The organism is Pseudonocardia sp. 73-21, from assembly GCF_001899645.1.
Classification (GTDB): Bacteria; Actinomycetota; Actinomycetes; order Mycobacteriales; family Pseudonocardiaceae; genus Pseudonocardia.
In genome coordinates this window covers 57,672-112,298 of sequence record NZ_MKVV01000046.1, presented here as the reverse complement: position 1 = coordinate 112,298, position 54,627 = coordinate 57,672, and the positions used below count along the sequence as shown (strand labels likewise).

Annotated in this window: 63 protein-coding genes and 3 pseudogenes (1 of these 66 cut by a window edge); 24 read left to right on the top strand and 42 right to left on the bottom strand. The window is 73.0% G+C overall.

All coding sequences use genetic code 11. From position 1 onward, the window contains the following. Window positions 1–107: 107 nt before the first annotated feature. From yaaA to BGP03_RS14810, 3 genes are all read left to right on the top strand, one after another. Entirely contained in the window at window positions 108–854 is a 747-nt protein-coding gene (gene yaaA, locus BGP03_RS14820; protein WP_296376014.1) for a peroxide stress protein YaaA, read from the top strand. A gap of 684 nt (window positions 855–1,538) precedes the next feature. Further along, complete coding sequence (locus tag BGP03_RS14815) at window positions 1,539–2,387, top strand: RIO1 family regulatory kinase/ATPase (RefSeq protein ID WP_296376039.1); 849 nt, start codon at window positions 1,539–1,541, stop codon at window positions 2,385–2,387. A gap of 386 nt (window positions 2,388–2,773) precedes the next feature. After that, window positions 2,774–4,081, top strand: a complete 1,308-nt coding sequence (locus BGP03_RS14810; protein ID WP_296376011.1) for a DEAD/DEAH box helicase — start codon at window positions 2,774–2,776, stop codon at window positions 4,079–4,081. Between the two features lie 123 nt (window positions 4,082–4,204). Here the strand turns inward: BGP03_RS14810 and BGP03_RS14805 are convergent, their stop codons facing one another. Together BGP03_RS14805 and BGP03_RS14800 are read right to left on the bottom strand one after the other, a co-directional pair. Further along, on the bottom strand, window positions 4,205–5,296 hold the full coding sequence (locus BGP03_RS14805) for a class I tRNA ligase family protein (protein WP_298801107.1): 1,092 nt from the start codon (window positions 5,294–5,296) through the stop codon (window positions 4,205–4,207). Beyond that, window positions 5,296–5,784, bottom strand: coding sequence for a lipopolysaccharide assembly protein LapA domain-containing protein (locus BGP03_RS14800; protein ID WP_296376008.1), 489 nt, complete (start codon window positions 5,782–5,784; stop codon window positions 5,296–5,298). Before BGP03_RS14800 ends, BGP03_RS14805 begins: the two co-directional genes overlap by 1 nt. 83 nt (window positions 5,785–5,867) lie before the next feature. Here BGP03_RS14800 and BGP03_RS14795 point away from each other — a divergent pair, with 83 nt between their 5' ends. Next, window positions 5,868–6,782: a hypothetical protein gene (locus BGP03_RS14795; RefSeq protein WP_296376006.1), complete on the top strand. Its 915-nt coding sequence runs from the start codon at window positions 5,868–5,870 to the stop codon at window positions 6,780–6,782. On the opposite strand, the gene BGP03_RS14790 is transcribed toward BGP03_RS14795, so the two are convergent. From BGP03_RS14790 to BGP03_RS14780, 3 genes are read right to left on the bottom strand one after another with little or no spacing between them, the layout of a single operon-like run. After that, on the bottom strand, window positions 6,779–7,249 hold the full coding sequence (locus BGP03_RS14790; protein ID WP_296376004.1) for a GNAT family N-acetyltransferase: 471 nt from the start codon (window positions 7,247–7,249) through the stop codon (window positions 6,779–6,781). The genes BGP03_RS14795 and BGP03_RS14790 overlap by 4 nt on opposite strands. 24 nt (window positions 7,250–7,273) lie before the next feature. Beyond that, complete coding sequence (locus BGP03_RS14785) at window positions 7,274–8,017, bottom strand: hypothetical protein (protein ID WP_296376003.1); 744 nt, start codon at window positions 8,015–8,017, stop codon at window positions 7,274–7,276. Beyond that, window positions 8,014–8,415, bottom strand: a complete 402-nt coding sequence (locus BGP03_RS14780) for a hypothetical protein (protein WP_298801104.1) — start codon at window positions 8,413–8,415, stop codon at window positions 8,014–8,016. The genes BGP03_RS14785 and BGP03_RS14780 overlap by 4 nt, the downstream gene beginning before the upstream one ends. A 55-nt stretch (window positions 8,416–8,470) precedes the next feature. Between BGP03_RS14780 and BGP03_RS14775 the strand changes: the two genes are divergently transcribed. From BGP03_RS14775 to BGP03_RS14765, 3 genes are all read left to right on the top strand, one after another. Beyond that, the gene (locus BGP03_RS14775; RefSeq protein ID WP_298801103.1) at window positions 8,471–8,968 is read left to right on the top strand and encodes a hypothetical protein; all 498 of its coding nucleotides are present in this window, start codon (window positions 8,471–8,473) and stop codon (window positions 8,966–8,968) included. A gap of 9 nt (window positions 8,969–8,977) precedes the next feature. Continuing rightward, window positions 8,978–10,342, top strand: coding sequence for a mycothione reductase (locus tag BGP03_RS14770; RefSeq protein WP_298801102.1), 1,365 nt, complete (start codon window positions 8,978–8,980; stop codon window positions 10,340–10,342). Between the two features lie 101 nt (window positions 10,343–10,443). After that, on the top strand, window positions 10,444–11,391 hold the full coding sequence (locus tag BGP03_RS14765; protein WP_296375996.1) for an acyl-CoA desaturase: 948 nt from the start codon (window positions 10,444–10,446) through the stop codon (window positions 11,389–11,391). A gap of 41 nt (window positions 11,392–11,432) precedes the next feature. Here the strand turns inward: BGP03_RS14765 and BGP03_RS14760 are convergent, their stop codons facing one another. Then, on the bottom strand, window positions 11,433–12,224 hold the full coding sequence (locus BGP03_RS14760) for a lysophospholipid acyltransferase family protein (RefSeq protein WP_296375994.1): 792 nt from the start codon (window positions 12,222–12,224) through the stop codon (window positions 11,433–11,435). Between the two features lie 140 nt (window positions 12,225–12,364). Here BGP03_RS14760 and BGP03_RS14755 point away from each other — a divergent pair, with 140 nt between their 5' ends. From BGP03_RS14755 to BGP03_RS14720, 8 genes are all read left to right on the top strand, one after another. Further along, window positions 12,365–13,072 carry an alpha/beta fold hydrolase gene (locus BGP03_RS14755; RefSeq protein WP_296375991.1) on the top strand — a complete coding sequence of 236 codons (708 nt, stop codon included), beginning with the start codon at window positions 12,365–12,367 and terminating at the stop codon, window positions 13,070–13,072. Window positions 13,073–13,084: 12 nt separating this feature from the next. Next, on the top strand, window positions 13,085–14,350 hold the full coding sequence (locus tag BGP03_RS14750; RefSeq protein WP_296375989.1) for an FAD-dependent oxidoreductase: 1,266 nt from the start codon (window positions 13,085–13,087) through the stop codon (window positions 14,348–14,350). After that, window positions 14,347–15,084, top strand: coding sequence for a DUF1365 domain-containing protein (locus BGP03_RS14745; RefSeq protein ID WP_296375986.1), 738 nt, complete (start codon window positions 14,347–14,349; stop codon window positions 15,082–15,084). The genes BGP03_RS14750 and BGP03_RS14745 overlap by 4 nt, the downstream gene beginning before the upstream one ends. An 11-nt stretch (window positions 15,085–15,095) precedes the next feature. After that, window positions 15,096–16,367, top strand: a complete 1,272-nt coding sequence (locus tag BGP03_RS14740) for a cyclopropane-fatty-acyl-phospholipid synthase family protein (RefSeq protein ID WP_296376038.1) — start codon at window positions 15,096–15,098, stop codon at window positions 16,365–16,367. A 73-nt stretch (window positions 16,368–16,440) separates the two neighbouring features. Continuing rightward, window positions 16,441–17,820, top strand: coding sequence for a cyclopropane-fatty-acyl-phospholipid synthase family protein (locus tag BGP03_RS14735; RefSeq protein ID WP_296375983.1), 1,380 nt, complete (start codon window positions 16,441–16,443; stop codon window positions 17,818–17,820). 4 nt (window positions 17,821–17,824) lie between these two features. After that, window positions 17,825–18,667 carry a DUF1295 domain-containing protein gene (locus BGP03_RS14730; RefSeq protein ID WP_298801100.1) on the top strand — a complete coding sequence of 281 codons (843 nt, stop codon included), beginning with the start codon at window positions 17,825–17,827 and terminating at the stop codon, window positions 18,665–18,667. Continuing rightward, window positions 18,664–19,131 carry a peroxiredoxin gene (locus BGP03_RS14725; protein ID WP_296375979.1) on the top strand — a complete coding sequence of 156 codons (468 nt, stop codon included), beginning with the start codon at window positions 18,664–18,666 and terminating at the stop codon, window positions 19,129–19,131. Before BGP03_RS14730 ends, BGP03_RS14725 begins: the two co-directional genes overlap by 4 nt. Further along, window positions 19,128–19,580, top strand: coding sequence for an SRPBCC family protein (locus tag BGP03_RS14720; RefSeq protein WP_298801099.1), 453 nt, complete (start codon window positions 19,128–19,130; stop codon window positions 19,578–19,580). Before BGP03_RS14725 ends, BGP03_RS14720 begins: the two co-directional genes overlap by 4 nt. Before the next feature lies 1 nt (window position 19,581). Here BGP03_RS14720 and BGP03_RS14715 read toward each other — a convergent pair whose 3' ends face one another. Then, a complete protein-coding gene (locus BGP03_RS14715) occupies window positions 19,582–20,163 on the bottom strand; it encodes a pyridoxamine 5'-phosphate oxidase family protein (protein WP_296375976.1) in 582 nt (193 codons plus the stop codon). Window positions 20,164–20,274: 111 nt separating this feature from the next. Further along, window positions 20,275–21,132, bottom strand: a complete 858-nt coding sequence (gene map, locus BGP03_RS14710; protein WP_298801098.1) for a type I methionyl aminopeptidase — start codon at window positions 21,130–21,132, stop codon at window positions 20,275–20,277. 73 nt (window positions 21,133–21,205) lie between these two features. Between map and BGP03_RS14705 the strand changes: the two genes are divergently transcribed. After that, the gene (locus tag BGP03_RS14705) at window positions 21,206–21,478 is read left to right on the top strand and encodes a hypothetical protein (protein WP_296375972.1); all 273 of its coding nucleotides are present in this window, start codon (window positions 21,206–21,208) and stop codon (window positions 21,476–21,478) included. Here the strand turns inward: BGP03_RS14705 and BGP03_RS14700 are convergent. From BGP03_RS14700 to dxr, 7 genes are all read right to left on the bottom strand, one after another. Next, window positions 21,475–21,852 (bottom strand): DUF3054 domain-containing protein, encoded by a 378-nt coding sequence (locus BGP03_RS14700; protein ID WP_296375970.1) that lies wholly within the window; start codon window positions 21,850–21,852, stop codon window positions 21,475–21,477. The genes BGP03_RS14705 and BGP03_RS14700 overlap by 4 nt on opposite strands. 16 nt (window positions 21,853–21,868) lie before the next feature. Next, a complete protein-coding gene (locus tag BGP03_RS14695) occupies window positions 21,869–23,671 on the bottom strand; it encodes a penicillin-binding transpeptidase domain-containing protein (protein ID WP_298801097.1) in 1,803 nt (600 codons plus the stop codon). A gap of 46 nt (window positions 23,672–23,717) precedes the next feature. After that, window positions 23,718–24,551 carry a GNAT family N-acetyltransferase gene (locus tag BGP03_RS14690; RefSeq protein WP_296375966.1) on the bottom strand — a complete coding sequence of 278 codons (834 nt, stop codon included), beginning with the start codon at window positions 24,549–24,551 and terminating at the stop codon, window positions 23,718–23,720. A 66-nt stretch (window positions 24,552–24,617) separates the two neighbouring features. Next, entirely contained in the window at window positions 24,618–25,760 is a 1,143-nt protein-coding gene (ispG, locus tag BGP03_RS14685) for a flavodoxin-dependent (E)-4-hydroxy-3-methylbut-2-enyl-diphosphate synthase (RefSeq protein ID WP_296375964.1), read from the bottom strand. A gap of 58 nt (window positions 25,761–25,818) precedes the next feature. Further along, window positions 25,819–26,319: a hypothetical protein gene (locus BGP03_RS14680; RefSeq protein WP_296375961.1), complete on the bottom strand. Its 501-nt coding sequence runs from the start codon at window positions 26,317–26,319 to the stop codon at window positions 25,819–25,821. 42 nt (window positions 26,320–26,361) lie between these two features. After that, a complete protein-coding gene (locus BGP03_RS14675) occupies window positions 26,362–27,651 on the bottom strand; it encodes a site-2 protease family protein (RefSeq protein ID WP_296375958.1) in 1,290 nt (429 codons plus the stop codon). A gap of 3 nt (window positions 27,652–27,654) precedes the next feature. After that, entirely contained in the window at window positions 27,655–28,839 is a 1,185-nt protein-coding gene (gene dxr, locus BGP03_RS14670; RefSeq protein WP_296375956.1) for a 1-deoxy-D-xylulose-5-phosphate reductoisomerase, read from the bottom strand. A 60-nt stretch (window positions 28,840–28,899) separates the two neighbouring features. Here dxr and BGP03_RS14665 point away from each other — a divergent pair, with 60 nt between their 5' ends. Both BGP03_RS14665 and ligD read left to right on the top strand, forming a co-directional pair. Further along, on the top strand, window positions 28,900–29,160 hold the full coding sequence (locus BGP03_RS14665) for a DUF2631 domain-containing protein (protein ID WP_296375954.1): 261 nt from the start codon (window positions 28,900–28,902) through the stop codon (window positions 29,158–29,160). A gap of 7 nt (window positions 29,161–29,167) precedes the next feature. Continuing rightward, complete coding sequence (gene ligD / locus BGP03_RS14660; RefSeq protein WP_298801096.1) at window positions 29,168–30,130, top strand: non-homologous end-joining DNA ligase; 963 nt, start codon at window positions 29,168–29,170, stop codon at window positions 30,128–30,130. Window positions 30,131–30,171: 41 nt separating this feature from the next. Here ligD and mug read toward each other — a convergent pair whose 3' ends face one another. Continuing rightward, window positions 30,172–30,732: a G/U mismatch-specific DNA glycosylase gene (mug, locus tag BGP03_RS14655; protein ID WP_298801095.1), complete on the bottom strand. Its 561-nt coding sequence runs from the start codon at window positions 30,730–30,732 to the stop codon at window positions 30,172–30,174. 144 nt (window positions 30,733–30,876) lie between these two features. On the opposite strand from mug, the gene BGP03_RS14650 reads away from it, so the two are divergent. Further along, entirely contained in the window at window positions 30,877–31,944 is a 1,068-nt protein-coding gene (locus tag BGP03_RS14650; RefSeq protein WP_296375946.1) for an ATP-dependent DNA ligase, read from the top strand. Window positions 31,945–32,021: 77 nt separating this feature from the next. Here the strand turns inward: BGP03_RS14650 and rlmN are convergent, their stop codons facing one another. Both rlmN and BGP03_RS14640 read right to left on the bottom strand, forming a co-directional pair. Continuing rightward, window positions 32,022–33,128 carry a 23S rRNA (adenine(2503)-C(2))-methyltransferase RlmN gene (gene rlmN / locus BGP03_RS14645; protein WP_296375944.1) on the bottom strand — a complete coding sequence of 369 codons (1,107 nt, stop codon included), beginning with the start codon at window positions 33,126–33,128 and terminating at the stop codon, window positions 32,022–32,024. 20 nt (window positions 33,129–33,148) lie between these two features. Next, the gene (locus BGP03_RS14640) at window positions 33,149–33,679 is read right to left on the bottom strand and encodes a hypothetical protein (RefSeq protein WP_298801093.1); all 531 of its coding nucleotides are present in this window, start codon (window positions 33,677–33,679) and stop codon (window positions 33,149–33,151) included. A 92-nt stretch (window positions 33,680–33,771) separates the two neighbouring features. Between BGP03_RS14640 and BGP03_RS14635 the strand changes: the two genes are divergently transcribed. Further along, window positions 33,772–34,188 (top strand): Rieske (2Fe-2S) protein, encoded by a 417-nt coding sequence (locus tag BGP03_RS14635; RefSeq protein WP_296375941.1) that lies wholly within the window; start codon window positions 33,772–33,774, stop codon window positions 34,186–34,188. Window positions 34,189–34,222: 34 nt separating this feature from the next. Here BGP03_RS14635 and BGP03_RS14630 read toward each other — a convergent pair whose 3' ends face one another. The 6 genes from BGP03_RS14630 to rpsB form a co-directional block, all read right to left on the bottom strand. Then, window positions 34,223–34,912, bottom strand: coding sequence for a class I SAM-dependent methyltransferase (locus BGP03_RS14630; RefSeq protein ID WP_298801092.1), 690 nt, complete (start codon window positions 34,910–34,912; stop codon window positions 34,223–34,225). Beyond that, complete coding sequence (locus BGP03_RS14625) at window positions 34,909–35,757, bottom strand: phosphatidate cytidylyltransferase (RefSeq protein ID WP_296376036.1); 849 nt, start codon at window positions 35,755–35,757, stop codon at window positions 34,909–34,911. The genes BGP03_RS14630 and BGP03_RS14625 overlap by 4 nt, the downstream gene beginning before the upstream one ends. A gap of 43 nt (window positions 35,758–35,800) precedes the next feature. Next, window positions 35,801–36,358 (bottom strand): ribosome recycling factor, encoded by a 558-nt coding sequence (gene frr, locus BGP03_RS14620; RefSeq protein ID WP_296375937.1) that lies wholly within the window; start codon window positions 36,356–36,358, stop codon window positions 35,801–35,803. Continuing rightward, entirely contained in the window at window positions 36,355–37,134 is a 780-nt protein-coding gene (gene pyrH / locus BGP03_RS14615) for a UMP kinase (RefSeq protein WP_296375935.1), read from the bottom strand. Before pyrH ends, frr begins: the two co-directional genes overlap by 4 nt. Before the next feature lie 23 nt (window positions 37,135–37,157). Beyond that, on the bottom strand, window positions 37,158–37,973 hold the full coding sequence (gene tsf / locus BGP03_RS14610; protein WP_296375934.1) for a translation elongation factor Ts: 816 nt from the start codon (window positions 37,971–37,973) through the stop codon (window positions 37,158–37,160). Window positions 37,974–38,054: 81 nt separating this feature from the next. Next, window positions 38,055–38,945 carry a 30S ribosomal protein S2 gene (gene rpsB / locus BGP03_RS14605; RefSeq protein WP_296376034.1) on the bottom strand — a complete coding sequence of 297 codons (891 nt, stop codon included), beginning with the start codon at window positions 38,943–38,945 and terminating at the stop codon, window positions 38,055–38,057. 602 nt (window positions 38,946–39,547) lie between these two features. Here rpsB and BGP03_RS14600 point away from each other — a divergent pair. Next, on the top strand, window positions 39,548–40,090 hold the full coding sequence (locus BGP03_RS14600; protein ID WP_296375932.1) for a M23 family metallopeptidase: 543 nt from the start codon (window positions 39,548–39,550) through the stop codon (window positions 40,088–40,090). Window positions 40,091–40,094: 4 nt separating this feature from the next. Here BGP03_RS14600 and BGP03_RS14595 read toward each other — a convergent pair whose 3' ends face one another. The 10 genes from BGP03_RS14595 to trmD all read right to left on the bottom strand — a co-directional run bounded on the left by BGP03_RS14595 (window position 40,095) and on the right by trmD (window position 48,956). After that, entirely contained in the window at window positions 40,095–40,985 is an 891-nt protein-coding gene (locus BGP03_RS14595) for a FliA/WhiG family RNA polymerase sigma factor (RefSeq protein WP_298801091.1), read from the bottom strand. Further along, window positions 40,960–41,874: a tyrosine recombinase XerC gene (locus BGP03_RS14590; protein ID WP_298801090.1), complete on the bottom strand. Its 915-nt coding sequence runs from the start codon at window positions 41,872–41,874 to the stop codon at window positions 40,960–40,962. The genes BGP03_RS14595 and BGP03_RS14590 overlap by 26 nt, the downstream gene beginning before the upstream one ends. A 32-nt stretch (window positions 41,875–41,906) precedes the next feature. Then, window positions 41,907–43,169 (bottom strand): DNA-processing protein DprA, encoded by a 1,263-nt coding sequence (gene dprA, locus BGP03_RS14585; protein ID WP_296375927.1) that lies wholly within the window; start codon window positions 43,167–43,169, stop codon window positions 41,907–41,909. Next, window positions 43,166–44,674: a YifB family Mg chelatase-like AAA ATPase gene (locus BGP03_RS14580; protein WP_296375925.1), complete on the bottom strand. Its 1,509-nt coding sequence runs from the start codon at window positions 44,672–44,674 to the stop codon at window positions 43,166–43,168. The genes dprA and BGP03_RS14580 overlap by 4 nt, the downstream gene beginning before the upstream one ends. Beyond that, on the bottom strand, window positions 44,674–45,030 hold the full coding sequence (locus tag BGP03_RS14575) for a YraN family protein (protein WP_296375924.1): 357 nt from the start codon (window positions 45,028–45,030) through the stop codon (window positions 44,674–44,676). The genes BGP03_RS14580 and BGP03_RS14575 overlap by 1 nt, the downstream gene beginning before the upstream one ends. Window positions 45,031–45,129: 99 nt before the next feature. Next, window positions 45,130–45,453 (bottom strand): DUF2469 domain-containing protein, encoded by a 324-nt coding sequence (locus BGP03_RS14570; RefSeq protein ID WP_232662437.1) that lies wholly within the window; start codon window positions 45,451–45,453, stop codon window positions 45,130–45,132. Then, the gene (locus BGP03_RS14565; RefSeq protein WP_296375920.1) at window positions 45,450–46,241 is read right to left on the bottom strand and encodes a ribonuclease HII; all 792 of its coding nucleotides are present in this window, start codon (window positions 46,239–46,241) and stop codon (window positions 45,450–45,452) included. Before BGP03_RS14565 ends, BGP03_RS14570 begins: the two co-directional genes overlap by 4 nt. Window positions 46,242–46,252: 11 nt before the next feature. Next, window positions 46,253–47,203 (bottom strand): signal peptidase I, encoded by a 951-nt coding sequence (gene lepB, locus BGP03_RS14560; RefSeq protein WP_296376032.1) that lies wholly within the window; start codon window positions 47,201–47,203, stop codon window positions 46,253–46,255. A 520-nt stretch (window positions 47,204–47,723) separates the two neighbouring features. Next, entirely contained in the window at window positions 47,724–48,083 is a 360-nt protein-coding gene (gene rplS / locus BGP03_RS14555) for a 50S ribosomal protein L19 (protein ID WP_296375918.1), read from the bottom strand. 126 nt (window positions 48,084–48,209) lie between these two features. Then, the gene (gene trmD, locus BGP03_RS14550; RefSeq protein WP_296375917.1) at window positions 48,210–48,956 is read right to left on the bottom strand and encodes a tRNA (guanosine(37)-N1)-methyltransferase TrmD; all 747 of its coding nucleotides are present in this window, start codon (window positions 48,954–48,956) and stop codon (window positions 48,210–48,212) included. Here trmD and BGP03_RS35915 point away from each other — a divergent pair. Next, window positions 48,852–49,163: pseudogene (locus tag BGP03_RS35915) on the top strand (MgtC/SapB family protein); the annotation flags it as partial. The gene trmD and the pseudogene BGP03_RS35915 overlap by 105 nt on opposite strands. A gap of 175 nt (window positions 49,164–49,338) precedes the next feature. Here the strand turns inward: BGP03_RS35915 and BGP03_RS14540 are convergent. From BGP03_RS14540 to BGP03_RS14530, 3 genes and pseudogenes are all read right to left on the bottom strand, one after another. After that, window positions 49,339–49,683 (bottom strand): annotated as a pseudogene (locus BGP03_RS14540) (Clp protease N-terminal domain-containing protein); the annotation flags it as partial. A 30-nt stretch (window positions 49,684–49,713) separates the two neighbouring features. Then, window positions 49,714–49,905 (bottom strand): annotated as a pseudogene (locus BGP03_RS14535) (Clp protease N-terminal domain-containing protein); the annotation flags it as partial. Window positions 49,906–49,916: 11 nt separating this feature from the next. Next, window positions 49,917–50,132, bottom strand: coding sequence for a helix-turn-helix domain-containing protein (locus BGP03_RS14530; protein WP_296375915.1), 216 nt, complete (start codon window positions 50,130–50,132; stop codon window positions 49,917–49,919). Between the two features lie 63 nt (window positions 50,133–50,195). On the opposite strand from BGP03_RS14530, the gene BGP03_RS14525 reads away from it, so the two are divergent. Continuing rightward, window positions 50,196–50,606 (top strand): GNAT family N-acetyltransferase, encoded by a 411-nt coding sequence (locus tag BGP03_RS14525; RefSeq protein ID WP_296375910.1) that lies wholly within the window; start codon window positions 50,196–50,198, stop codon window positions 50,604–50,606. A gap of 19 nt (window positions 50,607–50,625) precedes the next feature. On the opposite strand, the gene rimM is transcribed toward BGP03_RS14525, so the two are convergent. From rimM to BGP03_RS14505, 4 genes are all read right to left on the bottom strand, one after another. After that, window positions 50,626–51,177, bottom strand: a complete 552-nt coding sequence (gene rimM / locus BGP03_RS14520) for a ribosome maturation factor RimM (protein ID WP_296375909.1) — start codon at window positions 51,175–51,177, stop codon at window positions 50,626–50,628. After that, window positions 51,155–51,397, bottom strand: coding sequence for an RNA-binding protein (locus BGP03_RS14515; protein ID WP_296375907.1), 243 nt, complete (start codon window positions 51,395–51,397; stop codon window positions 51,155–51,157). The genes rimM and BGP03_RS14515 overlap by 23 nt, the downstream gene beginning before the upstream one ends. A 34-nt stretch (window positions 51,398–51,431) precedes the next feature. Beyond that, window positions 51,432–51,893 carry a 30S ribosomal protein S16 gene (gene rpsP, locus BGP03_RS14510; RefSeq protein WP_296375906.1) on the bottom strand — a complete coding sequence of 154 codons (462 nt, stop codon included), beginning with the start codon at window positions 51,891–51,893 and terminating at the stop codon, window positions 51,432–51,434. 151 nt (window positions 51,894–52,044) lie between these two features. Next, window positions 52,045–53,241 carry a CPBP family glutamic-type intramembrane protease gene (locus BGP03_RS14505; protein ID WP_296375904.1) on the bottom strand — a complete coding sequence of 399 codons (1,197 nt, stop codon included), beginning with the start codon at window positions 53,239–53,241 and terminating at the stop codon, window positions 52,045–52,047. A gap of 160 nt (window positions 53,242–53,401) precedes the next feature. On the opposite strand from BGP03_RS14505, the gene BGP03_RS14500 reads away from it, so the two are divergent. After that, window positions 53,402–53,665, top strand: a complete 264-nt coding sequence (locus BGP03_RS14500) for a hypothetical protein (protein WP_296375903.1) — start codon at window positions 53,402–53,404, stop codon at window positions 53,663–53,665. Window positions 53,666–53,676: 11 nt separating this feature from the next. Here BGP03_RS14500 and BGP03_RS14495 read toward each other — a convergent pair whose 3' ends face one another. Then, window positions 53,677–54,627, bottom strand: partial view of an amidohydrolase family protein gene (locus tag BGP03_RS14495; protein ID WP_296375901.1) — the 3' portion only. It continues 75 nt past the right edge of the window; only the last 951 of its 1,026 coding nucleotides appear in the window; the start codon falls outside the window, past its right edge; it ends in the stop codon at window positions 53,677–53,679.

Here is a 54,627-nt window from a genome sequence, read left to right as displayed (position 1 = left end):
AGGTCGCGCTCGCGACGCGCATGTAGTCCACATGCCGGCGTGTCACGAGGCGGATCACGAGCCGAACCGTAATGGGGCCGTCACGTGGACACAACTACCCTGGTCGGGTGCTGCTGCTACTCCCTCCGTCGGAGACGAAGATCGACGGGGGCGGAGGTCCACCCCTGGACCTCGACGCGCTCGCGCACCCGTCGTTGAACCCGTTGCGCGCGGAGCTGGCCGAGGAACTCGTGAAGCTCGCCGCGGACGTCCCCGCCTCCCGCGCGGCGCTGGGCCTGTCCCCGAAGCAGGACGCGGAGATCATCCGCAACGCCGAGCTGTTGACCTCCCCCACCACGCCCGCGCTGCTGCGCTACACCGGCGTCCTCTACGACGCCCTCGACGTCCGGTCGCTGCGGGGCACGGCGGCGGTACGAGCCCGCACCCGGTTGGCCGTCGGGTCGGCCCTGTTCGGCCTGCTGCGCGCCGACGACCCGGTGCCCGCCTACCGCCTGTCGGCCGGCTCGTCGCTGCCCGGCCGGGGCACGCTGGCCGCCGCGTGGAAGCCGCGGCTGGAACCGGTGCTGGCCGGGATCGCCGCACAGGAGCTGGTGGTGGACCTGCGCTCCGGCTCCTACGCGGCGCTGGCCCGCATCCCGGGTGCGGTCGACGTGGACGTGCTGGCCGAGCACCCGGACGGCCGGCGCACGGTGGTGAGCCACTTCAACAAGGCCCACAAGGGCGCCCTGGCCCGCCTGCTGGCGAGTACCCGCGCGGAGCCGGCGGACGCGGCGGCGGTGGCCACCCTGGCCCGCCGCGCGGGCCTGCGCGTGGAGCGGAAGAACAACAACCTGAACGTGATAGTCCCGGCCTGACCCCAACACCCGCGAGTCGCGCCCTCCGCGCGAGCGAGTCGGGGCCTCCGTGCGCGCGAGTCGGGGCCTCCGTGCGCGCGTGTCGCGCCGAAGGTGCGTCGAGTTGACGACACCGACACGGCGAGTCCGCCATCTCCCCCGGCGGGATCGTGATCTCGGTACACGAGTTCGACGTCGTAGCCGACAAGCAGCGTGGGAACAGCCCGTGGCCAGGGCCGACCGCACGCCAGCGCCCTCGGAAGGACAAGGAGGTGCGGCGCGGTGCGATCACGGCGCCACCCGTTCGACCATGATCGCCGCTCGCCGCTCGCCGCACCGGAGCGCCCCACCCAGGGCGGCCCCAACGTGCGACCGGAGCCGATCATCGCGCCGGCCCGCCCGTCCACAACCCGTCCCGATCGCCGCCGCCGGTAGCGGAACGGCGAACCCGACGTGTCCGATCGGTCGTCTCGCGTTAATCGGTTGCGGGCTGCGGGCCCCGTCGGCCAAGGTTCCCGCAACGGCCGGGAGTTCCGGCGGATCCGAGGAGGTGCCACATGTCCATCGCTGTCCTGGACGCGGTGCGCCCCCGTCCGATCCCCGCCCCGCGCTGACCTGCCGCGGGGCCCACTCCCAGGAGACCCCGCGTTGCGCGACCACGAGTCGTACCCCCGCAAGAAGAACCGTCGCCGTTTCGACGACGACATCACCCTCCTCGACGAGCGCGCCGGCGCCGAAGCCGACGGCCCGCCCGAGGGCGACCGCTGGTCCACGTGGGACGGCGCCGAGCACGGCCCGCTCCCCCGCCCGGACTGGGTGGTCACCGAGCACGCCGCCGTCGACGTCGAGCTCGGCGTGATCAAGACCGGCAAGGAGGCCGACGTCCACCTCGTGGAGCGGTGGGTGCCCGGCACCGACCGTCGCACGTTGATGGCGGCCAAGCGCTACCGCACCGCCGAACACCGCATGTTCCACCGGGACGCGGGCTACCTCGAGGGCCGCCGCGTGCGGCGTTCCCGGGAGACCCGCGCGATGGCGCGGCGGACCGAGTTCGGCCGCGACCTCCTCTCCCAGCAGTGGGCGGCCGCCGAGTTCGCCGCCCTGTCCCGGTTGTGGGGCGACGGCATCGCCGTTCCCTACCCGATCCAGGCGGCGGGAACGGAGATCCTCGTCGAATTCCTCGGAACGCCGGACGGAACGGCCGCGCCGCGACTCGCCCAGCTCCGCCCGGACCCCGACGAGCTGTGTGACCTCTGGCACCAGCTCGTCGACGCCCTGCTGGGGCTGGCGCGCCACGGGCTCACGCACGGCGACCTGTCGGCCTACAACCTACTCGTCGACGACGGACGGCTGGTCCTGATCGACCTTCCGCAGGTCGTGGACGTGGTCGGCAACCCGCAGGGCCCCGAGTTCCTGGCCCGTGACGTGCGGCGGATCGGGGAGTGGTTCACCGCGCGGGGCCTCCCACCGGAGGTCGGGCAGGCCGACACGCTGCTCGTGGAGCTGCGCCGGGAGGTGGGAATGCACGGCGACCCGGCAACGTCACAGGAGTAGCGCCGGGCCACGGCCGGGCGCTCCGCTAGAGTAGATCACGAGCGCCCGGCCATCGTCGGCCGAAGAAGGGCGCACCCGCAGTACCCATCAGGGCACGCCGTTCACCTGTGCCCGGGCTCGTTCTCAGAGATCCCAGCCCCGTCATCTCGGCGCTGCTTCTCCGTGCGACGTGCCACGTCCCGGAGGTTTTCTTGACATCCCCCAGCTCTTCCCGCCGTGCTCCGTCGTCTTCGCGTTCGGAGTTCTCGGCGTCCCGTCCCGCCCGTCGCTCAGGCGGCGGCGGACGACCCAGCTCGTCCCGTGGCCGCTCCCGCGGCAACGGCAGCCCGTCCCTCGCCGCTGCACCCAGCATCGCCGAGGTTCTCTGGACGGTCCCCGAGACCGGGATGCCGTCCTTCGCCGAGCTCGGCCTGCCCGAGCCCGTGCTGCGTGCCCTGGTCGCGAACGACTTCACCGAGCCGTTCCCGATCCAGGCCGCCACCCTGCCCGACACGCTCGCCGGGCGTGACCTGCTCGGCCGCGGCCAGACCGGGTCGGGCAAGACGCTCGCATTCGGTCTCGCCCTGCTCTCCCGGCTCGCCGGCGCCAAGGCGCGCCCCAAGCAGCCGCGCGGTCTCGTGCTCGTGCCCACCCGCGAGCTGGCCACCCAGGTCGTCGACGCGCTGGCGCCGTTCGCGAAGGCCCTCGGGCTCACCGTCACCTCGGTGGTCGGCGGCATGTCGTTCAACCGGCAGGCCTCCGAGCTCTCCCGCGGCATCGACCTGCTGGTCGCCACCCCGGGCCGGCTCACCGACCACACCACGCAGCGCACGTGCGATCTCTCGCAGATCAGCATCACCGCCATCGACGAGGCCGACCGGATGGCCGACATGGGGTTCCTGCCCCAGGTCCGCCGCATCCTCGACCTCACCCCCGGCGACGGCCAGCGCCTGCTGTTCTCCGCCACCCTCGACGGCGACGTGGGCACGCTGGTGCGCCAGTACCTCACCGACCCGGTCACGCGGTCGATCGCCTCGTCCACGGCCCAGGTGGAGACGATGGAGCACCACGTGCTGCACGTCGACAACGCGTCCAAGCCGCGGGTGATCACCGAGATCGCCGCCCGCGAGGGCCGCACCATCCTGTTCGTGCGCACCAAGCACGGCGTCGACCGGCTCGTGAAGGGCCTGCGTCGCGACGGCATCAACGCCGGCGCGCTGCACGGCGGCAAGGCGCAGAACGCCCGCAACCGGGCCATCGCGGAGTTCAAGGACGGGCAGACGCCGGTCCTGGTCGCCACCGACGTGGCGGCCCGCGGCATCCACGTCGACGACGTCAGCCTCGTCGTCCACGTCGACCCGCCCGCCGACCCGAAGGACTACCTGCACCGCGCCGGCCGCACGGCCCGCGCGGGCGACTCGGGCACCGTCGTCACGATGGTGCTGCCCGCCGAGCGGCGGGACGTCGACCGGCTCACCCGCCTGGCCGGGGTCCGCGCCACCAACACCGACGTCGCCCCCGGCGACGCGGCGCTGGCGAAGATCACGGGCGCGCGCCAGCCGTCCGGGGTGCCGATCGTGGATCCCCCCAAGCCGGCGCAGAACCCGCGGGGCACCGGCGGCGGACGCCGTCGCGGCGGCCCGGCGCGCTCCGGTGGCCAGGGCGGCGGTCGCTCCGGCGGCGGCAGCCCCCGCGGCCGCCGATCGGCAGCCTGACCCACAGCACGACGAGCGGAGGCGCGGCATCCCAGCAGGGGTGCCGCGCCTCCGCCGTTCCGCGAGTCGGCGCTTTCCCGCCCGCGAGTCGGCGCTTTCCCGCCCGGTGGGGGTGGGATCGGGCTAGGTCAGGCCGAGGACCGAGAGGGTCAGGCGGGCCGCCTCACCGCCCGCCTCCTCCGCGATGGCCAGCGCGGCCGGGACGTCGAGATCGGCGAGCAGGGCCGCCGTGACCGCCGCGGCCGCCTTCGTGCCGTCCTCCATCACACCCCGGGACGCGGCGGAGTAGAGCCGTTCGAGCCGGCCCGTGGCCGCGTCGAGGGCCGCGGGCTCGTAGTCCCACTCCTGCCTCCACGGCCGGTCGACGAGCAGCAGCCGCAGGGCCGCGGCGGGGTAGGTGTCGACGATGTCGGACACCAGCACGAGGTTGCCCGTGGACTTGGCCATCTTCGCCCCACCCACGCGCACCGTGCCGACGTGCATCCAGGCCCGCGCGAACGGCGCCACCCCGGTGACGGCCTCGGCCATCGCCGACTCGTACGCGTGGTGGGGGAAGCGCAGGTCGGCTCCGCCGACGTGCAGGTCCAGGGCCGGGCCCAGGGTGGTCAGGGCCATCGCCGCGCACTCGGCGTGCCAGCCGGGCCTGCCCTCGCCCCACGGGCTCGGCCAGGCGACCTCACCGTCGGTGGCGGCGCGCCAGATCGGCACGTCGGCGGGATGCTCCAGCCCCGGGTCCTGGCCGAACTCGGCCGCCAGCGCGGCGGCGTCCGCTGCCGACAGCCCGGCGCGGGCGTGCACCTCTCCACCGCGGAACCACACCGTGCCGCCCCGCAGGTACGCCGCGCCCGACTCGAGCAGCGCCGCGGCCAGCGTCACGACCTGGGCGACGTGGTTGTGGGCACGCGGCTCGTGGGTGGGCGGGCGGACCCCCAGCGACACCATGTCGCGCTCGAACCGGAACTGCTGCACCGCCGCGAAGCTGTCGGACCGGTCGCCGACGTGGGCGGCCGCGGCGTCCAGCACGTCGTCGACGTCGGTGACGTTGCGGCACACGTCGACGTCGACGCCGAGGTGGCGCAGCACCCGCGCCGCCACGTCGGCCCACACGAACGTGGCCGCGTGCCCGAGGTGGGTGGTGTCGTACGGGGTGATGCCGCAGACGTACATGCGGGCCCGCCCGACGACGGGCAGCGGGCGGTCTCCGATGCGCAGCATCAGGACACGCGCCCCGCGCGACGGGCGACCCGGCGCAGCTGCAGGATCCGCAGGCCCCCGGGGATCGCGACGAGCAGCAGCCCGGCGATCGCGGCCAGCAGCAGCGCCACGCCGATGGGCAGGGAGAACGTGAACCCGAGGAAGTAGATCGTGACGACGGCGAGGTTCTGCAGGATGAACACCAGCAGGAAGACCAGCACGATCGCCGAGAGGATCAGCCCGGTCCAGAGCCCGCCGGTGCGGGTACGCGTGACGACGGGCGGCTGCTTCACCGGGACGGTGGGCGCCTCCGGCGCGGCCGGCACGGCGCGCATGCCGGGGTCGGTGACCGGGTCGGAGCCGGCGAAATCGTCCGGACGGCGCAGGCCGGGCTGGGTGTCGGGGTCGGCGTGGGGGTCGGCCGGCCCGACGCTCCCGTGGGTCGGCCCATGTCTTTCCGACGACGGAGCCTTCTCCACCGGCATCGCCCGCGTCGGATCCTCGCTCATCATGCTTCCCCTTGCTCCCTGCGGTCGCCCGTGCGCCCCAAGTATCCCGCACACTCCCCGTCCCGGTTCGCTAGCGTCAGGTCATGGACTACCAGGCCGCACTCGACGTGTTCTTCGCCGCGCCACCGGTGGGTGTCGCCGTCCCCGATCCGGTGGCCGGTGCCTCCCCCGCCCGCCGCCTCCGCGACGCGCTGGAGCCGGTGGCCATGCACGGGGTGTGGTCCCCCGGCACCAACGCGGCGCTCGCCGAGCACGGGTACAACTTCCTCACCGGCTACGTGACGGGCCGGGCCGCCCCGCTCGGCGACGTGCCGTCGTCGGTGGTCGCGGCGACGTTCGGCGTGTTCGAACCCGGGCTCGTCGACGCCCTGTGGACCGAGGGGCGTGGCCTGCTGCCGCTGGCCGAGCTGATCGCCGTCCGCGACCGGGCCACCACGGCGAGCCTGCGCGGTGTCCTCGCCGACGCGGACGAGACCGAGGTCGCGCGGGTGGCGGACCTGCTGGAACGCGCCGTCGCCGACCTCGACGGCACCGGCCGGGTGCTGTTCTCCGCCCTGCGGTCGCAACCCCGCCTCGACGACCCGTTCGCCCGGCTCTGGCGCACCGCGGACCTCGTGCGCGAGCACCGCGGGGACGGGCACGTGGCCGCGAGCATCGCGGCGGGCCTGGACCCGGTGCGGATGGGCATCCTGATGGAGGTCTGGCTGGGCTACCCCATCGGTGAGTACAGCGGCACGCGGGCGTGGCCGCAGGAGGTGCAGGACGCCGCCGTCGCCCGGTTGGAGGCCGACGGGCTGCTGCTCGGCGGCGCGATCACCGAGGCGGGCCGCACCACCCGCGACGCGATCGAGGCCGCCACCGACCGCACCCAGGACGCGCTGGTCGGTGCGCTGGGCGCCGACCTCGCCGGCGTCACGGCCGCGCTGGAGAACTGGTCGCAGCAGTGCGTCGACGCGAAGACCTTCCCGCCGGACGTCCGCAAGCGGGCCGCGGGTTAGGAGCGGCGCTCCCGCCGCATGGGGACGTGGGACACGCCGTCCCAGTCGTAGGCCGGGCCGCTGGCCGTGAAGCCGTACCCGACGTAGAAGCCGGCGAGGTGCTCCTGCGCGTCGAGCACGCAGACACCGTCGCCGACCTCGCCGAGCGCCGCCTCCATCAGGCGGCGGCCGAGGCTGCGCGCCCGCGCGGACCGCGCCGTGCACAGCCGGCCGATCCGGTACTCGCCGCCGGGCTCCTTCAGCAGGCGCAGGCAGCCCAGGACCGGCCCGGGTGTGCGCCCGTCGCCGCCGAGCCAGTAGTGCCGCGCGCGGGGCTCGATGTCGCGGCCGTCGAGCTCGCCGTACGCGCACGCCTGCTCGACGACGAAGACGTCGACGCGCAGCCGCAGGATCTCGTAGAGCGTGCGGGCGTCGAGGTCGGCCGCCCAGGCGCGGTGGACGGTGGCTGCCAGGGCCTCGCTGCTCATCGGGCATATCTACCAGACACGGTCCTAGTACCGCTTGACCACGGCCCTCGGCTGCACCGCCCACACCCCGTCGACCGGCGGCTGCAGCAGCAGCACGGCCAGCCCGTCGAGCAGGACGGGACGCACCCAGTCGCCGAGCTCGAGGCGGTCGCCCGCTGCCGGCTCGGCGCCGTCGGGCCCGCGGGCGAGGTCGATCGGCACCAGCGCCCGCAGCTCGGCGTAGGTGCAGGCCCCACCCAGATCCCGGATACCGGGCATGGAGAGGAACAGCCCGTCGGAGCCCGACAGCGCCAGCCCGACCGCCGCGAGCGCCCCGATGACGCCGCCGTCGGTGCCGCCGTGCCCGGAGAGGTGGACGCCGGTGCGGCCGGCGAGGTCCTGGGCGGCGTCCTGCGTGAGCACGGACGTCTGCGCGGACCGGCCGAACGCGACGAGCGCCTCCCGGTCCACGTGGCGCGGATCGACGACCGCCAGCCCGGGGTCGGCCGCGGCCGCGCTGTGCTCGACCAGGAACGGCCCGGCCAGCGCGATCACGTCGGCGGCCGACCCGGTGAGCCGCCAGTGGATGCAGGCGCTGGAGTTGTGGGAGGTGTAGGGGATGCGGTCGTCCACGAGCAGCTGGTGGCGGGTCGCCCCGGCCGGGGTGCCGAGGCCGGCCGCCTCCAACGCCTCCATCAGCCCGCGGCAGCGCCGTCCGGTGCCGGGGCTGTGCAGGTCGTCGGTGTCGTCGAGGGCGACGAGGAGGTCGACCCCGTCGAGGGCGGTCACGGCTTCACGTCGATGGTCGTCACGTTGTGCACCCACCGATCCTGGCCGACGCCCGCCGAGGCGAACTTGGTGGTGCCCCGGTTGGTGATGTCCAGGACCGCACCGGCCACCTCGGCCGCGGTGAACGTGCGGGTGCCCTCGTCCCCGGTGACGGCGACGCCGGTGAACGTCGCGGCCCCGGCCTTCTCCAGCACCGCGACGACGCCCGGCTCGTCCTGCTCACCGCCGTTGCCGGTGCCCGGGGTGGTGATGCGGGTCTGCGGCAGCGCCTGCAGGGCGGCGAGATCGAAGGCGGCGAGCTGCTGGCCGCCGCGGGCGACGGTCAGCGTGTACCCCCCGGGGGCGCCGCACCCCACGAGCACCAGGCCCGCACACGCGAGCATCAGCCGGATCCGCACAGCACTCCCGATCGCCGCCCTGTTCAGCGGGCACGGTAGTGGCTACCGTCAGAGGATGGCCATCGCAGTGCGCGGCGCGAGCGCCGCCCGCCTCGCCCTGCCCGTCGTGGCCGTCGCCGCCCTCGCGGTCGAGAGCGAGCTGCGCATCCCGGTCGGGTTGCCCGGCCACCGCGGCCTGCTCTGGCTGTCGGTGCTGGTGGCGGTGGCGCTCATCGCCCGCCCGCGGGGCACCGCCACCGCCGTCGGCGCCGCGTCGTCGCTGGTGGCGATCGGCCTGGGCACCGACCCGACGACAGCCCTGCGCTACGCGGCCGCGGCCGTGCTGCTCGACGCGGCGCTCTCCGTGCCGGCCGTGCGGCGGCACCCGGTCCTGCTCGCCCTGGTCGCCGCGCCCGTCCATCTCGTCGCGCTCGCCACGACGGTGCTGCACGGCACGGGGGTCGCCACTCTCGGCGACAAGGCCCTGTTCCACCTGGGCTTCGGACTGGTGGCAGGTATTACGGGTTGGGGCCTCTGGAAGCTCACGGCCGGCAGGCGCAAGACCGACTTGTAGCCTGGTCAGGTGCGCCATCACGATCTCGTCGTCATCGGTACCGGCTCGGGCAACTCCATCGTCGACGAACGGTTCGCCGATCGCGACGTCGCCCTCATCGAGCACGGGGTGTTCGGCGGCACCTGCCTGAACGTCGGCTGCATCCCCACCAAGATGTACGTCTACCCCGCCGACGTCGCCGAGCACATCCGCCATGCGAGCCGCTACGGCATCGACGCCACGCTGGACAAGGTCCGCTGGACCGACATCCGCGACCGCGTCTTCGGCCGCATCGACCCCATCTCCGCGGGCGGCCGCGAGTACCGCGCGGGCGAGCGCTCCCCGAACGTCACGGTGTACGAGGGGCACGGGCGCTTCACCGGGCCCAAGGAACTGAGCGTCGACGGGGGCGAGCCGTTCACCGCCGACCAGATCGTGATCGCCGCAGGTGGACGCCCCACCGTGCCCGACGTGATCGCCGACTCGGGCGTCCCGTTCCACACCTCCGACACGATCATGCGCATCGACGACGTGCCGGAGCACCTGGTGATCGTCGGCAGCGGCTACATCGCGGCCGAGTTCGCGCACGTGTTCTCCGCGTTCGGCGCGAAGGTCTCGATCATCGGTCGCAGCGGCACGATGCTGCGCGGCCAGGACGAGACGGTGTCGGAGCGGTTCACCGCGATCGCCTCGGAGCGCTGGGACACCCACCTCACGCGGAAGATCACCAGCGTCACGGGCACTCCGGGCGCCATCCGCGTCACCCTCGACGACGGCACCGTGCTCGACGCCGACGTGCTGCTCGTGGCCGCCGGCCGCACCCCCAACGGCGACCGCCTGGACCTGGGCGAGGCCGGCGTCCCCACCCACGACGACGGCCGCGTCGTCGTCGACGAGTTCCAGCGCACGCCCGTCGAGGGAATCTGGGCGCTCGGCGACGTCAGCTCGCCCTACCAGCTCAAGCACGTGGCCAACCACGAGTCGAAGGTCGTGCAGCACAACCTCCTGCACCCCGACACGCTGCGCGCCACCGACCACCGGTTCGTGCCCTCGGCGGTGTTCACCGACCCCCAGATCGCGTCGGTCGGGCTCACCGAGGCGCAGTGCCGTGACCAGGATCTCGACTACGCGGTGAAGATCCAGGAGTACGGCGACGTCGCCTACGGCTGGGCCATGGAGGACACCACCGGCTTCTGCAAGATCCTGGCCGAGCGGGGCACCGGTCGGCTGCTCGGAGCGCACGTCATGGGCCCGCAGGCCTCCATCGTGGTGCAGCCGCTGATCCAGGCGATGTCCTTCGGACTGAACGCCACGGACATGGCGCGCGGGCAGTACTGGATCCATCCCGCCCTGCCCGAAGTGGTCGAGAACGCCCTGCTCGGCCTCGAACTGTAGGACGTCACACACGATCCGCGGTGCCGCCGGGCACCGAATGCCTGCTACACACGTTTGAGTAAGGCCACCCTTTCCGACGAGACACCCGAGGTGCCCCGCCCATGACCGCTGTAGACAGCCCGACCCGGCCGGCCGCCGGACCCAAGCCGGTCATCGACGGCCAGCGCGGCATGGCCGCGCAGATCGCCGTCTACGCGTTCGTCATCCTGCCGCTCCTGGCGATCGTCGTGGCCGTCCCGTTCGCGTGGGGCTGGGGCCTGACCTGGACCGACGTCGCGATCGGCGCAGCGTTCTACATCGTCAGCTGCCTGGGCATCACCGTGGGCTTCCACCGTTACTTCACCCACAGCTCGTTCAAGGCGAAGCGGCCGCTGCGCATCGCGCTGGCCGTCGCCGGGATGCTGGCGATGCAGGGCCCCGTCATCACGTGGGTGGCCGACCACCGCCGCCACCACGCGTTCAGCGACAAGGAGGGCGACCCGCACTCCCCGTGGCTGTACGGCGACACCACCCGCGCGCTCGCCAAGGGCTTCTACCACGCCCACACCGGCTGGCTGTTCGACCGCGACACCACCAACGCGAAGCGCTTCACCCCCGACCTGCTGGCCGACTCCGACATCGTCCGCGTCAACCGGCTGTTCGTGGTCTGGTCGGTCGTCACGCTGCTCGGGCCCGCGCTGCTGGGTGGGCTCATCACCATGTCGTGGTGGGGCGCGTTCACCGCGTTCTTCTGGGCCGGCCTCGTGCGCGTCGGGCTGCTGCACCACGTCACCTGGTCGATCAACTCGATCTGCCACATGATCGGTGACCAGCCCTTCGCCTCCCGCGACCACTCCCGCAACGTCTGGCCGCTCGCGATCCTGAGCGCCGGCGAGTCGTGGCACAACCTGCACCACGCCGACCCCACCTGCGCCCGCCACGGCGTCCAGCGCGGGCAGATCGACATCTCGGCGCGCGTGATCTGGATCTTCGAGAAGCTGGGCTGGGCGAGCAACGTCCGCTGGCCCACCACCAAGCGCCTGGAGAAGCTGGCCACCAAGGCCGCGTGACCACTGTCCGCGGTGCGGGAGCCGCACCGCGGACGGTGATCTCAACTGGCCTGGGCCGACGGGTCCTCCAGCGCGGGCTTGGCCGCCGGGTCGAACGGCTCCGCCGGGGGTTCCTCGCCCCGGATGCCGGCCACCAGCTTCGTGACGTCGGCCATGATCGCCGCCGTGACGCCGTCGAGGGCCGTGCGCGTGCGGGGGCCGCCGAGCCACCGGGACAGGTCCACGGGCGGGCCCACCACCACATCGACGCGCTTGCGCGGGAACAGCCGCGGCAGACCGGAGCCCGGCTTGAGCACGTTCTGGCTGCCCCAGTTCGCCACCGGGATCACCGGTGCCCCGGTGACCAGCGCGATGCGTCCGATGCCGTTCTTGGCCTTCATCGGCCAGCCGCCGGGGTCGGCGGTGTAGGTGCCCTCGGGGTAGAACGCCACGATCTCCCCGCGCTCGACGGCCTCGATGGCGCCGCGGAAGGCGTCGCTGGCGCGCGCCGAGGTGCGGTAGACGGGGATGTGGCCGCCCTTGGCCAGCACCGAGCGCACGACGGGGATATCCCACAGCTCGGCCTTCGCCAGGAACCGCGGCATCCGGCCGTGCGAGACGGTGAGCGCGACGTCGAAGATCGGGTCGGCGAACGACACGTGGTTGATGGCGAGCAGGGCGCCGCCCTCGCGGGGGATGTGCTCGCCGCCCGTCCAGCCGATGCGGGTGCCGAACATCGTCCACGGCCACAGTGCCCAGATCGCGAAGCCGAACCAGAATCCGGACCCCCGGCGCCGTCGCGAGAACGTGAGCGCGAGCTTCTCCCGCACCGTCAGTGGTCGGGTGAGCGTCATGCCCCACATCGTAGGAGGATCGATCGACTTCGTGGGACCGGTGGTGTGACCTCTCTCGCAGCGCCCGTCCGGGTGCGGGCGCTCGGCAGAACAACCACCGACACTGGTGTTGCACCTTCTTCACCATCGAGAGGTCTGCTGTGCCCGACACCCCGCTCCTCCCCCGCCTGGAACCGGTGGGATCCCCCGCCGCAGCGCCGTCGTCGTCGATCGTGCTCGTCCTGCACGGCGGCCGGGCCCACAGCCGCGAGAGCGGCGAGCGCAAGCGGTTGACCTACCGGCGGATGCTGCCGTTCGCCCGCGCGCTCGCGAGGCACGACGAGCTCGCCGTGTTCATGCTCCGCTACCGCCACCGCGGCTGGAACGCCCCGGCGAACGACGCCCGGCGCGACGCCGAGTGGGCACTGGAGGAGCTCTCCCGGCAGCACCCGGGTGTGCCGGTGGTGCTGCTCGGACACTCCATGGGCGGACGGGCCGCGCTCGGCGCCGCGGGTGGCCACAACGTCACCGCCGTGTGCGCGCTGGCCCCCTGGCTCGACGGGTCCGATCCGGTGCGGCAGCTCGCCGGCCGCACGGTGCTGATCGCCCACGGCGACCGCGAGCGGTGGACGTCGCCGGAGGCGTCCTACGACTACGCGCTGCGGGCCAAGGCCGTGACCTCCCGGATCGCCCGCTTCGACGTGCGCGGGGCCGGACACTTCATGCTGAGCCGGGCAGCCGACTGGCAGTCGCTGGTGCTGCGCTTCGTGCTGGGTGTCACGGGGATCGAACCCGAGGACCCCGACATTGCGAATGCTTTCACGCAACCCACACCGAGCGGCCTCCGTGTCGAACTCGCCGCTCACTGAACTGGAGCCCAGATGACCCGTCCCACCGCTGCCGTCGTCGGATCCGGCGTCGCCGGGCTGACCGCCGCCTACCTGTTGCAGCGGCGCTACGACGTCACGCTCTTCGAGGCCGACGGACGCCTCGGCGGCCACGCCCACACCCACGAGCTGCCCACCTCCGACGGCGGCACCGCCAACGTCGACTCCGGGTTCATCGTCCACAACGAGCGCACCTACCCGAACCTGCTGCGGCTGTTCGGCGAGCTCGGGGTGGCCACGCAGGAGTCGGACATGTCGATGAGCGTGCGCTGCGAGGGCTGCGGCCTGGAGTACGCGGGGGCGCGCAAGCTCGGCGGGCTGTTCCCGCAGGCCTCCAACGTCACCCGGCCGGCCTACCTGAAGATGCTCGGCGAGGTCGTGCGCTTCCACCGCCACGCCCGCCGGGTGCTGGCCGACGAGCGGGCGGGCGACGTCACGCTGGGCGCGTTCCTCGCCATCGGCGGCTACTCCCGCTACTTCACCGAGCACTTCATGCTCCCGGTGGTGTCGGCGGTGTGGTCGGCGGGTGAGTCGGTGTCGATGACCTACCCGGCCCGCTACCTGTTCACGTTCCTCAACCACCACGGCCTGCTCTCGGTGGGCGACTCGCCCCAGTGGCGCACGGTCACCGGCGGCTCGCGCAGCTACGTCGAGAAGGTCGCGAAGGAGCTGGGGGCCGTCTCGGTCTCCACGCCCGTCCGCGCCGTCACGCGCACGGCCGAGGGCATCGAGATCCGTGACGACTCCGACGCCGTGCACCGCGCCGACAAGGTCGTCATCGCCACGCACCCCGAGCAGGCTCTGGGCATGCTGGCCGACCCCACCGCCGACGAGAGCGCGGTGCTCGGCGCGTTCGCGTACTCGCAGAACACCACGCAGCTCCACCACGACACCTCGGTGCTCCCGCGGCGGGTGAACGCACGGGCGTCGTGGAACTACCTCAAGTCCGCGTGCTCCACGAGCGACGGCGCGCCGGTGCTGGTCAGCTACGACATGAACCGGCTGCAGCGCCTCTCGGAGCCCGACGACTACGTGGTGACGCTCAACGGCACCGACCGCGTCGACCAGGACCGCGTCATCGCGACGATGCACTACGAGCACCCCATCTACACGCCGGAGTCGGTGGCGGCGCAGCGGCGTCTGCCCGCCCTCAACGACGGCACCGTCGCCTTCGCCGGCGCCTACCACGGCTGGGGCTTCCACGAGGACGGTTGCGCGGCGGGCGTCCGCGCGGCGGCGTCGCTGGGAGCGGGCTGGTGAGCGCGCCTCCGGCACCCGTGCTCTACGACGCCACCGTCACCCACGTCCGCAAGCAGACGATGACGCGGAAGTTCGACCACTCCATCTACCTCTGGCTCGTCGACATCGACGCCCTGCCGGAGCTGCCCCGCTGGCTTCGGCCGTTCGCCCGCTTCGAGGCGCGCGACCACCTCGGCGACCCGCAGCGCTCGATCCGCCAGAACCTCGACGCCTGGCTCGCCGGCCAGGGCGTCGACCTGCAGGGCGGCCAGGTGCTCATGCTGGCCAACGCCCGGTTGCTGGGCTACGTCTTCAACCCGATCAGCGTGTACTGGTGCCACCGCCCGGACGGCTCGCTGGAGTGCGTCGTCGCGGAGGTGCACAACACCTACGGCGAGCGGCACTGCTACCTGCTGCACACCGACGACGCGGGCCACGCGCGCACACCGAAGGACTTCTACGTCTCGCCGTTCCTCACCGTCGACGGCGAGTACCGGATGTCGCTGCGCGAGCCCGACGACCGGCTCGGCATCGCCGTCACGCTCCACCAGGACAGCAGGATGGCGATCACCGCCACCGTGGTCGGCACCCGGCGCGCGGCCACCCCGGCCGCGCTGGTGCGGATGCTGGCCCGCCGTCCCCTCATGACCTACCGCACGTCGGCACTGATCCGCCGCCACGGCATCACGCTGTGGCTGCGGCGGCTGCCCGTGATCCGTCGACCGAAGCATCATCCACAGGAGGGCGTTCAGTGAGTACCGAACCCATGGAGAAGGCGCCCGCTCCTGCGGTCGTCAAGCGATCGAACAACCACTTCGTCCCGCGCCCCAACGAGGGGGTCTGGCCGGGTCTGGCCACGCCGCCGCACTCCGCGGTGCGCGCGCGCATCGCCGAGTCGCTGTTCCGCGGTGCGGTCAAGAACCTCCCGGTGCGGGTGGTGTTCCCCGGCGGCGAGCGTCTCGGCGCCGGCGGCCCCGACTCCCCCGTCATGCGCATCGTGCGGCCCGCCGCGTTCTTCCACCGCCTCGGCTGCAACTCCAAGATCGGCTTCGGCGAGTCGTACATGGTCGGTGACTGGACCACCACGAACCTCGCCGGCCTGCTGACGCCCTTCGCGGCCAAGCTCTCGACGCTGATCCCACCGTTGTTCCAGCGCATCGGCCGCCGTTTCGCCGAGGCGCGTCAGCCGAAGGAGGAGGTGAACACGGTGGAGGGGTCGCGGGAGAACATCTCGCGCCACTACGACCTGTCCAACGAGCTGTTCGGCATCTTCCTCGACGACACGATGTCCTACTCGTCGGCGTGGTTCGCGGACGGCAGCGACGACCTGGTCGACGCCCAGAACCGCAAGATCGACGGCATCCTCGACATGGCCGGCGTCACCGAGGGCAAGCACGTGCTGGAGATCGGCACCGGCTGGGGCGGCCTGGCCCTGCGGGCCGCGCAGCGCGGCGCCCGCGTCACCACGCTGACGATCTCGGCCGAGCAGGCGAAGCTCGCCGAGGAGCGCATCGAGGCCGCGGGTATGAGCGACCGCGTGCAGGTGCTGCTGCGCGACTACCGCGAGGCCCAGGGCCAGTACGACGCCGTGGTGAGCGTCGAGATGATCGAGGCCGTGGGCGTGGCCTACTGGCCCACGTTCTTCGCCGCGCTCGACCGGCTCCTCAAGCCCGGCGGCAAGGTCGGCCTGCAGGCCATCACCATGCCCCACGACCGCATGGTGATCTCGCAGAACGACTACACCTGGATCTCGAAGTACATCTTCCCCGGCGGTGTGATCCCGTCGGTGGAGGCGATCGAGCAGAACCTGGCCGACCACACCGGCCTGCGCATCGCCGAGCGGCGGAGCCTCGGTCCGGACTACGCCCGCACGCTGGCCCACTGGCTGAAGCGGTTCAACGGCCGCTGGGAGGACGTCGCGGCCCTGGGCTTCGACGAGACCTTCCGCCGCATGTGGGAGTTCTACCTCGCCTACTGCGAGGCCGGGTTCCGCGTCGGCTACCTCGACGTCTACCAGCTCTCGCTCACCCGCCGCTGACCCACCCCGTGCGCGGATACCGGTGCCCCGGCACCGATATCCGCGCACGACCCCTGCCGAAGAAGGAGCCCCTGTGCCCAGCCCCGTCGCCCCCCAGCTCGCCGAGCTGGTCGAGCGCCTGATCGGCGCGCCGCTGCCCATCCGCATCCGCGCGTGGGACGGCTCCGAGTCCGGTCCGGCGGACTCGCCCGTCGCGATCATCCGGCACCGCCGCGCACTGCGGCGCCTGCTGTGGAACCCGGGCGAGCTCGGGCTGGCCCGCGCGTTCGTGGCCGGTGAGCTCGACGTCGAGGGCGATATCGCCGACGGCCTGTCGCGGTTCTGGAAGCTCGCGAAGGCGCAGAACCTCGGCGCGCTGAAGCTCACGGCCGCCGACGTGCTCGACGCGACGAAGGTGGCCGCGAAGCTGCGCATCCTGGGCCTGCGGCCGAAGGCCCCGGCGTCCGAGGCGCGCCTCGACGGCGGGCTGCACACCCGCCGCCGCGACAGGGCCGCGATCAGCCACCACTACGACCTCTCCAACGAGTTCTACGAGTTCCTGCTCGACCCGCAGATGGCCTACTCCTGCGGGTACTGGACGCAGGAGACGAGCGCGACCTACGGCCTGCAGCAGGCCCAGACCGACAAGCTCGACCTGATCTGCCGCAAGCTCGACCTCAAGCCCGGCATGCGCCTGCTCGACGTCGGCTGCGGGTGGGCGTCGCTGCTCATCCACGCCGCGAAGAACTACGGCGTCACGGCCGTCGGCGTCACGCTCTCGGCAGAGCAGCGCGCGTTCGGCATGGCCCGCGTCGAGGCGCTGGGCCTGAAGGACAAGATCGAGATCCGGCTGCAGGACTACCGGGAGATCCCGGACCAGCCCTTCGACGCGATCTCCAGCATCGAGATGGGCGAGCACGTCGGGCAGGACAACTACCCGGTCTACGCCGCCCAGCTGCACAAGCTGCTCCTGCCGAACGGCCGCCTGCTGCTGCAGCAGATGTCGCGCGGCGCGTCCGGTGGCAACACCGCCCCCGGCGGCGGCGCGTTCATGGAGAGCTACGTCGCGCCGGACATGTACATGCGCCCGCTCGGTGAGACGCTCAACTTCCTGGAGGCCTCGGGCCTGGAGGTCGTCGACGTCCACTCGCTGCGCGAGCACTACGTGTGGACGGTCCGGCCGTGGCTGGACACGTTGCAGGACAACAAGGCCGAGGCGATCCGGCTCATCGGCGAGGAGCAGTTCCGCGTGTGGCTGCTCTACCTCGCAGGCGCCGCACTCGCGTTCGAGGAGAACCGGATGGGCGTGCACCAGATGCTGATGGTGCGCCCCGACGCCGACGGCCGCTCCGGCCTGCCGCGCGGCCGCACGTCCACGTTGGGCCGCGACCCCGAACTCGATCACGAGCAGGCAACGAACGGCTCGTCGGCGAACGGACCGGCACGCGAGATGCTGGCCCGTCCGACACGATGAAGCCATGAGCCACTACCCCTGGGGTGCTGCCCTGACCAACCTGTGGGTGACGGCCGTCGTCGTCGTGCTCACGTTCGCCGTGGCCCTGTTCGTCGCGGTTCAGGTCCGCGGCGGTCGCCACGACGGCATCGACGTGGTGTGGGGTGCCGGCTTCGGCGTCGTCGCCATCGCGTCGCTGCTGCTCTCCCTCGGCGAGGGCGACCTGTGGCGCCAGGTCCTGATCACCGTGCTGACGTGCGTGTGGGGCTTCCGCCTGGCGTGGCACATCGAGCGCCGCAACCGGGGTACCGACGAGGACCCGCGCTACGTCGCGATCATGAAGCGCGCGCCGGGCAACCCGGTGGCGCACATGGTCCGCAAGGTCTACGTCCCCCAGGTCGTGATCATGTGGATCGTCTCGCTGCCGGTGCAGCTGGGCATGTACGGCTACTCGGACAGCGTGCTCATGGTCGTCCTCACGGTGCTGGGCGTGCTGTCGTGGGGCACCGGCTTCTTCTTCGAGACCGTCGGCGACGCGCAACTCGCCGCGTTCAAGGCCGACCCGGCCAGCAAGGGCCAGGTCATGGACAAGGGTCTGTGGCGCTACACGCGCCACCCCAACTACTTCGGTGACGCCGCCGTGTGGTGGGGTCTGGGCCTGCTGGCCCTGCACCACTGGGCCGGCCTCATCGGGCTCGTCGGCGTCGCCCTCATGACGTGGCTGCTGGCCAAGGGTACCGGCGCGAAGCTGCTGGAGTCCTCGATCGGCAAGCGCCGGCCCGGCTACGTCGAGTACGTGAAGCGGACGAGCGGGTTCATCCCGCTGCCGCCCAAGAAAATCACCAACTCCCCGGAAGGATCATCGTGAACGCAGGCGACCAGGTCAGCGACTTCGAGCTCAAGGACGAGACGGGCACGCCCCGCAAGCTCAGCACCCTGCTCGAGAACGGCCCCGTGGTCCTGTTCTTCTACCCGATCGCCTCCAGCGGCGGCTGCACCCAGGAGGCCTGCCACTTCCGCGACATGGCCGCCGAGTTCGCGGCCGTCGGCGCGCAGCCGGTGGGCATCAGCGGCGACAACGTCACCGCGCAGAGCCAGTTCGCGTCCACCCACTCGCTGGGCTACCCGCTGCTGTCCGACGAGGGCAAGAAGGTGGCCAAGGAGCTCGGCGCCAAGCGGTCCTGGCTGCCCGGCGGTCTGCAGACCAAGCGCATGACGTTCGTGATCGGGCAGGACCGCCGCATCATCGACACCGTCGCCAGCGAGACCAAGTTCGACATCCACGCCGACGAGGCGCTGGAGATCCTGAAGAAGCACAAGGCCTCTGCATGACGCCGCAGGCCACGATCGCCGACCGGAGGGTCAGCGCGTCGGTCGTCGTCGCCGCGCCACCCGCCGAGGTGTTCGCGCTGCTCGCCAACCCGCACCGCCACCACGAGTTCGACGGCTCCGGAACGGTCCAGGCGGCCGTGTCCGGTCCCGACAGGCTCGTGCTCGGCTCCACGTTCGGCATGCAGATGAAGATCAAGCTCGGCTACCGGGTCACCAACGAGGTGGTCGAGTTCGAGCAGGACCGGCTCATCGCGTGGTGCCACCCCGCCAAGGCGCGGTGGCGCTACGAGCTGGAACCCGTCGGCACCGGCACGCGCATCACGGAGACGTTCGACTACGCGCGCTCCCCCGTGCGCTGGGGCATCGCGCTGATGAAGATGCCGCAGCAGAACGCGAAGTCGATCCGCGACACCCTGCGCAAGCTGCAGGAGATCTTCGGGACGGCATGAGCTACGACCCTGCCGGGGCGCCCACGGGCAGCCCCGGCAGGCCGTCGAGGCTCGTCGCGTTACGGGTGGCGTGGTAGGTGGCGATCTTCTCCGGCCCGCGGGTCTCCGCCCAGGCGTCGAGGATCCCGCGCTCCTCCACCAGCTCCATCCTCGGCACGCTGTAGCCGCAGGCGTCCGAGACGCGCGTGACGTCGACGGTGATGACGGCGCGGGACTGCGGCCGCCGGCTCACCGCGGCCTCCCCGAACGGCGCGACGGCCTCGTCGAAGCCCGGGTCGGCGGCGAACGTCACCCGGCCCGTGCCGTGCAGCCGCACGATCTTCGGCCCCCCGTCGAACGCGCAGAACATCACGCAGATCCGCCCGTTCTCGCGCAGGTGGGCGATGGTCTCCACCCCGCTGCCGGTGAGGTCGAGGTAGGCGAACGTGTGCCCGTCGAGCACCCGGAACGTGCCGCCGGTGCCCTTCGGGGAGACGTTGACCAGCCCGTCGGCGGACAGCGGCGCCGTGGAGACGAAGAACAGCGGCTGCGCCTCGATCCAGGCCGCCATCGTCGCGTCGATGCACTCGTAGACGTGTGCCATGCTCCCGACGCTACGTCGGCCGAGCCACCCGCACCAGCGTCGTGGCGTCCGCACGGGCGTCATGACGCGGGGGTGGCGTAGGTGATGGTTGTGCCGTGGCCGCCCGGCCCCCTACGGAAGGGTGAGGATCTCCGCGCCGTCGGCCGTGACGAGGATGGTGTGCTCGAACTGGGCGGTGCGGGAGCGGTCCTTCGTGACCACGGTCCAGTCGTCGTCCCAGATGTCGTAGTCGATGCCGCCGAGGGTGATCATCGGCTCGATGGTGAACGTCATGCCCTCCTCGAGCACGGTGTGCACCTGCGGCTCGTCGTAGTGCAGCACCACCAGGCCGCTGTGGAAGCTGCGGCCGATGCCGTGGCCGGTGAAGTCGCGGACCACGCCGTAGCCGAAGCGCTTGGCGTAGGACTCGATCACCCGGCCCACCACGTTGAGCTCGCGCCCGGGCCGCACGGCCTTGATCGCGCGCAGCGTGGCCTCGCGGGTGCGCTCGACGAGCAGCCGGTCCTCCTCGGCGACGTCGCCGGCGAGGAAGGTGGCGTTGGTGTCGCCGTGGACGCCGCCGATGAACGCGGTGACGTCGATGTTGACGATGTCGCCGTCCTGGATGACGGTGGAGTCCGGGATGCCGTGGCAGATCACCTCGTTGAGGCTCGTGCAGCACGACTTGGGGAAGGCCTTGTAGCCGAGCGTGGACGGGTACGCGTCGTGGTCGACGAGGTACTCGTGGACCACGCGGTCGACCTCGTCGGTGGTGACGCCCGGCGCCACGGTCTCACCGCCGGCCTGCAGGGCGCGCGCCGCGATGACGCTGGCCACGCGCATGGCCTCGATGACCTCTGGCTCCTGCACCCACGGGTCGGTGCTGCGCGACGGGCTCTTCTTGCCGACGTACTCCGGGCGCGGGATGTGCGCGGGGACGGGACGCATCGGCGAGACGGTTCCGGGCGTCAGCAGGGTGCGGGCGGACATCTGACCAGTGTAGGTCGGACTCCGGCCCCCGGCCGCGGACAGGCATCGCTGTGACGGTCGCTACGCTTGGCCCATGGTCATTGCGCCGAATGCGCTATCACCGCGGGTCGCGCCGTACTCCGACGACCAGGCCACCCAGGTCATCCCGCGCGTCGTCACCGCCGTGCAGAAGGCCCCCGGGCTGCTCCTGCCGTTCCTGCTCGTGATGGTCCCGACGCTGGTGCTCGCGCTGGTGGCGGGCGCGGTGCTGGGCCAGCCGCTGGCCCCGGTGGCCGGCGCGGCGGTGGGCGTCATCGGTGCGGCCGTGGGTCTGTGGGTGGCGATCCGCAGGGCCAACCGCGCCTAACGGACGCGCTGGGCCACCCGGCGCGAGACGAGCATCGCCACGCCGCGCCAGCCGAGCAGCAGCACCGCCAGCGAGACGGTGGCGACGATCGCGAAGCTCAGCGGCAACCGGCCGAGGAACACCGCACGCAACGCGAGGCCGACCACCACCGTGCCCGCCAGGGCCACACCGCCGGCGCGCAGGCCCGCCGGGCGCACCCGCAGCCACGGGGTGGCCCAGGCCACCAGCAGCCCCGCCGCGAACGGTGCGGCCGTGGCCGCCAACCCGAGCAGCCCGTCGGACTCGGCGTGGCTCGCCCGCCCGATGGCGGCGAACACGACGACCGCGACGAGGTCGGCCACGAACGCGAGCGCAGGGATCCGGCTGGGAGACATGCGGTTCAGGGTAGGCCTACTTCAGCGCGGCCAGGAACCGGTCGGCCACGACGACCGCGGGCCCGGACGAGCCGCCGTCCACGATCAGCACGGCGAACGCCAGATCCCCCCGGTACCCGACGAACCAACCGTGCGCCCGTCCGTCGTTCGTGTACTCGGCCGTGCCGGTCTTGCCGTAGACCTCGCCCCGCCCGGCCACCGCCCGCGCCGTGCCCTCGGTGACGACCGCCCGCATCATGGGCCTCAGCTGGGCGAGCACGGCCGGGTCGGGCGCGGTGGCGGGCCTGACCACCTGCGTCGGGCGGCCCCGGATCAGCTCGGGCACCACCGGGGCACCCTTGGCCACCGTGGCGGCCATCAGCGCCATCCCGAGCGGGCTGGCGAGCACCTGGCCCTGGCCGAACCCGTTCTCGGCGCGCTGCACCAGGTCGGTGGACGAGGGCACCGAACCGGTGACGGTGGTGATGCCGGGCACGGTGTAGTCGGCGCCGAGCCCGAGCTGCAGCGCGGCGGTGGGCAGCGCGTCGGGGCCGAGCTGGGAGCCCAGCGTGGCGAACGTGGTGTTGCACGACTGCGCGAACGCGGTGCGCAACGGCACGGTGCCGAGGTCGAACTTGTTCTCGTTGGGCACGGGGCGGCCACCGATCACCGTCTGGCCGGGGCAGGCGACGGGCGAGTCGGCGGTGAGCTTCAGGCCGGTGAGGGCGGCCGACGCCGTGGCCATCTTGAACGTGGAGCCCGGCGGGTAGCGGCCGGTGAGCGCGAGCGCCCCCGTCGCGTCGGCGGCACCGTTCTGGGCCACCGCGAGCACGTCGCCGGTGGACGGCGCGATCGCGACGATCACGGTCTGCTGCTGCAGCGGCTCGACCGCGTCCTCCGCGGCGGTCTGCACGGCGCGGTCCATCCCGAGCGTGACGGTGCTGCCGGACACCGGCGCCTTCTCCGTGAGGGTGGCGACGGTGGCACCCGCGCTGTCGACGGTGCGCACCGACCAGCCGTCGACGCCGTTGATCTGGGTCTGCATCTCGGTGCGGACGCCCGGCAGCACCTGGCGGGCGAACCCCGCGTCGGGGGCCAGCAGCCGTTGCGACGTGGCGAACCGGACCCCGGGCAGGTCGTAGATGGCCTGCTTGACCTGCTGGTAGTCGGTGTCGCGCAGCACCGCGACGCTGTAGGCCTGCCCGTCGGGGGTGCGCGCGGCGCCGTCGGTGATGGAGGCGACGGTGATCAGCGGCTCGATCGGCCCCAGCGCCTTGGCGAGGCTGCCGGCCACGGCGGGGAGGTTGCCGGCGGCCTTGCGGTCGAGCAGCACGTTGACGACCAGGGTGGCGGCGAGCAGCGGCACCCCGTTGCGGTCGACGACGGGCGCGGGTGGGGGCGACTCCGTCTGCAGCGCCAGCGACTGCCGCGTGGCGAGCTGCGGATGCACGACGGTGGGCGCCCAGTGCACCAGCCATCCCTGCTCGGCGTCGGGGGCCTTGAGCAGGTCGAGCTCGCCCTGGTAGCTCCAGGTGCGGTTCTGCCCGAGATCCCACGTGACCGTCATCGAGGCCGCCGCCCGGTCGGTGGCCTCCCGGACCTGCGTGACCTCCGCCTTCAGCGACACGGGCTTCACCGAATCGCGGACGGAGCCGAGCACCTGCGCGGCCGCCCGGGAGTCGTCGGTGGCCGCCGCCGCGGCGGTGATGTCGCCCGCCGACCACGCGGTGACGAAATCGGCCGCCGCGGCCTCGGGCCCGCTGGAGCCGAACAGCCCGCACCCGGCGAGCCCCGCGACGAGCACGAGCGAGGCGAGCAGGGCGAGCAGACGGCGGATCACCGCTGCAGTATGCCGAGGAGGTCCGACAGGATCCGGGACCACTTCCTCAGAAGAGGACCGTGGCGAAGCTGCCCACCTGCGTGAACCCGATGCGCTTGTAGCTCGACCGGGCGACGTGGTTGAACCCGTTGACGTACAGGCTGGAGATGCGTCCCATGGCCGAGAGCCGGTCGGCGACGGCGGCCGTGCCTGCGGTGCCGATGCCGCGCCCGCGCCAGGCCGGGTTGACCCACACGCCCTGGATCTGCCCCACCCGCGACGACAGCGCGCCGATCTCGGCCTTGAACACCACCTCGTCGCCCTCGAAGTGGGCGAACGCCCGCCCGGCCGCCACCAGCTCGGCCACGCGCGAGCGGTAGCCCGCACCACCGTCGCCCGCGCGGGGGTCGACCCCGACCTCCTCGGTGAACATCGCGATGGCCGCGGGCAGGTAGCGATCGAGCTCGTGGGGCCGCACGGCGCGGACGAACGGGCTGGGCGTCACGGCGGGCGGCCCGGTGAGCACCATCAGGGGCTGGTCGGCGCGGACCTCCCGGGCGGGCGTCCAGTGCCCGGCGAGGTCCTCCCAGAGCGGCAGCACGAGCTCCGCGCGCCCGACCACCGACGAGCAGCTGCGCCCGTGGCGCCGGGCCCGTTCGGCGAAGGCCCGCACGGCCTGCCGGTCACCGCGCAGGGGCACGAGGTTGGCGCCGGAGAAGCAGAGCCCCTCCAGCCGCGACCCGACGGCCCACAGCTCGCCACCGAGCCGCCAGGGGTCCAGCCCCGCGACCTCGACCCGGGCGGCCACCATGCAGGCGGCCACGGGGTCGTCGTCCAGCAGGGCACGCACGCCGGAGCGGTCACGGTCGTCGAGGAGACGCGCACCGGCGACACGAAGCACCCGCCTACGGTGCCATACCCCGGCCGCCGCGGAAACGACGGGATGTGCGTCGGTGTCCATTCGAGATCAGCCCACCGAGACCTGGGGTTCCCCCTCGGCCTCCATCGTTTCGGCGATCTTCATCGCCTCCTCGATCAGGGTCTCGACGATGGCGTGCTCGGGGACGGTCTTGATGACCTCGCCCTTGACGAAGATCTGGCCCTTGCCGTTGCCCGAGGCGACGCCGAGGTCGGCCTCGCGGGCCTCCCCCGGGCCGTTGACGACGCAGCCCATGACGGCCACGCGCAGCGGTACCTCCATGCCCGTGAGGCCGGCGGTGACCTGCTCGGCGAGCGTGTAGACATCCACCTGCGCGCGCCCGCACGACGGGCAGGACACGATCTCGAGCTTGCGCTGCTTGAGGTTGAGCGACTGCAGGATCTGGATGCCGACCTTGACCTCCTCGACGGGAGGGGCCGACAGCGAGACGCGGATGGTGTCCCCGATGCCCTGGCGCAGCAGCGCCCCGAACGCGACGGCGGACTTGATGGTGCCCTGGAACGCCGGTCCGGCCTCGGTGACGCCGAGGTGCAGCGGGTAGTCGCACTGCTCGGCGAGCAGCTCGTACGCGCGGATCATGACGACGGGGTCGTTGTGCTTGACCGAGATCTTGATGTCGTGGAAGTCGTGCTCGGCGAACAGGCCCGCCTCCCACATGGCCGACTCGGCCAGCGCCTCGGGCGTGGCCTTGCCGTACTTCTCCAGCAGGCGCTTGTCGAGGCTGCCCGCGTTGACGCCGATCCGGATCGGGGTGCCGTGGTCCTTGGCGGCCCTCGCGATCTCCTTGACCTGGTCGTCGAACTTGCGGATGTTGCCCGGGTTGACGCGCACGGCGGCACACCCGGCCTCGATCGCGGCGAACACGTACTTCGGCTGGAAGTGGATGTCGGCGATCACCGGGATCTGCGACTTCCTCGCGATGGCCGGGAGCGCGTCGGCGTCGTCCTGGCTCGGGCACGCCACGCGGACGATGTCGCAGCCCGCCGCGGTGAGCTCGGCGATCTGCTGGAGGGTGGCGTTGACGTCGGAGGTCAGCGTGGTGGTCATGGACTGGACGGAGATCGGGCTCTCGGACCCCACGCCCACGGCGCCGACCTGCAGCTGCCGGGTCTTCCGGCGCGGAGCCAAGGTCGGGGCGGGAGGAACCGGCATACCCAGGGAGACGCTCACTCCGTCTACTATCCTCCCGCGCGCACGGGAGCGCCTCACCCCGTGGCGGGAAGCACCCTCAGGTGCGGCCCTCGTCCTCCTGCGCGCTCTGCAGCGTGGACGAGTGGGGCAGCCAGGTGGCCAGCTCGACGGGCCAGCCGTCCTCCTCCAGCACCGCGACGACCGCCGGGTCGTCGTCGAGCACCGAGATGATGTCGCGGGTGGCGGCCAGCGTGCGCAGCGCCTCGCGCTTCATCCAGCGCGCCGGGCGGTGGTCGGCGTCGGAGCGCATGAGCAGGGGCCGCGTCGGGAGGCCGTGGTGGCGCAGCCAGCGCTCGGTCAGCCGCCGGTTCCGCTCGGGGCGTCCGGTGAGGTAGATCACGTCGTGGTCGACCAGCGCGGCCCGGAGGCGCTCCGCCCCCTCCTCCAGGAGCGGGTCGCGGTCGGCCGCGGAGAAGAACCGCTCCCACCGCTGCGGGTACACCTCGAGGTGGTGCAGGCGGTGGCGGACGTCGGCGAGAACGCCGTCGATGTCGAACACGGCGAGCGGCCGCACCACGCCCAGGGGATCAGCGGACACGATGCCGCCGCAGGCGCATCGCGACGAGGGGTGGGCTCGGGGTCACGAGATGGTGACCGGGTTGATGATGTCGGCGATGAACAGCAGCCCGCTGAACGCGATGAAGACGACGGCCACCACGTAGGCCACCGGCATCAGTCGGGCCACGTCGACGGGGCCGGGATCGGGCTTGCCGCGCGCCGCGGCGATCCGCCGCCGGATGGCCTCCCAGATCGCCGGGAAGATCTGCCCGCCGTCCAGGGGCGGGATGGGCAGCAGGTTGAACAGGAACAGCGAGATGTTCAGCCCGGCCAGCAGCTGCAAGAAGATCGACCACTCGACGAGCGGCGGCGCGTCCGCGGCGAGGACCTCGCCGCCGATCCGCGACGCGCCGACGATGCCGATCGGCCCGTTGATGTCGCGCTGCTCGCCCAGGAACACCGAACCGAACAGGGCCGGCACCCGCTGGGGCAGCTGCACGAGCGCCTGCCCCGTGCGGCCGATGATGTCGCCGATCTGGCCGAAGACCGCCCCGATGCTCTGCTGCTCGTAGACCGTGACCGGGCTCAGCCCGAGGAAGCTCGCCCGGACCGTGGCGTTCGGGTCGGTGAGCGACGGCAGGTCGGTGGTGATCAGCGTAGGCGTCAGCGTGCGCTGCTGGCCGTTGCGCTCGACCGTGACGTCGACGGTGCCGGTGGCCGCGCGGATGGCGACCTGCAGCTTGCTCCAGTCCGACGGGGCGTAGCTGACGCCCTGGAACGCGACGATCCGGTCGCCGGGCAGGAAGCCCGCGGCCGCGGCCGGGGTGGGCGGGGCGCCGGGCGGGCAGTCCTGGGTCTTCGCGTCGGCGGAGACGACGCACGCGCTGACGGCGCTGACCGTGGTGTTGGCCCCGGTCGGCGTGCCGATGCCCATCAGCAGCACCGCGAACAGCACCACGGCGAGGACCAGGTTCATGAACGGGCCCGCGAACATCACGATGACGCGCTTCCACGGCGCCCGCAGGTAGAACTGCCGATCGGCGTCCTCGGGGCGCACCTCGTCGGCCGACTGCCGGCGCACGTCGTCGATGAGGCCCTGGAACGGGCCGGTGCGGCGGCTGCTGCCCAGCAGCTCGCCCTTCGCGGGCGGGATCATGCCGATCATGCGGATGTAGCCGCCGAGCGGGATGGCCTTGAGCCCGAACTCCGTCTCGCCGCGCTTGCGCGACCAGACCGTCCTGCCGAAGCCGACGAAGAACTCCGGCACCTTGATACCGAACCACTTCGCGGTGGTGAAGTGGCCGAGCTCGTGCCAGAACACCGAGAAGAGGATGCCCAGGAAGAACAGGACGATCCCGAGAACGGTCATCATCGGCTACAGGACTCCAGATCGGTGGGTGAGGGCCTGCGCCCTCGCTCGGGCCCAGTTCTCGGCCGCGAGCACGTCCTCGACGGTACCGGGGTCGGCCGACCACTCGTCGGCCACGTCGAGCACCCGTTGGAGCACGTCGGTGACGCCGGTGAACGTCAACGCCCCGGCCAGGAACGCCGCGACGGCCTCCTCGTTGGCGGCGTTGAGCACGGCGGGCAGGCAGCCCCCGCCCTCGCCGGCCTCGCGCGCCAGCCGGACGCCGTGGAACGTGTCCTCGTCGAGCGGCTCGAACGTCCAGGTGGCGGCGTCGTCCCAGCGGCACGGGGTGGCCGCGCCGGGCAGCCGCTCGGGCCAGGCGAGCGCGAGCCCGATGGGCAGCTTCATGTCGGGCGGGCTGGCCTGCGCCAGGGTCGAGCCGTCGGTGAAGGTGACCATGGAGTGGACGATCGACTGCGGGTGCACCGTGACGTCGATGCGGTCGTAGGGGATGCCGAACAGCAGGTGTGCCTCGATCACCTCGAGGCCCTTGTTGACCAGCGTGGCCGAGTTCACGGTGATCACCGGGCCCATCGCCCAGGTGGGGTGGGCCAGCGCCTGCTCGACCGTGACGTCGGCCAGCTCGTCGCGGGTGCGCCCGCGGAACGGCCCGCCCGACGCCGTGACGACCAGCCGGTCCACCTCCTCGGCCCGTCCGCCGCGCAGGCACTGCGCCAGCGCGGAGTGCTCGGAGTCGACGGGCACGAGCTGCCCCGGGGCCGCGGCGGCCAGCACGAGCGGCCCGCCGGCCACCAGCGACTCCTTGTTGGCCAGCGCCAACGTCGCGCCGGTCTGCAGGGCCGCGAGCGTGGGGCCGAGCCCGATGGAGCCGGTGATGCCGTTGAGTACGGTGTCGGCCCGCGTCGTGGAGACGAGCTCGGTGGCCGCGCCGGGACCCGACAGCACCTCGACCTTCCGCAGCCCCATCCCCGGCAGCATCCGGCGCAGCGCGGCCGCGGAGTTGACGTCGGCCACCGCGACCCGGCGCACCTCGTGCTCGCGGATCTGGCGGGCCAGGAGCATGACGTCGCTGCCGCCCGCGGCCAGCCCCGCCACCGTGAACGACTCCGGGTTGGCGGAGATCAGGTCGAGTGCCTGCGTGCCCACGGAGCCGGTGGAGCCCAGCACGAGCACGGATCGGGTACCAGTCATCACTCGCCATCATCCTCGTCCCCGATCGTTCTCGTCGAGGTGTTGTGCGACGATACGGGCGTGGCGAGGAACTCCCGTGAGCTGGCACAGCAGTCCGAAGTCGACCCCCAGGACGAGCCGTCCGCCGAGTGGGGGTGGCACGGCAGCCTGCCCGGCGGCACCATCGCCGGCGGCGTCGTCACCATCATCCTGTGCGCGGCCTTCTTCATCGGCCCGTACCAGAGCCGCACGCAGGACCTCTGGCTCGGCGGTGTCATCATCGTCGTCCTGATCGGGATGGCGCTGCAGATCCGCAAGAAGCGCAACGCCTGGCGGCGCTGAGTTCCCGGTGTCCGCGGCGGTCGAACTCGACGTCGGGGGGCGCGCGGTCCGGCTGAGCAACCCGGACCGCGTCTACTTCCCTGCGCGCGGTGAGACCAAACTGGACCTGGCGCAGTACTACATCGCGGTCTCCGAGGGCATCGTGCGCGCCCTGCGCGACCGGCCGTGCATGCTGCACCGCTTCCCCACCGGCGTCACGGGCGAGAAGGTGCACCAGAAGCGGCTGCCCCGCGGCGCGCCCGACTGGGTCGAGACCGTGCGCATCCACTTCCCCCGCTGGAACCGCACCGCCGACGAGCTGTGCGTGCAGCACCCGGCCGACGTGGTGTGGGCGGTGCAGATGTCCACGGTGGAGTTCCACCCGTGGAACTCCCGTCGCGCGGACGTCGAGAAGCCCGACGAGTGGCGCATCGACCTCGACCCGATGCCCGAGGCGTCCTACGCCGACGTCCGGCGCGTCGCCCACGTCGCCCACGAGGTGCTGGACGAGCTCGGCGCCACCGGCTGGCCCAAGACGTCCGGCGGCAAGGGCATGCACATCTACGTGCGCATCCCGCCCGACCACGGCTTCGCCGACGTCCGACGCGGCGCGCACGCGTTCGCGCGCGAGGTGGGGCGCCGCTGCGACCTGGTGGACCTCACGTGGTGGCGCAAGGACCGCAACCCGGCGTCGATCTTCGTGGACTACAACCAGAACGCCCGCGACCACACCATCGCCGCCGCGTACTCGGTGCGGGGGGTGGCGGAGGCCGTGGTGTCCACCCCGATCCGCTGGGACGAGATCGACGACGCCGACCCGGGCGACTTCACGATCGCGACGGTCCCGAAGCGGTTCGCCGAGCTGGGCGACCTGCACGCGGGCATCGACGACGCGGTCTTCCCCATCGACCAGCTACTGGAGTGGGCCGACCGCGATGCCCACGAAGGCGCCGGGGCTCCCCCGGAGCCGGAGGCACAGGAGCTCGACTGACCGCCGTGCGCGGATAACAGTGTTCCCGCACTGATATCCGCTCACGACCCCGGGGCGGCCGCTCGCAGGCGGCCGAACTCCTCCACCATGTCCGGCAGCTGCCAGTGGGCGTTGAGGCCGCTGGGGTTGGGCAGCACCCACACGCGCGTCGGGCCGATCCGCTCGTCCTGCGGGCCGACGCCGGCCTTCGGTGCCGCGAACGCCGTGCGGTAGGCCGTGATCCCGACGACGGCGAGCCACGCCGGGCGCGTCGTCAGCACGAGCTCCCGCAGCCGCACCCCGCCCGCGACGATCTCCTCGGCGCTCAGCTCGTCGGCCCGGGCGCTGGCCCGCGCCACCATGTTCGTGATGCCCAGCCCGAGCCCGCGCAGCTCGTCCTGCTCGGCGGGCAGCAGCAGGCGCGGGGTGAACCCGGAGCCGTGCAGCACCGGCCAGAAGCGGTTGCCGGGCCGTCCGAAGTGGTGCCCGGTGGCCGCCGAGACCAGCCCCGGGTTGATGCCGCAGAACAGCACCCGCAACGGCGGGTCGTCCGGTCCGGGGAGGACGTCGTCGATGGTGCGCGAGCGGGCGGCCTCGAGATCGGCGGCGGAGAAACGGGCCACAGGGGCGGAATCTACGACCTCGCAGCCCGTCGTGCTTCGTCGCAGCCCGTCGGCGCGCTGCGAGGAGCCACACGGGCTGCGACGTCAGGCTGGGGACGTCGGGCTGGGGACGTCGGGGTTGCGCGACGGTGCAGGATGGGCCGGGTGGACCTGCCCGTGATGCCGCCCGTCAAGCCGATGCTGGCCAAGGCCCAGCCCGCCATCCCCACCGGGCAGCTCTACGAGCCCAAGTGGGACGGTTTCCGCTCGATCATCTTCCGGCACGGCGACTCGGTGGAGATCGGCAGCCGCAACGAGAAGCCGATGACCCGCTACTTCCCCGAGGTCGTCGACGCGGTACTCGCCAACTTCCCCGAGCGGGCGGTGATCGACGGCGAGATCGTGGTGCTCGACCGGGAGCGCAACTCGCTGGAGTTCGAGGTGCTGCAGCAGCGCATCCACCCCGCCGCGAGCCGCGTGAACATGCTCGCCAGGGAGACGCCGGCCAGCTTCGTGGCGTTCGACCTGCTCGCGCTGGGCGACGAGGACCTCACCGGACGCCCGTTCCGCGAGCGCCGCGCGATGCTGGAGGAGGCGCTGGCCGAGGCCGCCCCGCCGGTCCACGTCACGCCGATCACCGACGACCACGCGCTCGGGCAGAAGTGGTTCGAGCAGTTCGAGGGCGCCGGCCTCGACGGGCTGATCGCGAAGAAGCCCGACGGCACCTACCAGCCCGACAAGCGCGTCATGACGAAGATCAAGCACGAGCGCACCTGCGACTGCGTGGTGGCCGGCTACCGCGTGCACAAGTCCGGGCCGGACGTGATCGGCTCGCTCATGCTCGGGCTCTACCAGGACAACGGCCACCTCGCGTCCGTCGGCGTGATCGGCGCGTTCCCGATGGCGCGGCGCCGGGAGCTGTTCGAGGAGCTGCAGCCGCTCGTCACGACGTTCGACGACCACCCGTGGGCGTGGGCGAAGCAGGAGGACGGCGAGCGGACGCCGCGCAAGGCCGAGGCCAGCCGTTGGAACAACGGCAAGGACCTGTCGTTCGTGCCGCTGCGCCCGGAGCGGGTGGTGGAGGTGCGCTACGACTACATGGAGGGCGTGCGGTTCCGGCACACCGCGCAGTTCGTGCGCTGGCGCCCCGACCGCGAGCCGGAGTCGTGCACGTACGAGCAGCTCGAGGTGGCCGTCGACTTCGACCTGGCGGAGGTGCTGGGCCTCTCTTAGGAGGTGCTGAAGAACTCCGGCCGTAGCGAGCGGCGTAATAGGCCCGAGTTCTTCAGCGCGCTCCCCGGCCTGCCCGATCAGGTCTGGGACGCCGCCAGCTGCCCGCACGCGGCGGCGATCTCGCGGCCCCGGGTGTCGCGCACCGTGCACGCCACGCCGGCGGCCTGGACGCGGCGGACGAACTCGTCCTGCACCGGCCGCGGGGAGGCGTCCCACTCACTGCCCGGCGTGGGGTTGAGCGGGATCAGGTTGACGTGCACGCGGTGCTTGCCGATGCGCTGGGCGAGCTTCCTGCCCAGGAGGTCGGCCCGCCACGGGTGGTCGTTGACGTCGCGGATCAGGGCGTACTCGATGGACACCCGGCGCCCGGTGGCCATCGCGTAGCGCCGCGCCGCGTCGAGCACCTCGTCGACCTTCCACCGGTTGTTGACCGGCACGAGCGTGTCGCGCAGCTCGTCGTCGGGGGTGTGCAGCGACACCGCGAGCGTGACGGGCAGGCCCTCGGCGGTGAGCTTGTCGATCGCGGGCACCAGCCCCACCGTGGAGACCGTGACGCCGCGCGCGGAGATGCCCAGACCGTCGGGGGCGGGCGCGGTGATGCGGCGCACGGCCGCCACCACGCGCTTGTAGTTGGCCAGCGGCTCGCCCATGCCCATGAACACCACGTTGGACAGGCGCGCCGGGGCGCCGAGGGCACCGTCGCGGGCGGCCGCGGCCGCCTGGCGGACCTGCTCGACGATCTCGCCGGTGGACAGGTTGCGCTCCAGCCCGCCCTGGCCGGTGGCGCAGAACGGGCACGCCATGCCGCAGCCGGCCTGGCTGCTCACGCACACCGTGGCGCGGTCGGGGTAGCCCATCAGCACCGACTCGGCGCGGGTGCCGTCGTGGCCCTTCCACAGCGTCTTGCGGGTGGCACCGCCGTCGCACTGCTGCTCCAGCACCGGCGTGACGAGCGCGGGCAGCAGCGCGCCCAGCGTCTCGCGGGCGGCGGCGGGCAGGTCGGTCATCTGCTCGACGTCGGCGGTGAAGCGGCCGAAGTAGTGGCGCGCGAGCTGGTCGAGGCGGAAGCCGGGCAGGCCGAGCTCGCGCGCGACGTCGCGGCGCTCGGCCGGGTCGACGTCGGCGAGGTGACGGGGCGGGAGGGCGCGCCTGGGCGCGTCGAACACGAGCGGGAGGGAAGTCATGACCCCCTCAGTGTGCCAGCTCAGCGGCGTACGCGGCCCTGTGCCTCCGCCAGCAGCCCGGTGCGTGCCGCGGCGGTGATCCAGAGCACCAGCCCGGTGATCATCCCGACGACGCCCTGCGGGTAGAGCGCGCCGGCCGAGTCCAGCGCCAGGAGCGCCCCGACGGCCCCCAGCACGAGCAGCGCACCGCCCGCGGCCAGCAGGGACCGGTCGTCGAGGAGGGCGGAGAGCGGGAACAGCGCACCGCCGGTGATCGCGCAGGCCAGCGGTACCGCGAGCTCACCGAGCGAGACCATCCCCAGCAGCGTGCTCGCGATCGCGACGAGCACGATCGCCCCGATCACGCACTGCAGGAGCTTCGTGCGGCCGCCGGGCGGGAGCGGCTCGCCCGCGCCGTGCCGGCGGCGCAGCGCGACCACGAGGCCGGCCGTGACGCCCAGGCCTGCGGCCAGGATCACGGTGCCCGGGCCGGTGGACAGCGCGGCCGCACCGACCACCCACCAGGCACCGCCGGCCAGAGCCTCCAGGTACGGGACCGTGGGATGACGCATGCCACCCACGGTAGCGAGCAACCCCACGCGGCACCCACACGGCATGTGACAGCGTTGTCGTGATCGCCTCCCTCACCCCTCAGGAGAGAACGTTGACGCCCTCCCCCGAACTGAGCCGCCGCACCGTGGTGGTCGGTGGCGCCGTCGTGCTCGGCACCGGCCTCGCCGCCACCGCGTGCGCGGGCGGCCCGCCGCCGGAGCCCGCCGCCCCCGCTGCGGCCGCCGGCACCGTGCTCGGTCCGACGTCGGACGTGCCCGTCGGCAGCGCGAAGATCTTCACCGCTCAGCAGGTGGTGGTCACGCAGGCCTCGGCCGGCACGTTCACCGGCTTCTCCACCACGTGCCCGCACCAGGGCTGCGCCGTGGCCCAGGTGCAGGGCGCCAGCATCATCTGCCCGTGCCACGGCAGCGTGTTCGCCCTCGACGGCAGCGTCACCCAGGGCCCGGCGCAGACGGGCCTCACCGCCAAGGCCGTGACCGTGAAGGGCACCGACATCACGGTGGCCTGAGGGGTCGTGCGCGAATATCAGGGCGGGAACACCGTTATCCGCGCACGGGTCGCTTGCGGCGCACGTGCAGGCGGTAGGCGACCGGGATCTCGACGCCGGGGGTCTCGGCGAGCGCCCGGTCGGCCGTGGACCGCGAGAACTCGATGCGCAGCACCGCCTCGCACGTGGCCCGGTCGGGGAAGCGCCACGTGGTGGGGATGCGCAGCAGCGAGAAGCCCAGCCCGGTGAAGAACCGCTCCGCCGCGACCGGGGAGTAGTGCGGGATGTCGGCGCGCATCCACCGGCCGTACGGGCCCTGCGTGGCGTCCAGATCGACGATCGCGACGGCCCCGCCGGCCCGCAGCACGCGCTCGGCCTCGGCGAGCCCCGGCTCGCAGCCCTTGCCGAAGAAGTACGCGGTTCGGGCGTGCACCAGGTCCACCGACGCGTCGGGTAGCGGCAGCGCCGTCGCGCTCCCCGCCCGCACGGGCCGCCCCAGTGCCCGTCCCCGTTCCACGAGCGGCGCGTAGGGCTCGACGCCCGTGACGGACGCGGCGCCGGCGAACATCGGGAGGTGGAACCCGTCGCCGCAGCCGACGTCGACCACGTCGAGGCCGTGCCAGGGCGCCGCCTCGCGCAGCGCCGCCCAGATCGCACCGTGGACGTCCTGGGCGCGGTTCTCCTGCTCGTAGACCTCGGGCCAGTGCCAGATGTTCGGGCTGGGGATCGGCGGAGCCGGTCTCATACCGGGATCAGGAGCCCCAGCACCGCCCACGCGACGACGGCGGTGGGCAGCAACGAGTCGAGCCGGTCCATCAGGCCGCCGTGGCCCGGCAGAAGGTGACCCATGTCCTTGATGCCGAGATCCCGCTTGATCAGCGACTCGACGAGATCGCCCAGCGTGGCGCTGACCACGAGCACCGCACCGGTGATCACCCCGGCCCACCACGGCCCGTGCATGAGGAACACCACACACAGCACCCCGGCCGCCATGCCTGCGACCTGCGACCCCGCGAAGCCCTCCCAGGACTTCTTGGGGCTGATCGTGGGCGCCATCGGGTGCCGGCCCGCGACCACCCCGGCCGCGTACCCGCCGACGTCCGACGCCACCACGCACAGCAGGAACGTCAACACCCGGCCCAGCCCGTCCGGGGAGACCGTCATCAGGGTGGCAAACGAGCAGAACAGCGGCACGTAGGCCGCCGTGAAGATGCCCGCGGTGACGTCCCGGACGAAGTGGGCCGAGCCCGCCCGCATCCGCCACAGCAGCGCGGCCAGCGCCGTGCCCGCGAACGCGATGGCCAGCCCGCGCAGGCCGAACGGCCACGACAGCCACACCATCGCCTGCCCGCCGACCAGCAGTACCGGTAGCGGGACGGCGATCTCGGCGCCGCGGCGCAGCGCACCCGAGAGCTCCACCGTCGCGACAGCCGTGGACAACGCCAGCACCGCGACGAACCAGTGCCGCTCGATCAGCAGCGACGCCAGGATGACCGCACCCATCCCGACACCGACCGCGATGGCGGCCACGAGAGGACGCCCCGCGCGGGACGTCCGCGGCGGCGGGCCGCCTGCTGGGTTCACGACCACGGCGGCGGCAGCGGGGAGGTCGGAGGAGGATGCGGTCACGGGCTCAGACTTCGAGGAGCTCGGTTTCCTTGTGCTTCACCAGGTCGTCGACCTGGGCGACGTACTTGTCGACCGTGCCCTGCAGCTCCTTCTCGGCACGGGCGACCTCGTCCTCACCCGCCTCGCCGTCCTTCACGATGCGGTGCAGCTCGTCCATGGCCTTGCGCCGGACGCTGCGGATGGTGACGCGCGCGTCCTCGCCCTTGCCCCGGGCGACCTTGACCATGTCGCGGCGGCGCTCCTCGGACAGCTGCGGGACGATCACGCGGATGATCTGGCCGTCGTTGCTGGGGTTGAGCCCCAGGTCGGACTCGCGGATCGCCTTCTCCAGCGCCTTGAGCGAACCGGCGTCGTAGGGCTTGATGACGACCATGCGCGCCTCGGGCACGCTGATCGACGACAGCTGGTTGAGCGGCGTCATCGCCCCGTAGTACTCGACGACCACGCGCGAGAACATGTTCGGCGTGGCCCGGCCGGTGCGGACGCTCGCGAGGTCGTCCTTGGCGACCGCGACGGCCCGCTCCATCTTCTCCTCGGCGTCGAAGAGCGTCTCGTCGATCACGACTGCCTGCCTTCCTCGGTGCTGCCTTCCTCGGGGGTGCTGACCAGCGTGCCGATCCTCTCACCCCGCACCGCACGGGCGATGTTGCCCTCGGTCAGCAGGTTGAACACGATGATCGGCATCCGGTTGTCCATGCAGAGGCTGAACGCCGTGGCGTCGGCGACCTTGAGACCCTGCTCCAGGACCTCGCGGTGGGTGATCTCGTCGTACATCTTGGCGTCGGGGTCGATCTTGGGATCGGCCGTGTAGACGCCGTCGACGCCCTTGGCCAGCAGCAACGCCTCGGCGCCGATCTCCAGCGCGCGCTGGGCGCCCGCCGTGTCGGTGGAGAAGTACGGCATGCCGACGCCGGCGCCGAAGATCACAACGCGGCCCTTCTCCAGGTGCCGGCTCGCGCGCCGGGGGATGTAGGCCTCGGCGACCTGGCCCATCGTGATGGCGGTCTGCACGCGGGTGTCGATGTGGTGCTCGCGCTCCAGGAAGTCCTGCAGAGCGAGGCAGTTCATGACCGTGCCCAACATGCCCATGTAGTCGGCGCGGGCGCGGTCCATGCCCCGTTCCTGCAGCTCGGAGCCGCGGAAGAAGTTGCCGCCGCCGATGACGACCGCCACCTGCGCGCCGCTGGAGACGACCTCGGCGATCTGACGCGCGACCGCCTCGACCACCCCCGGATCGACCCCGACGGCACCACCGCCGAACATCTCGCCGCCGAGCTTGAGGAGCACACGGCGGAAGCCTGGGCGGGTGCCGTCGGGGCCGGTCCGGAGGTCGGTCATCGTGAGAGTGTTTCCTATCGTGCTCAGGCCTGCCCGACCTCGAAGCGGGCGAAGTCCTTGACGGTGACGCCGGCGGCATCGAGCAGGGCCTTGACGGTCTTCTTCGGCTCCTGGACCGACGCCTGCTCGAGCAGGACGACGTCCTTGTAGTAGCCGTTGATGCGGCCGTCGACGATACGGGCGAGCACCTGCTCGGGCTTGCCCTCCTCGCGGGCGGTGGCCTCGGCGATGCGACGCTCGTTCTCGATCACGTCGGCCGGGACCTGCTCGCGGGTGGTGTACTGCGGACGAGCGGCGGCCACGTGCATGGCCACGCCCTTGACGAGCTCCTCGTCGGCGCCGTCGTAGGAGACCAGCGCGCCGATCGCGGGCGGCAGGTCCGACGCGCGGCGGTGCAGGTAGACCGCCACCGGGCCGTCGACGTGGATGTAGCGCTTGAGCTCGAGCTTCTCGCCGATGCGGGCGGAGAGGTTGAGCACGGCGTCCTCGACGGTGCCGTCGTCGAGCTTGGCGGCCTTGAGGGCCTCCAGGTCGGCGGGCTTCTCGGCGACGGCGACCTTGAGGACGCTGTCGGCGAGGGTCTGGAAGTCGGCGCTCTTGGCGACGAAGTCGGTCTCGCAGTTGAGCTGGACCATCGTGCCGCCCTCGGCGACGACGAGCCCGTTCGCGGTCTCGCGACCTGCTCGCTTGTCGATGTCCTTCGCGCCCTTGATACGGAGCAGCTCGACGGACTTGTCGAAGTCGCCGTCGGACTCCTCGAGCGCCTTCTTGCAGTCCATCATCCCGGAACCGGTGAGGTCCCGGAGCTTCTTGACGTCGGCGGCGGTGTAGTTCGCCATGGTGCTGCCTCGTGGTCCGTTCTCGTGGAGGGGGGACGCAACCGACCCCGGGCCGGGTGCCGGCCCGGGGTCGGCGGCGGATCAGCTGGTGGTCTGCGGGGTGCCGTTGCTGGTGGTGGCCGGCGCCGTGGTGGCGGCGGCGCCCGGCGCCTCCGCCGGGGCGGCGGCGTCGGTCAGGCTGGCACCGTCGGAACCGGCACCGACCGGGAGCAGCTCGCGCTCCCACTCGGCCAGGGGCTCGTCGGCGGCCTTGTCGTCACCGGACTTGGCCCCGCCACTGCGCTCCGAGCGGGCCATGAGCCCGTCGGCCGCGGCGCGCGCGATCACCTTGGTGAGCAGCGCGGCCGAGCGGATCGCGTCGTCGTTGCCCGGGATCGGGAAGTCGACCTCGTCGGGGTCGCAGTTCGTGTCCAGGATGGAGACGACCGGGATGCCCAGCTTGCGGGCCTCACCGACGGCGATGTGCTCCTTCTTGGTGTCGACGATCCACACCGCGGACGGGATCTTGGTCATGTCCCGGATACCACCGAGCGTCTTCTCGAGCTTGGTCTTCTCGCGGGTGAGCATGAGGATCTCCTTCTTGGTGCGACCCTCGAAGCCCCCCGTCTGCTCCATGGCCTCCAGCTCCTTCATCCGCTGAAGGCGCTTGTGCACGGTCTGGAAGTTGGTGAGCATGCCGCCGAGCCAACGCTGGTTGACGTAGGGCATGTTGACGCGGCCCGCCTCGTCGGCGATGGCCTCCTGCGCCTGCTTCTTCGTACCGACGAACATGATCGTGCCGCCGTGCGCCACGGTCTCGCGGACGAACTCGTAGGCCCGGTCGATGTACGACAGGGTCTGCTGCAGGTCGATGATGTAGATGCCGTTGCGCTCGGTGAGGATGTAGCGCTTCATCTTGGGGTTCCAGCGCCGGGTCTGGTGCCCGAAGTGCACACCGGAGTCCAGCAACTGCTTCATGGTGACGACGGGCACTGCCACATTCGCCTCTCGGTTCAGACGTGGCCCCGGGCCACGCACGCGGTTTCGCGATGCTGCCGGCCGGCGGCATCGCCCTGGCGTCGCGTCGGCGTCCGGACCTGCGAGGAGATGGCCTGCAGGACCGCCCGTCCGCCGTTTCCCACCTGGTGGGTACGCAAGCGCGCGAAGTCACCTCGAACAGCATTCGAGGTGCGGGTCGAGTGTACGCCGGGGCCGGAACGGCTCTCACCTGGTACCGGTGCGGTTGTCCCCATCGTGGTCGGCCTGTCCACAGGACGCCCGGTTCCCGCCCGCGCGGCCGGGGCGGACGCCAGGCTGGACGGGTGGGGAACGGTCGGCAACCAGGCTCGCGACGGACGCTCACGGCCGTGTGCCTGCTGGCGGTCTGCCTCCCGCCGTTCGGGCCCGTCGGGGGCCCGCCGGCGTCGGCGGCCGCGGCCTCCGTGGCCGCCACCGCCGGGACGACCGACAGCGCGTCTCGGGCCGGGTACGGGCGGGCCGGGGCCGGCGCTGCGTCGGGTTCTGCGGGGCAGCGACCCGACGGGCGAGGGCGTGGGGCCGTGCCGGGCGCACCGCCGGACGACACCGCGTCGGACGTGGCAGGACCGGAGGGATCCGGCACGGACCCGGGGCTCGCGGCCGCACCGCCGCCACCTCCCGGGGCCGGGGTCCCCGCGCCGGGAGCCGGTTACGCCTGGCCGCTCCAGCCGCCGCCCGCGGTGCTCACGCCGTTCCGGGCTCCGACGCACGCCTACGGCCCGGGCCACCGGGGCGTGGATCTCGCCGGCCGGGCCGGGCAGCCGGTACTGGCCGCGCGGGCCGGCACCGTGGCGTTCGCCGGCCCGGTGGCCGGGCACGGCGTGGTGTCGGTCCAGCACGACGACGGGCTGCGCACCACCTACGAGCCGGTCTCCGCCACCGTCGCCACCGGGGCGGTGGTGCGGGCGGGTGACGTGCTCGGCGTGCTGGAGCCCGGCCACACCGGATGCGCCGCGGAGGCCGTCTGCCTGCACTGGGGCGTGCGGCGCGACCGTCTCGACTACCTGGACCCGCTCGTCCTGCTGGGTCCCACCCGGGTGCGCCTGCTGCCGGTGCCCGACCCGTGGCCCGACGGCGACCCACCGGCCCCCGGCCGGTAGCCCGTCAACCGACGGCGAGCTCCTCGAGCCGGCCGCGCAGGCGGCCGACCAGCCGGGAGTGCAGCTGGCAGACCCGCGACTCGGTGACCCCGAGCAGCCGGCCGATCTCCGCGAGCGTGCGGTTCTCCAGGTAGTAGAGCTCCACGACCCGGCGGTCGCGCTCGCCGAGCTGCGCCACGGCCATGGTGAGCTGGCGCATCGTCTCCCGCGCCTGCACGACGGCCATGGGGTCGGGGGTGCGGTCGTCGGCGAGCAGCTCGGACACACCGCCGCTGTTCTCCTCCAGCGCCTCGACGCTGATCATCTGGACCTGCTGGGTGAGGCCCCGCAGGTCCCGCACCGGCACTCCGAGCTCGTCCGCCAGCTCGCGGTCGGTGGCGGCGCGCAGCAGCCGGTTCTCGAGCCGCTCCTGAGCGCGTTCGAGCTCGCGTGCCCGGCCGCGGACGGTGCGGGGCACCCAGTCCTGGGCCCGCAGCTCGTCGAGGATCGCCCCGCGGATCCGCTGGGCGGCGTAGCTCTCGAACCGGGGGCAGCGCTCGGGGTCGAACCGCTCGACCGCGTCGATCAGGCCGAACACCCCCGACTGCGCCAGGTCGGCGTGGTCCACGTACGAGGGCAGGCCGACCGCGACGCGGTGGGCGACCGCCCGGACGAGCGGCGCGTAGTGGAGGACGAGCCGATCGCGCAATGGGCGTGTCGGTCCGGCCAGGTACTCCGACCAGAGCTCGTCCAACCCGGACGGCCGAAGGGGCGGACGGGCGGGATCCCGGTCCGGAACGAGCTCGAGAACCGAGGCCGGCTTCGGCGCGACGGCCGAGACGATGGGGCCCACGCACGCCCTGAGCTGCGCGGATTCAACCAGGACGGGATCACGCCCTGGGGTGCGCCTGCTCATGTACCACCTTCAGCCGCTCGACGGTCACGTGTGTGTAGAGCTGAGTGGTTGCTAGCTTAGCGTGACCGAGCAACTCCTGTACGTAACGGAGGTCCGCGCCGCCCTCCAACATGTGAGTGGCGGCGGCGTGCCGCAGGCCGTGCGGTCCGACGTCCGGCACACCCGGGACGGCCGTCACGGCGCGGTGCACCACCTCGCGCGCGATCCTCTGGTCCAGCCGCCCGCCGCGGGCCCCGAGCAGGACCGCCGGCGGGGACGTGTCCCGCACCAGCGCGGGCCGTCCGGACTCGAGCCAGCGCACGAGGGCCGCGGCCGCGGGCACACCGTAGACGACCGTGCGCTCGCGGTTGCCCTTGCCGACCACGCGCAGCGCACGGCGACCCGGATCGACGTCGTCGAGATCGATCCCGCACAGCTCCGCCACCCGGACGCCGGTGGCGTAGAGCAGCTCCAGCACCAGGCGGTCCCGCAGCGCCACCGGCTCGCCCTCGGCCGCCCCGGCCTCCGCCGCGTCGAGCACGGAGGCCGCCTGCTCGATCCCGAGCACCGCGGGCAGCACCGGTCGGGGCCGTGGGGACACCAGCCGCGCCCCCGGATCCGTCGCGATGCGCCCGGTGCGGCGGGCCCAGGCGGTGAACGACCGGGCGGCGGCGGCGCGGCGGGCCAGGGTGGAGCGGCCCGCCCCCGCCGCGTGGCCGGCGGCCAGCCAGCGCCGCAGGGCCGCCAGGTCGAGCTCCGCGAGGTCGTCGAGCCCGGTGAGCAGCCCGGCCAGATCACCCCGGTAGGCGCGGACGGTGTGGGGTGAGCGACCCCGCTCGACCTCCAGGTGGGTCGCGAAGTCGTCGAGCACGGCGGCGATGCGGGGCGCGAGCTCGGGCGACGGGGGCACGACCGCGACGGTGGGCGCTGCGCCGCGGCGGGTCAAGCACCGCCACACCCCTCGTCCGCGGGGACCGGCCGGCGTCGCCAGCGGCCGTCGCGGTGCTCGACCAGTCCGCGGCGCTCGAGATCGACCATCGCCGCCCGCACGGCGCCGATCGGCACCGCCGCCTCGCGCGAGATCCAGCCGGTCTCGCGAGCGGCGCGGGCGGGCAGGGCGTCGTGCACGGCCGCGGCGGCCGCGCTGAGCCCGTCGGTGGGCCGGGCGGGGCCGGCGACGGGGTCCTCGGCGAGGTGGAACCCGATGCGGCCCGCCGACTCCAGCACCTCCTCGATGCGGGTGACCAGCTGCGCACCCTCGCGGATGAGCCGGTGGCACCCCGCCGAGAGCCCGTTGGTGACCGCTCCCGGCACGGCCATGAGCGGTCGGCCCAGCGCCCGCGCGTCGGACGCGGTGCGTTGCGCGCCGCTGCGCAGACCGGCCTCGACCACCACGGTGCCGCCGGCCATCCCCGCGATGAGCCGGTTGCGGACGAGGAAGCGGTGGCGACCGGGCACGGAGCCGGGCGGGTACTCGCTGACCACCAGCCCCCGTTCGGCGATGCGCTCCAGCAGCACCTCGTGCGCCATGGGGTAGGCGCGGTCCGGACCGCAGGCCAGTGCGGCGACCGTGGGGCCCTCGACGGCGAGCGCGCCGCGGTGTGCGGCGCCGTCGATGCCGATGGCGGCGCCGGACACGACGGTGAACCCGTGGTCTCCCGCTCCCCGTGCCAGCTCGCCCGCCATGTGCATGCCGTAGTCGGTGGCGGCCCGTGCGCCGACGACGGCGATCGACTGCTCGCAGAGATCGGCGAGCGCACCCGGCCCCCGGACCCACAGCGCCAGGGGCGGGGCCAGCTCGTCCTTCCCCGCGACGGCGAACGCCGCGAACGGCCAGTGCGGCCACTGCTCGTGCTCGGGGGTGAGCAGCCGCACCCCGCAGGCGGCTGCGGCATCGAGGTCGGCCCGGGCGCGGTCGACCGTGCGCCGGGCGGAGGTCTCGCGGGCCACGGCGTCGGGCACGGCGCCGCGGGCCACCCGCGCGGCCGCCTCCACCGGCCCCAGCCCGGCGACGAACCGGGCCAGCGCCGGAGCGGGCGGCTCGGCCACCCGCGAGAGGTAGGCGCGGGCGAGGAGCACCTCGGGTGCGACAGCGGGGTTCGGCGCCGAGCCCGCCGGACCGCCGGCGGCGCCGGGATCCATGCCGCCCTCCGGTCCTGCGAAGGGTCCCGAGTACACCGGACCGCCGGCGCCGTCGGGGTTCATGCCGCCCTCCGGTCGCGAAAAAACAGAGCCGTCTCGACCAGCTCCTGGTCGGGGCTCGTCCGTCCGGCCAGATCGGCGAGGGTCCAGGCCACGCGCAGGGCGCGGTCGGCCCCCCGGGCGGTGAGCTCGCCGGCGCGCAGCCCGGCGTCGAGGGGGCGGACGGCCCGGCGCGGGAGGGCGAAGCGGGTGCGCAGGACCGGCCCCGGCACCTCGGCGTTGGTGCGCCAGCCCTCCCCGGCCCAGCGCTCGGCGGCGGCGGCCCGGGCCGCGAGCACCCGCCGCCGCACGGCGGCGGTGCTCTCGCCGCCGTCGGAGGCGACCGCGAGCCCGGTGATCGGGAACATCCGGGCCCGCAGGTCGACGCGGTCGAGCAGCGGACCGGACAACCGCCCCAGGTAGCGGCGACGGACCAGCGACGGGCAGACGCAGTCGCGGTCGTGGGCCGGCGCGCACGGGCACGGGTTGGCCGCCATGAACAGCTGGAACCTGGCCGGGTAGCGGACCGTGCCCTCCGTGCGCGCGAGCCGGACCTCGCCGTCCTCCAGCGGGGTGCGCAGGGCGTCGAGCAGGTGGGGGCCGAACTCCGGGGCCTCGTCGATGAAGAGGACTCCCCGGTGCGCCAGCGACACCGCCCCGGGACGGGCCACACCACTGCCCCCACCGACGAGCGCGGCCATGGAGCTGGAGTGGTGCGGTGCCACCAGGGGCGGCACGCGCGACAGCCCACCCACCGCGGGGAGCCGCCCCGCCACCGACCGGACCGCCGCCAGCGCGAGCGCCTCGTCGGCCGCGAGCCGCGGGAGCAGCCCGACGAACCGCTGCGCGAGCATCGTCTTGCCCGTGCCCGGTGGACCGACGAGCAGCAGGTGGTGGCCGCCGGCCGCCGCGACCTCGCACGCCTGCCGCGCGTCGTCCTGACCGACGACGTCGGCCATGTCGGGCGGCTCGTCGCCACCGATCTCGGCCGCCGGCCCGGGGCCCGGGAGGCTCAGGTCGCCGTGCAGGAAGGCCAGCACGTCGGTGAGGCTGCGCGCCCCGAACACCGCGATGCCCTCGACGAGGGCCGCCTCCTCCAGCACCGGTTCCGGCACCACGACCCGCCGCATCCCGGCCGCGCGGGCCGCCAGCAGGCACGGCAGCACGCCGCGCACCGGACGGAGCCGCCCGTCGAGCGCGAGCTCACCGAGCAGGACGGTGCCGTCGAGCGCCGACTGCTCGACGACACCGCTGGTGCCCAGCACCCCGCACGCCAGCGCCAGGTCGAAGCCCGACCCCGCCTTGCGGAGCGTGGCGGGCGAGAGCGCGAGCACGATCTTCTCCTTGGGCCACTCGCGCCCGGAGTTGATCACCGCCGCCCGGATGCGGTCCTTCGACTCGTTGAGGACGGCGTCCGGCAGCCCGACCAGGTGCATGCCCGGCAGGCCCCGCCCGACGTCGGCCTCGATCTCGACGAGATGGCCCTCCACCCCGAGCAGGGCGACCGACCAGGTGCGCGCGAGGCCCATCAGAACGCACCCTCGTAGTGGGCCACCGTGACGGGACGGCCCGGAGCGGCGACCACCGAGACGACGTCGAAGCGGACCTCCACCCACCTGACGCCGTGGGTGGCCAGCCAGGCCTGCGTGACCCGCCGGATGCGGGCCGCCTTCTTCCCGGTGACGGCCTCCGCGGGCTCACCGAACCAGTCGGTGGAGCGGGTCTTGACCTCGCAGACCACGAGCCGGTCCTGGTCGGTGGCGACGACGTCGAGCTCGCCGTCGCGGCACCGCCAGTTGCGGGAGAGGACCACGAGCCCGTGGTCGGTCAGGTACTCCACCGCGAGGTCCTCACCGCGGCGGCCGAGCACATCCTTCGCTGCCATGCCCCAACGGTGAAGGGCCCCGGCCGGCCGTGGGGGGCGGATCCGGGATCTGTGGACAGCCGGACCCCGATGGGGACAACTCGCGATCTTCGACCCGGTTCAGGAGCCGAACTGGTTACCCTCGGGGAGCCGCAGGTCGGGCTTGTCGAGCTCCTCGACGTTGACGTCCTTGAACGTCAGCACCCGCACGTTCTTGACGAAGCGCGCCGGGCGGTACATGTCCCACACCCACGCGTCGGACATGCGGACCTCGAAGTAGATCTCGCCGTCGGCGTTGCGGGCGGCCACGTCCACGGAGTTGGCCAGGTAGAAACGACGCTCGGTCTCCACGACGTAGGAGAACTGGGACACGATGTCCCGGTACTCCTTGTAGAGCGTGAGCTCCATCTCGGTCTCGTACTTCTCGAGATCCTCGGCGCTCACGGCTGCGTACCTCCTTCGACACCCGCGCCGGAGGTCCCGACGGGTAGCAACCCATTGTGGACCAGTGCGGCCGGAGGCACGACGGCGGCACGGACGTTCGCCGCCCGGACGTTGACGAACGAGTAGCGGTGCACCGCGCTCGGCCCGTGCTCCGCCAGCGCGGCGTCGTGCACCGGGGTGCAGTAGCCCTTGTGCACGCCGAAGCCGTACTGCGGCCACTGCGCGTCGAGCTCCACCATGATCCGGTCCCTGGTCACCTTGGCCAGCACCGATGCCGCCGCCACGCACGCCGCCACCTGGTCGCCCTTCTGCACCGCCAGGGTCGGGCGGCCGAACCCCCGGATGGGGAAACCGTCGGTCAGGACGTACCCGGGCGGCGAGGCCAGACGGGCGACGGCCCGGCGCATGCCCTCGATGTTGGCCACGTGCACGCCGCGCCGGTCGACCTCGTCGGGCGGGATCACGACCACGGCGAAGTCCTCCGCACGGCAGGTGATCAGCGCGAAGTACTCCTCGCGGGCCGCGGCGGTGAGCAGCTTGGAGTCGGTGAGACCGTCGAGCCGTTTGGCGTCGCCCGGGCGCAGCACGCAGGCGGCCACCACCAGCGGGCCCGCGCAGGCCCCTCGACCGGCCTCGTCCACGCCGGCGACGGGCCCGAGACCGTGGCGCTGCAGGGTGGACTGGAGCGTCCACGTGCCCGCGGAGCGGCGGACGACGGCGCGGGCCGGGCGCAGCTCGGGTGGGAGCAGCTCCGGTGGCCGGCGGGCGGTACGGCGACGTGCGGGCATGCGGGGTGAGATCAACGCCGCCGCGTACGACGGCCCGGCAGGAACCCGTCGAGCTCGGCGTCGAGACGGTCGAGCCTGCGCCGCCCGAGCAGGAGCGGGAAGGCGCCGATCACGGCCACCCCCAGCGGCACGGTGGAGTCCGACCCGCCGGTCATCCCGAGCGCGGTGCTGGTCTGCGGGTTGGGATCGGGGATGCCGCCGAACCGGGAGAACGGCAGCACGATCAGCCGGGCCTTGCCGATGACGTTCGCCACCGGCACCGGCCCGTGACCGGGCACGCGCGAGTCGGCGGAGTTGTTGCGGCTGTCGCCCATCATCCACAGCTCACCCTGCGGGACCGTGACCGGCCCGAAGGTGTCCTGCCGGGCCCGTCCCGCCTCGGGCAGGTAGTAGATGTAGGGCTCGTCGAGGGGCTTGCCGTCGACGAGGACGCGGTTGCGACTGTCGCAGCACTGGACGGTCTGGCCGCCGACGGCGATCACGCGCTTGACGAAGTCCTTCTCGTCGGGCGGGGCGAGCCCGATCAGCGAGCCGAGCTGCTGCAGGCCCTGGACCACGATGTTGCCGGGCGGATCAGCCGTGAACTCGCTGTTCCAGCTGTCGGGGCCACGGAACACCACGACGTCGCCGGGGCGGGGGTCACTGAACCGGTAGGTGACCTTGTCGACGAGCACGCGGTCGTTGTTGCAACCGGTACAGCCGTGCAGCGTGGTCTCCATCGACCCCGACGGGATCACGTAGACCTTCGCGAGGAACGTCTGGATCAGGAACGTGAGCAGCAACGCCACGACGATGAGGAGCGGGAGCTCCTTCCAGAACGCGGGGCGCCGGCGGCGGCCGGGCTTGGCCTTGCGGCCGCTCACGGCGGCGGCCTCGGCCTGGTAGGAGGAGGCGGGGCGGCCGTCGGGCGACTCACCCGCGCGACGGCGGTGGCGACCCGGCGCCTCGTCGGGCTCGGGCAGGCCGACGAGCCGGCCGTGGACCACGGTGGGCTCGTCGTCGACCGGACCGGGCCGGCGGGCCGGGCCGATGGCGGACGACGGACCGGACGGGGCCTGGCCACGGGGGCGCCCGTTCGGGGCCTGCCCGTTGGGCACGGGGCGGCCGACGGGAGGCCGGCCGTTGGCCACACCGTTCGGGTGGCTGCCGCCTCGGGGCGGCGGCGGGACCGCGGCCTGCCGCCCCGAGGCCGACGTGAGGTCGCGGGGGTGCCCGACGACCGGCTTCGGCCGGCCGTTCGCCCCGATGACGCCGTGGCCGTCGACCGGCCACGGGGTGCTCGGGAGTGGCCCGCCCGGTGGGATCTGCTGCCGCCCGGGAGGCGGCACGGAGGGCCGCTGCCCCGACGGAGGGGTGTTCACGCCGTGCCGGGAGGAATCCGGCCGTTCGGCCGGTTCGTACCGCCGAGGCGAGGCCCGCCGGTCGTCGGGGAGCTCGGGAAGGGCCACGCCCACGAGGCTACGTCAATCCTGCCCGCCGTCGTCAGGACGCCGGGGTGGTCTCGCGCTTCTCCTTGATCTTCGCAGCCTTGCCGCGCAGGTCACGGAGGTAGTAGAGCTTCGCGCGACGGACATCGCCGCGAGTGAATACCTCGATACGGTCGAGGTTGGGCGAGTGCACGGGGAAGGTGCGCTCCACGCCGACGCCGAACGAGATCTTGCGGACCGTGAAGGTCTCGCGAGCCCCGGCGCCGTGACGGCGGATGACCACGCCCTGGAAGATCTGGACGCGGGAGCGGTTTCCCTCGATGACCTTCACGTGCACCTTGAGCGTGTCGCCCGGCCGGAAGGCGGGAATGTCGGAGCGCAGCAGCTCTGCGTCCAGGGCGTCAAGGGTGTTCATCGCGAAGATCCGTCCTCGGTCCGTGATAGCGGTCTAACGTGGGGCGCCGTCCCAAGGTGGAGACTGGAGGCGCGCTCGGCAGGCCCGGTTGGGCGCGTGAGCTCTCGACCATAGTGCCAGACGCGTTCAGGGAAGCTCGCCGAGGGTGGCGAGGAACGCCCGGTCGGCCTTGTCCAGGGCTTCGTCAGGCAATGCGGCCAGCAGATCCGGACGGCGCTCGGCCGTGCGCTCGAGCGCGCGGTCGCGGCGCCAGCGGGCGATGGCGCCGTGGTTGCCGCTGCGCAGCACGTCGGGAACGTCGTGCCCGCGCCACGTCACCGGACGCGTGTAGGACGGTCCTTCCAGGAGGCCGTCGGAGAACGAGTCCTGCTGCGCCGACGCCGGGTTGCCCAGCACCCCCGGCAGCAGCCGCACCACGGCCTCCGCCATCACGAGCACCGCGGCCTCGCCCCCGATGAGCACGTAGTCGCCGATGCTGACCTCGTCCACCGGCATCCGGTGCGCCGCCTCGTCGACGACGCGCTGGTCGATGCCCTCGTAGCGGCCGCATGCGAACACGAGCCGCTCCTCCCCCGCCCAGGCCTGCGCGGTGGCCTGCGTGAACGGCCGGCCCGCCGGCGTGGGCACGACCAGCCGGGCCGGGCCGTCCCCGATCACCTCGTCGAGCGCCTCGCCCCAGACCTGGGGCCGCATGACCATCCCGGGCCCGCCGCCGTAGGGGGTGTCGTCGACGGCCTGGTGGACGTCGTGGGTCCAGCGCCGCAGGTCGTGCACGGCGACGTCGACGAGCCCGGCCTCGATGGCCCGCCCCAGCAGCGCCTCGCGCAGCGGGGTCAGGTAGTCCGGGAATATCGTCACGACGTCGATCCGCACCTGCGCGATCCTGTCACGGGAGGTCAGACGGGCCGCCGGAGCTCCGGTCCAGGACCCGACCGGTGGAGCCTGCCGCTGCCCACCGTGCTCGCCCCCGTCCTCGCCACCGCGATCGGTCTCGAGCGCGAGGCGGTGGCGAAGAACGCCGGCCTGCGCACCCGCGCGCTGCTGGGCATCGGGGCCGCCGTGGTCATGGTGATCTCGAAGGACGGCTTCCAGGACCTGCCCTGCGCACCGCGCTCTCCACCTGCACCGAGCGCGGCTGGTCGGTGCGGGGTGGACGTCACGCGTGAGGGGGTCGACGGCCGGGACGACCTGGGGTGGCCCGCCGGCGAACCGCCCCACGTCCGCTCCGCCACCACCGGACGCGGGGAGGATGTTCCTAGCCCGCGCGCTTCCCGCGCACCAGCTCCTCCACGAGGATCCGTGACGGCCCGAGGTGGACGCCGCGCCCGTCGAGGACGTGGAAGGCGCCGCCCGCCCCCTCGTGGATCAGCCCGAGCAGCAGGTGCTCGGTGCCGATGTAGTGGTGCTCCAGCCGGATCGCCTCGCGCAGGGCGAGCCCGAGCGCCTTCTTCGACGAGGGGTCGAACCGGATCCAGCCGGTCCGCCGGCCGTCCCGGCTCTGCGCGGCCCGGGTGCGGTCCAGCGCGCCGGGACCGAAGGCCTCCTCCACCTGCCGGCGCACCTCGTCCAGGTCGATCCCCAGCGTGGCCAGCGCGTCGGCGTCGGACGGCGCGGGGCCGCCGCGCATCCGGTCGACGTCGGCCTCGATATCGGCCCGCGTCACGTTGTGGGCGGCCAGCACGGTGACCGCGAGGTTGTCGGGCACCGCGAACAGCGAGACGAGCAGGTGCTCGGTGCGGAGGGAGTCGGCGCCCCGCTCGCGCGCCGACTCCTGGGCGTGCACCACCACGCGTCGTGCCTTGTCGGTGAACCTCTCGAACATGACCCGCCTCCCTAGAAGCCGAACCGTCGGTACTTCTTGTGCACGGCCTGCCTGCTCACCCGCAGGGCCTCGGCGATCTGCTGCCAGGACCAGCCCTGGCTGCGCGCGTTCGTCACCTGCAGCTCCTCCAGCGACTCGAGCAGCCCCCGCAGGGACGCCACGGCCGCGAGTCCGACGGACGGGTCCCTGCTGGACGCCGCCGCCGCCACCTCCGTCGCATCGGTCATGCTGTCAACTTAGGTTGACACGCGGGACATTGTCAACCAAAGTTGACGCGCTAGTTTCGGGGGATGGAGCAGTACGAGCTCGACGACGACCCGGAGCGGGTCGACCGGGACGCCGTCTGGCGCTACCTGTCGACCGACGCCTACTGGGGCCGCTGGCGGACGCGCGAGGACGTCGAGAAGCAGATCGACGGCGCGTGGCGGATCGTCGGCGCCTACGACCTCGACGGACGGACGGTGGGGTTCGCCCGGGCCGTCTCCGACGGGGTGGCGTTCGCCTACCTGGCCGACGTCTTCGTGGACCCGTCCACGCGGGGGCACGGACTCGGCGTGGCGCTGGTGAAACTGATGATCGACGACGGCCCGGGCCGCGACTTCCGGTGGACGCTGCACACCGCCGACGCCCACGGCCTCTACGGGCGCTTCGGCTTCATCCGGCCGGACGCGACCTACCTGGAGCGCCCGTCGCGACGGTGATCATCCGAGTCGGTGATCGTCACTCGACGTCGAGCAGACCCTCGGGCGGGGTGAGGACGACCCGGCCGCCGGCCAGGTCGACCGTGGGCACGATCTGGTGCACGAACGGCACCAGCGCATCGGGCAGCTCGGGGCGCGACAGCACCAGCAGCTCCCCGCCGGGGCCCAGCAGCACCTCGCGGACCGTGCCGACGACGGTGCCGTCCTCGAGCTCGGCGCGCAGGCCCTCGAGCTGGTGGACGTGGAACTCGTCGGGGTCCTCGGGCTCGGGCAGCGCGTGCGTGGGCACCACCAGTCGCGTGCCGCGCAGGCCCTCGGCCGCGGTGCGGTCCGGGGCCTCGACGAAGCGGACCAGGAGCTTGCCGGAGTGCGGACGGGACGACTCCACCGTCAGCACACCGTCGGGAGACCCCGGGCGGCGCGCGACGAGCACCGCGCCGGCGGCGAACCGCTCCTCCGGGGAATCCGTGTGGACGTCCACGGCGACCTCGCCGCGCAGGCCGTGGGCCCGCACGGCGACGCCGGCGAGGACCTCGGTGGTCGAGGACCTACCGGTCGGTGTCGACGACATCGACCCGCACGCCCCGTCCGCCGATACCGCCGATGACCGTGCGCAGCGCCGTGGCGGTGCGCCCGCCGCGCCCGATGACCTTGCCCAGGTCCTCCGGGTGCACGCGGACCTCCAGCGTGCGGCCCCGGCGGTTGGTGACGAGATCGACCTGCACGTCGTCCGGGTGATCGACGATCCCCCGGACGAGGTGCTCGAGCGCGTCGGCCAGAACGGCCGTCACGACGCCGACTCCGCGCAGGAGAGCACGGCGGCGGTCATGCCTCGGTCGCAGCAGCCTCAGCCGCGGGAGCGGCCTCGTCGGCGGCGGCGTCATCGGCCTTGGCGCGCTTCTCGGCCTTCTTCTTCGGCGTGGTGGCGTCGGAGGTCGGCTCGTTGTCGATGGCCGCCAGCGCCGCGTTGAAGCGGGCGAGCTTGTCGACCTTCTCGGGCTGCGGCTTGAGGGTGCCCTCGGTGCCGGGCAGACCCTTGAACTTCTGCCAGTCACCGGTGATCTCGAGCAGGTGCTGCACGGGCTCGGTGGGCTGCGCGCCGACACCCAGCCAGTACTGCGCCCGGTCCGAGTCGACCTCGATGAGGCTCGGCTCATTCTTCGGGTGGTACTTGCCGATGGTCTCGATGGCCCGGCCGCTGCGGCGGTTGCGGGCATCGGCGACGACGATGCGGTAGTACGGCTGACGGATCTTGCCCAGACGCATCAGCTTGATCTTGACGGCCACGCTGTGTACTGCTCCCTGTGATCAGTTGGTTCGGCGATGAGGCCGTGCTGCTCGCGTGGGGTTACGGGCTGCGCGTCGCTCGACGTGTGTGGCTGCGGCTGGTAGAGGGCCGACCGCAGAACCGATCGCCCATTGTGCCAGACGGCGTGCGTCACGTCCCCGGCAGGACGCCGAGAAGCATCATCACCAGCGAGACGGCCGGGAGCAGGTTGTTCACGGCGTGCGCGACGACCCCGGCCACGAGCCGTCCCGTGTAGAGGCGGGCCAGCGCGATGGGGATGGCCACGACGAGCAGGAGCGGGGTGCGGGTGAACTCGAAGTGGGCCAGCGCGAACACCACGGTGGTGATCACCAGCGCCCACCAGCGGTGGGCCCCGAGCCGCTCGACGGCCCCCCACAGCAGCCCGCGGTAGACGATCTCCTCGCACAGCGGTGCGACGAACACCACGATCACGAACACCAGCGCGGCCATCCACGGACCCGACCGGATGCCGCCGAACTCCTCCCCCACCGCCGACGTCGTCTCGTCACCGGCGATCGCGACGTAGAGCAGCGACGCGGGAATCGTGATCACGAGCCCGCCGAAACCGAAGGCCAGCCCGAGGCCGACGTCCCGCCAGGAGAACTGCAGGCCCAGGTCGATGCGGGGGCCGTTGCCGCGCCACACCGTGATCAGGATCGCGGTGCCGGCGGCGAGGAGCGTGGGCACCACCAGTGCGGTGGCCAGCGCCCCGGCCGACGACGAGAGCCGCTCACCCAGGACCGCGGCCACCGCGACCGAGGCGAGCAGGAAGACGGCCTCGACGACGAGGTAGGCGCCGAGCCCCCACCGGTGGGTGCGGACCGGTCGGGGCGGCGGCATTCCCGCAGGTCCGGGGCCCGGGTAGGCGCCGGGCGGACCCGGCGGCGGACCCCATCCCGGACCGTGGGGCGCGCCCCACGGCGCCGGAGGTGCGCCGTACGGCGGCGGGCCCCACGGGCCCGCGTACGCGTTCGGCCCCGGCGGGCCGTAGGGGCCCTGCGGTCCGGCATGAGCCGCCGGACCCCACGGGCCGGCGTTCGCCGGCGGGTCGGGGTACGGCGGGTACAGCGGGAAACCCGCAGGCTCCGCGGGAGGTGACCCGGCCGGGCCCCCGGAAACCGGCGGCTCGGCGACCGGCCGGTCCGGGGCCGCGGCCCGCTCGGGAGGCCCGGCCACGGCGGCGGACCCGTCGGGAGTGGGCCCGTCGGGGGTGGCGCCGGTCGGGCCCGGCACGTCGTGGGCGATCACGGGACCGCTCCCGCCCGCGCCGGAGCGGTCGCCGGTGCCCTCGGTCGGCCGTGCCGTCCCCTCGTCCCCTGGTCCCACGTGATCGACGCTACCGGCCGCGGCGTGAGGCCGCCGTCGGCCTCGCGGCAGACGCCCGGCCCGGTACCCCCGATCGGGGTGCGCACCACCCCCGATCTCGCTCCCGGACCGGATCGGACATGTCGGACAGTGGGTCGACACGGGGTGGCCGCCGATCCCGGTGGGTGGTCGTGCGCGGCGGGCCCGCGAACCGGACGGTGACGGTCAAGCACCCTGTGGCCAGCTGACGGTCGACCTCGACGGCACCGGCGCCGGGCGGCTCGTCCGCGACGCCGCCCCGTCGGTCGGCACCTTCTCCCTCGCCCTGGACGGTGACGTCGGGCCGTGGCTGCGGTGGAGCGGCACCGACCGCGATGGCGCACGACCCCGGCACCTCCCGCTTCTACGCCGCGGCACCGAGGCGACGGGGGCCCTGGCCCGGTAGGACGGTGACTCCTACCGGGCGACGGGACGGCCCCGCAGCATCACGAGCTCGGGCTCCCGCAGCACCGACGGGTCGAGGCGCGGGTCGGACCGGTAGACCACGAGGTCCGCCGGGTGGCCGACGGCGAAGGACGGCCGGCCCAGCCACTCCCGCGCCGCCCAGCTCGCCGCGCCGAGGGCGTCGGGGTGCCCGGCGGCGCGCAGCGCGTCGATCTCGTCGACGATCCGGCCGTGGGCGATGCCGCCGCCCGCGTCGGTGCCCGCGTAGACGGGCACCCCGGCCTCGACCGCCCGCCGCACGACGTCACCGGCCCCGGCGTGCAGCTCCCGCATGTGGGCGGCGTAGACGGGGTACTTCGACGCCGAGTCGGCGATGCCGGGGAACGTCTCGACGTTGATCAGCGTGGGCACCAGGGCCGTGCCGCGGCGGGCCATCTCGGCGATGACGTCGTCGGTGAGGCCGGTGCCGTGCTCGATGCAGTCGATGCCCGCGTTCACCAGGCCGGGCAGGGCGTCGGAGCCGAAGACGTGCGCGGTGACGCGGGCCCCGGCGGCGTGGGCGGCCCCGATCGCGGCGACCAGCACGTCGTCGGGCCACAGGGGGGCGAGGTCGCCGACGCCGCGGTCGATCCAGTCGCCGACGAGCTTGACCCAGCCGTCGCCGGCCGCGGCCTGCTCGGCCACGACCTCGGGCAGCAGCGCGGGGTCGTCGAGGTCGACCGCGAGGCCCGGGATGTAGCGCTTCGGCCGCGCGACGTGCCGGGCCGCGCGGATGATCTCCGGGAGGTCGGCGCGGGCCTGCAGCGGCGACGTGTCGACCGGCGAGCCGCAGTCGCGCAGCAGCAGCGCCCCGGCGTCGCGGTCGGTGCGCGCCTGCGCGTCGGCCTCCTCGAGGTCGACGGGCCCGGACGGGCCGAGCCCCACGTGGCAGTGCGCGTCGACGAGCCCGGGTACGACGAACCC

Excerpts from the sequence above, each read along its gene's own strand:
- BGP03_RS14705 (WP_296375972.1), top strand. The coding sequence starts at position 21,206 with ATGGTCATTGCGCCGAATGCGCTATCACCGCGGGTCGCGCCGTACTCC.
- BGP03_RS14775 (WP_298801103.1), top strand. The coding sequence starts at position 8,471 with ATGGCCATCGCAGTGCGCGGCGCGAGCGCCGCCCGCCTCGCCCTGCCC.
- BGP03_RS14750 (WP_296375989.1), top strand. The coding sequence starts at position 13,085 with ATGACCCGTCCCACCGCTGCCGTCGTCGGATCCGGCGTCGCCGGGCTG.
- tsf (WP_296375934.1), bottom strand. The coding sequence starts at position 37,973 with ATGGCGAACTACACCGCCGCCGACGTCAAGAAGCTCCGGGACCTCACC.
- BGP03_RS14595 (WP_298801091.1), bottom strand. The coding sequence starts at position 40,985 with ATGAGCAGGCGCACCCCAGGGCGTGATCCCGTCCTGGTTGAATCCGCG.
- BGP03_RS14580 (WP_296375925.1), bottom strand. The coding sequence starts at position 44,674 with ATGGGCCTCGCGCGCACCTGGTCGGTCGCCCTGCTCGGGGTGGAGGGC.
- BGP03_RS14765 (WP_296375996.1), top strand. The coding sequence starts at position 10,444 with ATGACCGCTGTAGACAGCCCGACCCGGCCGGCCGCCGGACCCAAGCCG.
- BGP03_RS14795 (WP_296376006.1), top strand. The coding sequence starts at position 5,868 with ATGGACTACCAGGCCGCACTCGACGTGTTCTTCGCCGCGCCACCGGTG.
- BGP03_RS14525 (WP_296375910.1), top strand. The coding sequence starts at position 50,196 with ATGGAGCAGTACGAGCTCGACGACGACCCGGAGCGGGTCGACCGGGAC.
- BGP03_RS14805 (WP_298801107.1), bottom strand. The coding sequence starts at position 5,296 with ATGCTGCGCATCGGAGACCGCCCGCTGCCCGTCGTCGGGCGGGCCCGC.
- BGP03_RS14740 (WP_296376038.1), top strand. The coding sequence starts at position 15,096 with ATGGAGAAGGCGCCCGCTCCTGCGGTCGTCAAGCGATCGAACAACCAC.
- BGP03_RS14530 (WP_296375915.1), bottom strand. The coding sequence starts at position 50,132 with ATGACCGATGCGACGGAGGTGGCGGCGGCGGCGTCCAGCAGGGACCCG.
- BGP03_RS14565 (WP_296375920.1), bottom strand. The coding sequence starts at position 46,241 with ATGCCCGCACGTCGCCGTACCGCCCGCCGGCCACCGGAGCTGCTCCCA.
- dprA (WP_296375927.1), bottom strand. The coding sequence starts at position 43,169 with ATGAACCCCGACGGCGCCGGCGGTCCGGTGTACTCGGGACCCTTCGCA.
- BGP03_RS14730 (WP_298801100.1), top strand. The coding sequence starts at position 17,825 with ATGAGCCACTACCCCTGGGGTGCTGCCCTGACCAACCTGTGGGTGACG.
- map (WP_298801098.1), bottom strand. The coding sequence starts at position 21,132 with ATGTCCGCCCGCACCCTGCTGACGCCCGGAACCGTCTCGCCGATGCGT.
- dxr (WP_296375956.1), bottom strand. The coding sequence starts at position 28,839 with ATGACTGGTACCCGATCCGTGCTCGTGCTGGGCTCCACCGGCTCCGTG.
- rlmN (WP_296375944.1), bottom strand. The coding sequence starts at position 33,128 with ATGACTTCCCTCCCGCTCGTGTTCGACGCGCCCAGGCGCGCCCTCCCG.
- BGP03_RS14720 (WP_298801099.1), top strand. The coding sequence starts at position 19,128 with ATGACGCCGCAGGCCACGATCGCCGACCGGAGGGTCAGCGCGTCGGTC.
- pyrH (WP_296375935.1), bottom strand. The coding sequence starts at position 37,134 with ATGACCGACCTCCGGACCGGCCCCGACGGCACCCGCCCAGGCTTCCGC.
- BGP03_RS14640 (WP_298801093.1), bottom strand. The coding sequence starts at position 33,679 with ATGCGTCATCCCACGGTCCCGTACCTGGAGGCTCTGGCCGGCGGTGCC.
- rimM (WP_296375909.1), bottom strand. The coding sequence starts at position 51,177 with ATGTCGTCGACACCGACCGGTAGGTCCTCGACCACCGAGGTCCTCGCC.
- BGP03_RS14700 (WP_296375970.1), bottom strand. The coding sequence starts at position 21,852 with ATGTCTCCCAGCCGGATCCCTGCGCTCGCGTTCGTGGCCGACCTCGTC.
- BGP03_RS14790 (WP_296376004.1), bottom strand. The coding sequence starts at position 7,249 with ATGAGCAGCGAGGCCCTGGCAGCCACCGTCCACCGCGCCTGGGCGGCC.
- BGP03_RS14800 (WP_296376008.1), bottom strand. The coding sequence starts at position 5,784 with ATGAGCGAGGATCCGACGCGGGCGATGCCGGTGGAGAAGGCTCCGTCG.
- BGP03_RS14675 (WP_296375958.1), bottom strand. The coding sequence starts at position 27,651 with ATGATGACCGTTCTCGGGATCGTCCTGTTCTTCCTGGGCATCCTCTTC.
- rplS (WP_296375918.1), bottom strand. The coding sequence starts at position 48,083 with ATGAACACCCTTGACGCCCTGGACGCAGAGCTGCTGCGCTCCGACATT.
- BGP03_RS14760 (WP_296375994.1), bottom strand. The coding sequence starts at position 12,224 with ATGACGCTCACCCGACCACTGACGGTGCGGGAGAAGCTCGCGCTCACG.
- BGP03_RS14575 (WP_296375924.1), bottom strand. The coding sequence starts at position 45,030 with ATGGCAGCGAAGGATGTGCTCGGCCGCCGCGGTGAGGACCTCGCGGTG.
- BGP03_RS14630 (WP_298801092.1), bottom strand. The coding sequence starts at position 34,912 with ATGAGACCGGCTCCGCCGATCCCCAGCCCGAACATCTGGCACTGGCCC.
- BGP03_RS14810 (WP_296376011.1), top strand. The coding sequence starts at position 2,774 with ATGCCGTCCTTCGCCGAGCTCGGCCTGCCCGAGCCCGTGCTGCGTGCC.
- BGP03_RS14715 (WP_296375976.1), bottom strand. The coding sequence starts at position 20,163 with ATGGCACACGTCTACGAGTGCATCGACGCGACGATGGCGGCCTGGATC.